This is a genomic window from Gordonia sp. 852002-50395_SCH5434458 (assembly GCF_001665905.1).
GTDB classification, from domain to species: Bacteria; Actinomycetota; Actinomycetes; order Mycobacteriales; family Mycobacteriaceae; genus Gordonia; species Gordonia jacobaea.
This window is the reverse complement of sequence record NZ_LZTC01000048.1, coordinates 1-57,671: the sequence shown is the minus strand read 5'-3', so window position 1 is coordinate 57,671 and position 57,671 is coordinate 1. Positions and strand designations below refer to the sequence as shown.

Annotated in this window: 51 protein-coding genes; 32 read left to right on the top strand and 19 right to left on the bottom strand. The window is 63.2% G+C overall.

What is annotated here, in order from left to right:
• Nucleotides 1-283: 283 nt before the first annotated feature.
• Nucleotides 284-1,138 (top strand): endonuclease domain-containing protein, encoded by an 855-nt coding sequence (locus tag A5785_RS11415; RefSeq protein ID WP_231894151.1) that lies wholly within the window; start codon nt 284-286, stop codon nt 1,136-1,138.
• A 146-nt stretch (nt 1,139-1,284) separates the two neighbouring features.
• Here the strand turns inward: A5785_RS11415 and A5785_RS11410 are convergent, their stop codons facing one another.
• From A5785_RS11410 to gabT, 3 genes are read right to left on the bottom strand one after another with little or no spacing between them, the layout of a single operon-like run.
• Nucleotides 1,285-2,751 (bottom strand): NAD-dependent succinate-semialdehyde dehydrogenase, encoded by a 1,467-nt coding sequence (locus A5785_RS11410; RefSeq protein ID WP_049700782.1) that lies wholly within the window; start codon nt 2,749-2,751, stop codon nt 1,285-1,287.
• Entirely contained in the window at nt 2,729-4,699 is a 1,971-nt protein-coding gene (locus A5785_RS11405) for a primary-amine oxidase (protein ID WP_197494495.1), read from the bottom strand. Before A5785_RS11405 ends, A5785_RS11410 begins: the two co-directional genes overlap by 23 nt.
• 35 nt (nt 4,700-4,734) lie before the next feature.
• The gene (gene gabT / locus A5785_RS11400) at nt 4,735-6,114 is read right to left on the bottom strand and encodes a 4-aminobutyrate--2-oxoglutarate transaminase (RefSeq protein ID WP_049700860.1); all 1,380 of its coding nucleotides are present in this window, start codon (nt 6,112-6,114) and stop codon (nt 4,735-4,737) included.
• A gap of 104 nt (nt 6,115-6,218) precedes the next feature.
• Between gabT and A5785_RS11395 the strand changes: the two genes are divergently transcribed.
• The 9 genes from A5785_RS11395 to ccsB all read left to right on the top strand — a co-directional run bounded on the left by A5785_RS11395 (nt 6,219) and on the right by ccsB (nt 16,033).
• Entirely contained in the window at nt 6,219-7,721 is a 1,503-nt protein-coding gene (locus A5785_RS11395; RefSeq protein WP_197494496.1) for a PucR family transcriptional regulator, read from the top strand.
• Nucleotides 7,718-8,644: an SGNH/GDSL hydrolase family protein gene (locus A5785_RS11390; RefSeq protein WP_049700784.1), complete on the top strand. Its 927-nt coding sequence runs from the start codon at nt 7,718-7,720 to the stop codon at nt 8,642-8,644. The genes A5785_RS11395 and A5785_RS11390 overlap by 4 nt, the downstream gene beginning before the upstream one ends.
• A 132-nt stretch (nt 8,645-8,776) precedes the next feature.
• Nucleotides 8,777-9,712, top strand: a complete 936-nt coding sequence (locus A5785_RS11385; protein ID WP_064866538.1) for a type IV toxin-antitoxin system AbiEi family antitoxin domain-containing protein — start codon at nt 8,777-8,779, stop codon at nt 9,710-9,712.
• A gap of 226 nt (nt 9,713-9,938) precedes the next feature.
• Nucleotides 9,939-11,273, top strand: coding sequence for a glutamate-1-semialdehyde 2,1-aminomutase (gene hemL / locus A5785_RS11380; RefSeq protein ID WP_064866537.1), 1,335 nt, complete (start codon nt 9,939-9,941; stop codon nt 11,271-11,273).
• Nucleotides 11,273-11,899 (top strand): histidine phosphatase family protein, encoded by a 627-nt coding sequence (locus tag A5785_RS11375; RefSeq protein WP_064866535.1) that lies wholly within the window; start codon nt 11,273-11,275, stop codon nt 11,897-11,899. Before hemL ends, A5785_RS11375 begins: the two co-directional genes overlap by 1 nt.
• A gap of 14 nt (nt 11,900-11,913) precedes the next feature.
• Complete coding sequence (locus A5785_RS11370; protein ID WP_049700788.1) at nt 11,914-12,519, top strand: TlpA family protein disulfide reductase; 606 nt, start codon at nt 11,914-11,916, stop codon at nt 12,517-12,519.
• A gap of 5 nt (nt 12,520-12,524) precedes the next feature.
• The gene (locus tag A5785_RS11365) at nt 12,525-13,304 is read left to right on the top strand and encodes a cytochrome c biogenesis CcdA family protein (protein WP_049700789.1); all 780 of its coding nucleotides are present in this window, start codon (nt 12,525-12,527) and stop codon (nt 13,302-13,304) included.
• A gap of 13 nt (nt 13,305-13,317) precedes the next feature.
• A complete protein-coding gene (resB, locus tag A5785_RS11360; RefSeq protein ID WP_049700790.1) occupies nt 13,318-14,979 on the top strand; it encodes a cytochrome c biogenesis protein ResB in 1,662 nt (553 codons plus the stop codon).
• A 46-nt stretch (nt 14,980-15,025) separates the two neighbouring features.
• Nucleotides 15,026-16,033, top strand: coding sequence for a c-type cytochrome biogenesis protein CcsB (gene ccsB / locus A5785_RS11355; RefSeq protein ID WP_049700791.1), 1,008 nt, complete (start codon nt 15,026-15,028; stop codon nt 16,031-16,033).
• Between the two features lie 36 nt (nt 16,034-16,069).
• Here the strand turns inward: ccsB and A5785_RS11350 are convergent, their stop codons facing one another.
• The 3 genes from A5785_RS11350 to A5785_RS11340 form a co-directional block, all read right to left on the bottom strand.
• A complete protein-coding gene (locus A5785_RS11350) occupies nt 16,070-16,537 on the bottom strand; it encodes a transcriptional regulator (RefSeq protein ID WP_064866533.1) in 468 nt (155 codons plus the stop codon).
• Between the two features lie 125 nt (nt 16,538-16,662).
• Entirely contained in the window at nt 16,663-16,866 is a 204-nt protein-coding gene (locus A5785_RS11345) for a hypothetical protein (RefSeq protein WP_049700792.1), read from the bottom strand.
• Between the two features lie 69 nt (nt 16,867-16,935).
• Nucleotides 16,936-17,157 carry a BldC family transcriptional regulator gene (locus A5785_RS11340; RefSeq protein ID WP_049700793.1) on the bottom strand — a complete coding sequence of 74 codons (222 nt, stop codon included), beginning with the start codon at nt 17,155-17,157 and terminating at the stop codon, nt 16,936-16,938.
• A 166-nt stretch (nt 17,158-17,323) separates the two neighbouring features.
• Between A5785_RS11340 and A5785_RS11335 the strand changes: the two genes are divergently transcribed.
• Both A5785_RS11335 and A5785_RS11330 read left to right on the top strand, forming a co-directional pair.
• The gene (locus tag A5785_RS11335) at nt 17,324-17,686 is read left to right on the top strand and encodes a DUF4229 domain-containing protein (protein WP_082937908.1); all 363 of its coding nucleotides are present in this window, start codon (nt 17,324-17,326) and stop codon (nt 17,684-17,686) included.
• A gap of 37 nt (nt 17,687-17,723) precedes the next feature.
• Nucleotides 17,724-18,875, top strand: coding sequence for a PLP-dependent cysteine synthase family protein (locus tag A5785_RS11330; protein ID WP_049700794.1), 1,152 nt, complete (start codon nt 17,724-17,726; stop codon nt 18,873-18,875).
• 8 nt (nt 18,876-18,883) lie between these two features.
• Here A5785_RS11330 and A5785_RS11325 read toward each other — a convergent pair whose 3' ends face one another.
• The 3 genes from A5785_RS11325 to A5785_RS11315 are packed head-to-tail and all read right to left on the bottom strand — an operon-like array spanning nt 18,884 to nt 22,725.
• A complete protein-coding gene (locus tag A5785_RS11325; RefSeq protein ID WP_049700795.1) occupies nt 18,884-20,632 on the bottom strand; it encodes a hypothetical protein in 1,749 nt (582 codons plus the stop codon).
• Between the two features lie 3 nt (nt 20,633-20,635).
• Nucleotides 20,636-21,580, bottom strand: a complete 945-nt coding sequence (locus A5785_RS11320; protein WP_049700796.1) for an amino acid--[acyl-carrier-protein] ligase — start codon at nt 21,578-21,580, stop codon at nt 20,636-20,638.
• A 5-nt stretch (nt 21,581-21,585) separates the two neighbouring features.
• Nucleotides 21,586-22,725: an acyl-CoA dehydrogenase family protein gene (locus tag A5785_RS11315; RefSeq protein WP_231894152.1), complete on the bottom strand. Its 1,140-nt coding sequence runs from the start codon at nt 22,723-22,725 to the stop codon at nt 21,586-21,588.
• 208 nt (nt 22,726-22,933) lie between these two features.
• On the opposite strand from A5785_RS11315, the gene A5785_RS11310 reads away from it, so the two are divergent.
• The 7 genes from A5785_RS11310 (at nt 22,934) to A5785_RS11280 (ending at nt 29,206) form a co-directional block, all read left to right on the top strand.
• On the top strand, nt 22,934-23,188 hold the full coding sequence (locus A5785_RS11310) for an acyl carrier protein (RefSeq protein WP_064866531.1): 255 nt from the start codon (nt 22,934-22,936) through the stop codon (nt 23,186-23,188).
• On the top strand, nt 23,185-23,559 hold the full coding sequence (locus A5785_RS11305; protein WP_049700798.1) for a holo-ACP synthase: 375 nt from the start codon (nt 23,185-23,187) through the stop codon (nt 23,557-23,559). The genes A5785_RS11310 and A5785_RS11305 overlap by 4 nt, the downstream gene beginning before the upstream one ends.
• A 46-nt stretch (nt 23,560-23,605) precedes the next feature.
• Nucleotides 23,606-24,283 (top strand): ABC transporter ATP-binding protein, encoded by a 678-nt coding sequence (locus tag A5785_RS11300; RefSeq protein ID WP_197494499.1) that lies wholly within the window; start codon nt 23,606-23,608, stop codon nt 24,281-24,283.
• Nucleotides 24,273-26,786, top strand: coding sequence for an FtsX-like permease family protein (locus tag A5785_RS11295; protein WP_152930155.1), 2,514 nt, complete (start codon nt 24,273-24,275; stop codon nt 26,784-26,786). Before A5785_RS11300 ends, A5785_RS11295 begins: the two co-directional genes overlap by 11 nt.
• A 60-nt stretch (nt 26,787-26,846) precedes the next feature.
• Complete coding sequence (locus A5785_RS11290; protein ID WP_005208515.1) at nt 26,847-27,077, top strand: hypothetical protein; 231 nt, start codon at nt 26,847-26,849, stop codon at nt 27,075-27,077.
• A 22-nt stretch (nt 27,078-27,099) separates the two neighbouring features.
• Nucleotides 27,100-28,014, top strand: coding sequence for a Clp protease N-terminal domain-containing protein (locus A5785_RS11285; RefSeq protein ID WP_064866529.1), 915 nt, complete (start codon nt 27,100-27,102; stop codon nt 28,012-28,014).
• Nucleotides 28,015-28,171: 157 nt separating this feature from the next.
• Nucleotides 28,172-29,206 carry a type IV toxin-antitoxin system AbiEi family antitoxin domain-containing protein gene (locus A5785_RS11280; protein WP_064866527.1) on the top strand — a complete coding sequence of 345 codons (1,035 nt, stop codon included), beginning with the start codon at nt 28,172-28,174 and terminating at the stop codon, nt 29,204-29,206.
• A 240-nt stretch (nt 29,207-29,446) separates the two neighbouring features.
• Here A5785_RS11280 and A5785_RS11275 read toward each other — a convergent pair whose 3' ends face one another.
• From A5785_RS11275 to A5785_RS11265, 3 genes are all read right to left on the bottom strand, one after another.
• Nucleotides 29,447-30,316 (bottom strand): 1,4-dihydroxy-2-naphthoate polyprenyltransferase, encoded by an 870-nt coding sequence (locus A5785_RS11275; protein WP_064866525.1) that lies wholly within the window; start codon nt 30,314-30,316, stop codon nt 29,447-29,449.
• A gap of 124 nt (nt 30,317-30,440) precedes the next feature.
• Nucleotides 30,441-31,220 (bottom strand): SGNH/GDSL hydrolase family protein, encoded by a 780-nt coding sequence (locus tag A5785_RS11270; RefSeq protein ID WP_231894153.1) that lies wholly within the window; start codon nt 31,218-31,220, stop codon nt 30,441-30,443.
• 60 nt (nt 31,221-31,280) lie between these two features.
• Nucleotides 31,281-32,372 carry an alpha/beta hydrolase family protein gene (locus tag A5785_RS11265; RefSeq protein ID WP_231894154.1) on the bottom strand — a complete coding sequence of 364 codons (1,092 nt, stop codon included), beginning with the start codon at nt 32,370-32,372 and terminating at the stop codon, nt 31,281-31,283.
• Between the two features lie 149 nt (nt 32,373-32,521).
• Here A5785_RS11265 and A5785_RS11260 point away from each other — a divergent pair, with 149 nt between their 5' ends.
• From A5785_RS11260 to A5785_RS11250, 3 genes are read left to right on the top strand one after another with little or no spacing between them, the layout of a single operon-like run.
• Nucleotides 32,522-34,225 carry a glycosyltransferase family 2 protein gene (locus A5785_RS11260; protein WP_064866519.1) on the top strand — a complete coding sequence of 568 codons (1,704 nt, stop codon included), beginning with the start codon at nt 32,522-32,524 and terminating at the stop codon, nt 34,223-34,225.
• On the top strand, nt 34,222-34,419 hold the full coding sequence (locus tag A5785_RS11255; protein WP_049700804.1) for a hypothetical protein: 198 nt from the start codon (nt 34,222-34,224) through the stop codon (nt 34,417-34,419). The genes A5785_RS11260 and A5785_RS11255 overlap by 4 nt, the downstream gene beginning before the upstream one ends.
• Nucleotides 34,416-36,641: an acyltransferase family protein gene (locus tag A5785_RS11250; RefSeq protein ID WP_231894157.1), complete on the top strand. Its 2,226-nt coding sequence runs from the start codon at nt 34,416-34,418 to the stop codon at nt 36,639-36,641. The genes A5785_RS11255 and A5785_RS11250 overlap by 4 nt, the downstream gene beginning before the upstream one ends.
• On the opposite strand, the gene A5785_RS11245 is transcribed toward A5785_RS11250, so the two are convergent.
• Nucleotides 36,638-37,621, bottom strand: a complete 984-nt coding sequence (locus tag A5785_RS11245; RefSeq protein WP_231894155.1) for a glycoside hydrolase family 26 protein — start codon at nt 37,619-37,621, stop codon at nt 36,638-36,640. The two genes, A5785_RS11250 and A5785_RS11245, sit on opposite strands and share 4 nt — an antisense overlap.
• A 9-nt stretch (nt 37,622-37,630) precedes the next feature.
• Nucleotides 37,631-39,895 (bottom strand): hypothetical protein, encoded by a 2,265-nt coding sequence (locus A5785_RS11240; RefSeq protein ID WP_064866515.1) that lies wholly within the window; start codon nt 39,893-39,895, stop codon nt 37,631-37,633.
• 236 nt (nt 39,896-40,131) lie between these two features.
• On the opposite strand from A5785_RS11240, the gene A5785_RS11235 reads away from it, so the two are divergent.
• Complete coding sequence (locus tag A5785_RS11235; RefSeq protein WP_082937922.1) at nt 40,132-40,620, top strand: excalibur calcium-binding domain-containing protein; 489 nt, start codon at nt 40,132-40,134, stop codon at nt 40,618-40,620.
• Nucleotides 40,621-40,625: 5 nt separating this feature from the next.
• Here the strand turns inward: A5785_RS11235 and A5785_RS23270 are convergent, their stop codons facing one another.
• The 3 genes from A5785_RS23270 to A5785_RS11225 all read right to left on the bottom strand — a co-directional run bounded on the left by A5785_RS23270 (nt 40,626) and on the right by A5785_RS11225 (nt 43,055).
• A complete protein-coding gene (locus A5785_RS23270; protein ID WP_156525475.1) occupies nt 40,626-40,772 on the bottom strand; it encodes a hypothetical protein in 147 nt (48 codons plus the stop codon).
• A 138-nt stretch (nt 40,773-40,910) separates the two neighbouring features.
• Nucleotides 40,911-41,300, bottom strand: coding sequence for a DUF5313 family protein (locus tag A5785_RS11230; protein WP_049700807.1), 390 nt, complete (start codon nt 41,298-41,300; stop codon nt 40,911-40,913).
• Nucleotides 41,301-41,681: 381 nt separating this feature from the next.
• Entirely contained in the window at nt 41,682-43,055 is a 1,374-nt protein-coding gene (locus A5785_RS11225; RefSeq protein WP_082937910.1) for an HNH endonuclease, read from the bottom strand.
• Nucleotides 43,056-43,950: 895 nt separating this feature from the next.
• Here A5785_RS11225 and A5785_RS11215 point away from each other — a divergent pair.
• Complete coding sequence (locus tag A5785_RS11215) at nt 43,951-44,391, top strand: hypothetical protein (protein ID WP_156525474.1); 441 nt, start codon at nt 43,951-43,953, stop codon at nt 44,389-44,391.
• A gap of 58 nt (nt 44,392-44,449) precedes the next feature.
• Here A5785_RS11215 and A5785_RS11210 read toward each other — a convergent pair whose 3' ends face one another.
• Together A5785_RS11210 and A5785_RS11205 are read right to left on the bottom strand one after the other, a co-directional pair.
• Nucleotides 44,450-45,046, bottom strand: a complete 597-nt coding sequence (locus A5785_RS11210) for a thymidine kinase (protein WP_064866510.1) — start codon at nt 45,044-45,046, stop codon at nt 44,450-44,452.
• A gap of 199 nt (nt 45,047-45,245) precedes the next feature.
• Complete coding sequence (locus A5785_RS11205) at nt 45,246-45,896, bottom strand: TetR/AcrR family transcriptional regulator (RefSeq protein WP_064866610.1); 651 nt, start codon at nt 45,894-45,896, stop codon at nt 45,246-45,248.
• Between the two features lie 1,353 nt (nt 45,897-47,249).
• Here A5785_RS11205 and A5785_RS11200 point away from each other — a divergent pair.
• The 8 genes from A5785_RS11200 (at nt 47,250) to A5785_RS24030 (ending at nt 56,679) form a co-directional block, all read left to right on the top strand.
• Nucleotides 47,250-48,761 (top strand): sugar transferase, encoded by a 1,512-nt coding sequence (locus A5785_RS11200; protein WP_064866508.1) that lies wholly within the window; start codon nt 47,250-47,252, stop codon nt 48,759-48,761.
• A gap of 471 nt (nt 48,762-49,232) precedes the next feature.
• Nucleotides 49,233-49,733, top strand: coding sequence for a WecB/TagA/CpsF family glycosyltransferase (locus A5785_RS24045; protein WP_082937912.1), 501 nt, complete (start codon nt 49,233-49,235; stop codon nt 49,731-49,733).
• The gene (locus tag A5785_RS11195; RefSeq protein WP_082937913.1) at nt 49,714-51,090 is read left to right on the top strand and encodes a nucleotide sugar dehydrogenase; all 1,377 of its coding nucleotides are present in this window, start codon (nt 49,714-49,716) and stop codon (nt 51,088-51,090) included. The genes A5785_RS24045 and A5785_RS11195 overlap by 20 nt, the downstream gene beginning before the upstream one ends.
• A 469-nt stretch (nt 51,091-51,559) precedes the next feature.
• A complete protein-coding gene (locus tag A5785_RS23495) occupies nt 51,560-52,057 on the top strand; it encodes a glycosyltransferase family protein (RefSeq protein WP_197494497.1) in 498 nt (165 codons plus the stop codon).
• Between the two features lie 20 nt (nt 52,058-52,077).
• On the top strand, nt 52,078-53,001 hold the full coding sequence (locus A5785_RS22910) for a glycosyltransferase (protein ID WP_082937914.1): 924 nt from the start codon (nt 52,078-52,080) through the stop codon (nt 52,999-53,001).
• 210 nt (nt 53,002-53,211) lie between these two features.
• Nucleotides 53,212-54,150 (top strand): polysaccharide pyruvyl transferase family protein, encoded by a 939-nt coding sequence (locus tag A5785_RS24040; protein WP_442902845.1) that lies wholly within the window; start codon nt 53,212-53,214, stop codon nt 54,148-54,150.
• A 76-nt stretch (nt 54,151-54,226) separates the two neighbouring features.
• On the top strand, nt 54,227-55,378 hold the full coding sequence (locus A5785_RS24035) for a Coenzyme F420 hydrogenase/dehydrogenase, beta subunit C-terminal domain (RefSeq protein WP_082937916.1): 1,152 nt from the start codon (nt 54,227-54,229) through the stop codon (nt 55,376-55,378).
• Between the two features lie 2 nt (nt 55,379-55,380).
• On the top strand, nt 55,381-56,679 hold the full coding sequence (locus A5785_RS24030) for an oligosaccharide flippase family protein (RefSeq protein WP_082937917.1): 1,299 nt from the start codon (nt 55,381-55,383) through the stop codon (nt 56,677-56,679).
• Nucleotides 56,680-57,671: the final 992 nt, after the last annotated feature.

Genomic DNA, 57,671 nt, shown 5'->3' with positions numbered 1-57,671 from the left:
TGCGTAGTGCCGAGTGGGCGCTCGGGAGCGTCGAGTGGGCGTCTCGTAGTGCCGAGTGGGCGCTTGAGATTGCCGAGTGGGCGTCCCGTAGTGCCGAGTGGGCGCTCGAGAGTGTCGACTGGGCGCTTGAGAGTGCCGAGTGGGCGTTGCGTCGTGCCGAGTAGGCGTAGCCAGGGGGCGTCGACTTGGACGCGCCAGAAATCGGATGGATCTAATCGCACTATCTCTGCGTCCAAGCACCATGACTCCATTTGATGCATCACCCGTAGATTCGCCTGAGGTCGTGAAGCGCAGGGCAACGCTCAGCGTCACCGGTATCAGCGCCAGCGAGTTCGACTCGACGTTCCGTCGACTTCGTGGCAGCGGCTACATACTCAAGTCGACGCTCATGACGGCTCGACAACGAATCGTCGCCGTTGCGCAGCAGGCTCAGGGCGACGTCGTGGTCGCTGGCATGGCAGCACTGATCATGCACGGAAGTGTTTGGTACGACGAGGATTTCACCATCGAGCTGATCCGCGGCACGAGCTGCTCCGGCCGACCCGCGAAGGGATCCGTCACTCATCGCCTCGACCTCGACCCTGCAGACATCGTGACCATCGACGGAATCAAGGTCACGAGCGCGATCAGGACGGCCTTCGACATCGGCCGCATTCGGTTCGCGTCACGCGCGCTCGGATACCTCGACGCCCTGGCACGCGCTACCGACCTCGACGTCGCCGCGCTGGAAAAGTACACAGCTACGCAGAAGGGTAGGCGCAACGTGGTGCAACTGCGGCGACTGATACCGCTGATCGACAGCCGAATCGAGTCGCCCACCGAGGCATGGCTGCTCTTGACCATTCTGGAGGGCGGACTACCGGCGCCCGACCTCCAGATCGAGGTTCGCGACGGAACAGGGGAGATCTACGCGCGCATCGACATGGGATACGAGGCACTCAAGATCGGCATCGAGTACGACGGCGAGTACCACACCAGGCCTGGTCAGCAGGTTCGCGACGCCGAACGTCGCGCACGGCTGCACGACGACGGATGGCTGATGATCTACGTCGACAAGGCCAAGCTCCGCGACAACCCGTACGCCGTCCTAGCCGAGATCCGACAGGCGCTTCACCGGCGAGGTGCGTATTTCGACTAGACCGGAGCGCCCAGTCGGCACGACGAGGCGCCCGGTCGACGCTCTCGAGCGCCCAGTCAACGGTCTGGAGCGCCCAGTCGACGCTCTGGGGCGCCCAGTCGACGCTCTGGGGCGCCCAGTCGGCACGACGAGCCGCCCAGTCGACCTCAGAGCGCGACGTACTTCGTGGTCAGGTACTCGTCGATGCCCTCGGAGCCGCCCTCGCGGCCGATGCCCGACTGCTTCACGCCGCCGAAGGGTGCTGCGACGTCGGAGATCACGCCGCGGTTGACCCCGACCATCCCGACGTCGAGCTTCGACGCGACGCGCATGCTGCGGTCGAGGTCGCGGGTGAAGAAGTAGCCGGCGAGGCCGTACACGGTGGAGTTGGCTGCGGCGATCGCCTCGTCCTCGGAGTCGAAGGTGCTGATCACCGCGACGGGGCCGAAGATCTCGTCGCGGGTGACGGGCGCGTACGCGTCGACCTGATCAATCACCGTCGCGGGGTAGAAGTACCCCTTCCCCTCGGGAGCCTTGCCGCCAAGGCGAACCCGACCACCATGTGCGACAGCACTTTCCACCGCTGCGGCGACCTTGTCGCGCTGCGCTGCGGTGACGAGCGGTCCGAGCGTCACGCCCTCCTCGTAGCCGGGTCCGAGTCGTACCGCCGACATCTTCTCGATCAACTTGTCGGTGAACTCCTCTGCAACCCCGGACTGGACCAGGAAGCGGTTCGCCGCGGTGCATGCCTCGCCGCCGTTGCGCATCTTCGCGAGAAACGCGCCTTCGACAGCCTTGTCGATGTCGGCGTCGTCGAATACGACGAACGGTGCGTTGCCGCCTAGTTCCATCGATGTCCGCTGCACCCGCTCTGCGGCCTGTGCCATCAGATTTCGACCCACCGGCGTCGAACCGGTGAAGCTGATCTTACGGATCCGGTCGTCGCTGATGATGGCCGACGCGACGCCGCGCGCGTCAGTGGTCGGCAGCACCGACAACACGCCCGCAGGCAGTCCTGCTTCGGCGAAGATCTCGGCCAGTGCCAGCATGGTCAAAGGTGTCTCGTGTGCTGGCTTGACCAGCATGACATTGCCGGCAGCCAATGCCGGGCCGATTTTGCGCGTGCCCATCGCCAGCGGGAAGTTCCACGGCGTGATCGCGAGCGACGGTCCAATAGGACCGTGGCTCACCAGGATTCGACCGGTGCCCGCCGGTGACTGCGTGCAGCGACCGTCGATCCGGACAGCCTCTTCGGCGAACCAGCGCAGAAACTCGTTGCCGTACTTGGTCTCCGAAAGGCTATCCGGCAGTGCGCGACCCAGTTCGAGCGTCATGAGCATGGCAAGGCTGTCGGCCCGGTCGGCGACCAATTCGAAAGCGCTACGCAGGATCTCGCCACGCTCGCGTGCAGGCGTCGCCGCCCATGAATCCGCGACGGCGACAGCGCGGTCGAGTGCGTGCACGGCGTCGTCGACGCTGGCGTCGGCAACCGCGGTCAGCGTCTCCTCGGTGGCCGGGTTGATGACGTCGAATGTCTTGCCGCCCTTGGCCTCGACCTCCTTGCCGTCGATCCAGAGGCCGGTAGGTATTCCGTCGAGTACGGCCTGCGGGTCAAGCACCTGGGTGCTGGTCATGCGAGTTCCCTTCGTGATGGCAGTGAGTCGGGGGCGACGCCTCGACGTCGAGAGAGGGGTTGCGATCGAAGAAGCCGAATGGCTTGAGCCAGAACGACACCGTGTCGGCCGGCATCACCGGCCAGTCCTCTGGACGGGTGATGTGATGGATTCCGAACGTGTACCACAGCACGACGTCGGTGTTCTCGATCGGTCGATTTGCCTTGGTCCACTCGCCGAGTCCGGTGTCGCGCTCGGACTGATTGACGAATTCGCCTGCGGGCCAACGCTCGTCGGGATGGTTCGGGGTCACCCAGAGCGAGTGTCCCATGACGGTTGCACGCTGGAAGATCGGCGACGCGGGGTCGAACATCGCCGGGAACGCGCCTGTCGGAACCAGCTTGTACGCGGGATTCAGGCCCAACGCTGTTGTCTTGTTGGGATTGGCGATCTTCCACGATTTCTGCGTCGCGAAGTTGGGGTCCTGCATGCCTTCCGACTCGGTCAGCAGCGGCGTGTTCCGTTGCACCAGGCCGAGACCGAGCGGATTGTCGGGGCCCATCGGCTCGACGAGAGTCTCGCTGGCGTAGACCGTGTTGTCGGACCCGTCGATGTCGAGATCCATTCGCGCAACGAGGAAATGCTGGTGGAACGGAGCGTACGTGCGGTTATCGACCGTCGTGCCGTGCGGATTCGACGTCAGGCCCGGCGGCATTGGTGTGGTCACCATGATGCCGGTGGCGCGTACCTCGCACTCGATGTTGCCGTCTTGATAGAAGCGCCAGTAGACGAGGTACTCGTAATTGGCAACTGTGACATGGAAACTCACCGTCAACCGACGCATACGACGCACCTCTGCGCCCGCGTCGTGATCGACGTGCTTCCACAGCACGGCGTTGTCTTCCTCGTGTATGCAGATCGCGTTCGTGATGGTGTACGGCTCGCCCGCACTGTTGTGCAGTGTGGCGTCGAGGTATCGGATCTCGCCGAGGCAGTCACAACCCAGCTCGAGCGACGTCGTCATGAAGCCGAGGCCCCACTCGCCGATGTCGAAAGCCGTACGGCGGTAATGGTCTTCGCTCGGATCGCGGTAGGGGACGACCATCTCGGCGAAGGAGAGACGATGCGCGATCTTGCGCACGTTCCCGCCGTCGTCGTAGGTGACGGTGTGCAGGGTCATGCCCTCGCGATAGTTGAAACCCACACGCAGCGACCACTTCTGCCACGTGAGCTGATTGCCGTCGAGCGTGAACGACGGCCCGTCGGGCTGGGTGATCTCCAGTGGCTTGAGCTCGGGCCGGTTGAAGGTGTCCCGAATGCGTTGTGGGATATGGCGCGGAACGTACTCGCCCATCACTTCCGGCTGGTCGAATCCGCCGGTGTCCTCGATGCGTAGCAGTTCCATCGTGTTCACGTCGATCACACAGTGCAGCCCCGACACCGGGTTCGCATACGGGTTGGAGCCCTCACTGTTGCGCACCCAGGTGTCCGACCAGCCGAGGCGTCGACCGCGGTACTCGTCGGGGATGACCGCGCCACCATAGGTCCACGTATCCATGAAAACGCCGTCCAGATCGGTGATCCCGCGTCGAGCCAGCGCCGCCTGGACGTCGGGGTGCGCGCGCAGGACGCGGTCGCATTCCTCGAACTCGTCGACGGTGAAGTTCGCCTGGACGTCGGGAATCAGCTCGAACGAGTCGACGCTGCCACCCGAGATCGACACGAACGACTTGTACGTCGTGTTCTCTCCTGTGTTGAAGCAGACGACCACCGCTCGACGCGGCGGAAGCGTGCCGTCGGCGTCGAATGCGGCGAGTTCGGTCTTGGTCGGCTCCGCGAGTTCGATTGACGCATAGCGCCAACCGTCGCCGACGCCCTGCTCGCTACCGAGTAGGGCTGTGACGGAACGGAATTCGTCGGCGGTCAGCGGATCGAGGGGATGCGGTTGGTCCAGGGGATGCGGGGACACGACTCTCCTTAGTGATCTGGCAACGAACTAGCAGGTCAGGCGTTGTCCTTGAGTGCCTGGCACAGCACCGCCAGGCCATCGCGCAGCAGGTCGTCGCCGATGACCAGCGGTGGCAACAGACGTAGCACGTTGCCGTAGGTGCCGCAGGTCAACGCGACGACGCCCTGGGCGAGCGCCGCTTTGGCCACCGCGGCGGTGAGGTCGGGATTGGGTTCGCGAGTCGCGGTTCCGTCTTCAGCGGGCGTCACCAGTTCGACGGCCATCATCGCGCCGCGACCGCGGATGTCGCCGATCACGGGCAGGCCCGCACCGTCGAGTTCGTCCTTGGTGGCCGAGAGTGCTTCGGTGATGATGGTCTCGATGTGTCGCGCACGGCCGCACAGGTCGAGCGATTCCATCTGGTCGATGGCTGCCAGCGCCGCAGCGCACGCAACGGGGTTGCCGCCGTAGGTGCCGCCGAGTCCGCCGCCGTGCACCGTGTCCATGATGTCGGCGCGTCCGGTCACCGCAGACAGGGGCATTCCGCCTGCGATGCCCTTGGCCATCGTGATGAGGTCGGGCGTGACGCCCTCCTGCTCACACGCGAACCACGTTCCGGTACGGGCGAATCCGGCTTGCACCTCGTCGGCGATGAACAGCACGCGGTGCATCGTGCACCACTCGGCAAGCGTCGAGAGGAATCCCGGTGCCGGAACGATGAATCCGCCCTCGCCCTGGATCGGTTCGATGACGATCGCGGCGGTGGTCTCCGCGCCGACCTGCTTCTCGATCATCGAGATCGCGCGCTTGGCCGCAGCCACACCGTCGCTGCCGAGTTCGTCGCGGTACGGATAGCTCATCGGCATCCGGTACACCTCGGGCGCGAACGGACCGAAGTTGCGCTTGTACGGCATGCTCTTGGCCGTCATCGCCATCGTCAGGTTGGTGCGCCCGTGGTAGGCGTGATCGAAGGCGATGACAGCGTTGCGTCGTGTCGAGAGGCGGGCAATCTTCACCGCGTTCTCGACGGCCTCGGCGCCCGAGTTGAACAGCACGGTGCGCTTCTCGAAGTCGCCCGGGGTGATCTCGTTGAGCTTCTCGGCGACGGCCACGTAGCCCTCATACGGCGTCACCATGAAGCAGGTGTGCGTGAAGTGCGCTGCCTGCTCGGCGACGGCCGCCGCGACGGCCGAGTTGCTCGCGCCGACGGATGTGACGGCGATGCCGGAGCCGAGGTCGATCAGAGAGTTGCCGTCGACGTCGACGATCACTCCGCCGTCGGCGTCGGCCGCGAAGACGGGAACGCTGGAGCCGACGCCCGCGGCGACGGCACCCAGTCGGCGCTGCCCGATCTCCATCGAGCGTGGGCCGGGCAGTTCGCTGACCAGCTTCCGCTCCTGGGGCAGCCGGTAGACAATGTCGGTTGCTGTGGTCATGGACACCAGTGTTCGCCTGCCACCCCCACCTGCGGACCTGACAAGTTGTACAGCCTTTCGGCGTCGCACTGCCACAATGTCCAGTCGGCGGTTACGGTGGGTGGGTGACCACCGTTCGATGGCTGATGGCCCAGCGTCGACTCGAACTCTCGCTGCGCGCCGGGGCCGAGGGCCTCGACCGCGACCTCGACTGCGCGGTGAGCTCCGAACTCGTGAGCACCGCCGACTGGTTGCAGGGCGGCGAGGTGCTGTTGACCACCGGCATGCGACTGAACGCCGACGACGCTGCCGCGCAGCGCGAGTTCGTACGCAGCCTCAACGCCGTCGGTGCCGCCGCGATCGGGTTCGGTGTCGGTCTCGGATTCGACGAGGTGCCCGACGGCCTGCTCGCGGCCGCCGACGAGTTCGGTCTCCCGCTGTTCGAGGTTCCGCTCGCGATACCGTTCTCGGCCATCACGCGGGCAGTCCTCGATCAGATCGCCGCGCAGCGGTCGGCGCGGCTGGTGTCCGCGACGCGTGCGCAACCTCGCATGACAAGGGCGGCAACGGTATCGGGGTCGAAGGGACTCGTACGGGAGCTCGCCGATGCGGTTGGCCAGCGGGTGATCCTGCTCGACGCCGGGCACTCCCCGGTTGCCGAAGCTCCCGGACAGGCGAATTCCGTTGAACTCGAGCAGCTTCGCGCGATAGTGATGCGCGACCCCGCATCCGCGGGCGCCGTCCGCGTGACTGACGACTCGGTACTCACCGTCGCGCGAGTCGGTTCGGGGGCAACGACCTTCGGACATCTCGGCGTCATCGGTTCGAGCCCACTCGACGACGTCGGCCGCATGCTGATCGGCCACGCCGTCTCGCTGCTCGTCATCGAATATGCCAAGCCGCAAGAGGTTCGACGCGACGTCGGCGAACTGCAGGGTGAAGTGCTCGCGCTCGCCATGGACCGCCACGTCGGGGAGCGATCGCGCGAGATGCTGCTTCGGGCAGCCGATCCCGAGGGTCGGGTACGCGCGGTGGTGTTCCGTTTCGAGAGTGTCGACGATGCACAACACGGCGCTCGACGCCTCGCCGTCGAGTTCGAGCGCCGGTGGCGGCCGGTGTTCGTGCACCGTCGCGGCAACGAACTCGTCGGCCTGATCCGCGGCGACGATCACATCCAATTCGCCACCGGTCTACTCGGAATACTCAGTGCGACAGGCACAGTCCGCGGCGGGCTGGGGCCCGCGGTTCCGGTCGACGACGTCGCAGACTCGGTACGACAGGCCCGCCTCTCGTGTCGTTCGGCAGCTGCGGGTCAGCTCCTCGACCTCTACGACCTACGCTCACTTCTCGCCAGCGACACCGTGCGAGAGGTGTTGCGCGACAGCTACACCGAGCGCATCGCCCCGCTCGTCGCATACGACGCCGCGAACGCCGGACATCTCCAACAGAGCCTGCTGGCCTACCTTGAGGCCAACGGCAACTGGGGTGCCGCGGCGAGTGCGCTCGGCGTGCACCGACATACATTGCGCGGCCGTATCGAGCGGGTCGAGGACATGCTCGCCGTCGACCTTTCCGACGCCCGCACTCGCGCCGAACTGCTGCTGACACTGCTGAGCGAGAGCGCGTGAACTCCCGCCGCCCTTGGCTTCTCGTGGTCGTCGCGACGCTGCTGTTGGCGACGGCGTGCACCGACGGCGGCTCGAATTCGGCGGAGAGTTCCGGGACGACCGCGAGTGCGGGGACGTCCGACGGCGCGGGAACAACCGGTAGCAGCGGAACAACCGTCAGCGCCGCGTATGTCAACCTCGGCGACAGCTACAGTGCGGGAACGGGGGTGCGTCCGCTCGTCGAGGATTCGCCGCTGCAGTGCCAACGGTCGTCGTCGAACTATGCCCACGTGCTTGCGCAGCGACGGGGGCTTGCACTCGACGATGTCAGTTGCGCGGGTGCGACGACGTCGGATTTCTTTGCGGCGCAATACTTCGGTGTCGATCCGCAGCTCGACGCGCTCGGGGAGAGAACGCGGATCGTGACGCTCATGATCGGCGGCAACGACGGCGATATCTTCTCCGGAACCATCGCCGACTGCGGTGAGGTGGCCGCCGACGACCCGACCGGGGCGCCGTGTCGCGTCCGGTATGGCGACAGCTTTGTGCGCAGGGTGCAGTCGAGCACCTATCCGGCACTGGTGAAAGCGCTGAACGCCGTTGCCGACCGCGCCCCGAACGCGCGCGTGGTCGTCGTCGGGTATCCGTGGATTCTGCCCGATACGACCGGCTGCTATCCGACGATGCGCATTGCCGCGGGCGACGTCGCGTACATCCGCGACCTGCAGGCGACGCTCAACCGCGCGGTCGCGCGAGCAGCCACCGAGACCGGCGCGACGTTCGTCGATATGTCGACGGTCTCCGAAGGTCACGACGCCTGCCAACCCGAGGGCGTGCGCTGGATAGAACCGCAAGTGGGGTCGTCGGCCCCGGTGAAGGTGCATCCCAACGTCGACGGCCAGCGCGCCATCGCCGACCAGGTGGGCGCCGCCCTGGGCCGGTGAGCACACCGAAGGCTGGCGGTACACGACCTTTACGTCATCGAACAATCCACAGCCCGCCGCGTATCCACAACATCGCCCATCTCGCCGGCTTCACCACTTATTCGCAGCGATCCGCGCGAGACGCTGTGGTTCGTGACCGGACTCGAGCACAGCGACCAGTGGCGCGGCGTCTTCTCCTGGGCTGAGCTGACCCGCCGCGACTTCAGCCAGGCGCAGGTACGGCGAATGGTCGACGCTGGAGACCTGCGCCTTCTGCGTCGAGGCTGGTACGCCTCCTCGTTCGCGGACCCGACGGTCGTCTCGGCGGTGAGCGCGGGCGGAGTCTGCACCTGTGCCAGCGCACTCGATCTGCACGGCGTGTGGGTTGCCCCGTACGGCGACCTCGTGCACGTGCGCGGTCGAAACGTCGCCGTGCGCGGATCTGCCGGCACACATCACGCGTGTACTCGCTACGGACGGGCGTCACGGGAGGTCTACCCGCTCGACGACGTGGCCACGGCGCTGCAGTACGCGGTCCGTTGCTTCAACGAAGAGGGCATCGTCGCCGCGTGCGATTCCGTGCTGCATCAGGGGCTGCTCGAGTTCACCGACCTACAGGCGTTGTTCTCGTCGATGCCCGTCCGAATCCGGCGACTCCTCGACCGGTGCGTCGACTGCCTCGACTCCGGGGCCGAGTCCATCTTCGGGTTCCGCCTGACCACGCTGGGGATCGCGTTCGAGACTCAGGTGGAGATTCCCGGGATCGGCAGGGTCGACTTCTTGATCGGAAAGAGGCTGATCGTCGAGGTCGACAGCGTCGCCTACCACGACAAATCGTCGGAGCAACGCGAGAAGGACCGGGTCCGAGACGAGACCGCTCACCGTCTCGGCTACATCCCGTGGCGGATCTCGTACAAGCGGCTGATGTTCACGTGGGACGAAGTGGTCGACACGCTTCTCGCGATGATCCGCCGACGCGACCACCTCAAATCGCTGGCCGAGCCGCCCGAGCTGGCGCGCCAGGCGGCCGACTCCGGCGCCGATCACGCCCTCGGCTACTGGGACGATCCCGACTTCACGGGATGCTGAACCCCGCGAGGACCGGGTCCGTACACAACTGTGACGTCAGCGGGGCGCCGAGACAATTATTGTCGTGGCCTCGCGCTGGCGACCGGATTGTGTACGTAGTTTGCGGCCCGCGACCCGGCGAGTTTCTCCAACCCGGCGGCGCGCGATGCAGCCGCTATCCGAGTGCCTGCGCGGCCTGACCAGGGCGAATTGTCGCCGATCGTTGCGGTTTGGAACACTGTAGGCCGTGAGGAGTTCCGCTGAGGTCGCAGCCCGTTCAACTGAATTGTTCCGTCGGGCCCAGGATGCGACGCCCGGTGGGGTCAATTCGCCCGTGCGCGCGTTCTCGGCGGTCGGCGGCACTCCGCGATTCATCGCCTCAGCGCAGGGCTGTCATCTGACGGATGTCGACGGCAACGACTACGTCGACCTCGTCTCCTCCTGGGGGCCGATGATCCTCGGCCACGCGCACCCCGCGGTCGTGGAGGCCGTGCAGAAGACGGCGGCGCACGGACTTTCCTTCGGCGCGCCGACCGAGGGCGAGATCGAACTCGCCGAAGAGATCATCGACCGTGTCGATCCGGTCGAGCGTGTCCGCTTGGTCAACTCCGGCACCGAGGCGACGATGTCGGCGATCCGCCTCGCGCGCGGCGCAACCGGACGCTCGAAGATCATCAAGTTCTCCGGCTGCTACCACGGTCACGTCGACGCGCTGCTCGCCGACGCGGGCTCCGGTATCGCGACGCTCGGCCTGCCGACGACGCCCGGCGTCACGGGTGCGGCGGCACACGACACCATCGTCCTGCCCTACAACAATCTCGACGCCGTGGCCGAAGCGTTCGCCACCTACGGAGACGAGATCGCAGCCGTGATCACCGAGGCCGCGGCCGGCAATATGGGCGCGGTCGCCCCTGTCGACGGTTTCAACGCCGGCCTGCGCGATCTCACCAGGCGCCACGGCGCGCTCTTCATCATCGACGAGGTCATGACGGGTTTCCGTGTCAGCCCCGCAGGCTGGTACGGCCTCGAAGGCGTCGCTGCCGACCTCTACACCTTCGGCAAGGTGATGAGCGGCGGACTGCCCGCTGCGGCGTTCGGCGGTCGCACCGACATCATGGAGAACCTCGCACCCACCGGGCCCGTCTATCAGGCGGGCACGCTCAGCGGTAACCCTGTCGCCGTCGCCGCAGGACTCGCGACGCTCCGCCACGCCGACGCCGACGTCTACACCGCACTCGACGCCAACGCCAACAAGCTGGCCGCGCTGTTCGCCGAGGCGCTCACCGACGCGGGCGTCGGCCACCGGGTGCAGATGGCGGGCAACCTGCTCAGTGTGTTCTTCACCTCCGACACCTCGACGCCGATCACCGACTACGCCGCGGTCAAAAACACCGAGACCTGGCGTTTCGCGCCCTTCTTCCACGCGCTGCTCGACGCGGGCGTGTACGCACCGCCGAGCGCATTCGAAGCCTGGTTTGTCTCTGCGGCGCTGGACGAGGATGCTTTTGGTCGAATCGCTGACGCGCTGCCGGCCGCAGCCCGCGCTGCAGCGCACGCCACGCAATCGGGGGAGTCCGACTGATGCACACGATCGTCCACATGATGCGCCACGGAGAGGTGCACAACCCGGACGGCATCCTCTACGGCCGTTTGCCCGGATTCCGCCTGTCGACGACCGGCCGCGCTCAGGCGGAGAAGGTCGCGGGCACGCTCGCCGACCACGACGTCACCGCGGTCTTCGCCTCCCCACTGCAGCGCGCACAGGAGACTGCCACCCCGATCGCCGCAGCACACGGACTGCCGATCTTCACCAACGATCAACTCATCGAGGCCGAGAACGTCTTCGAGGGCCTCAAGGTCTCCGTCGGCGACGGCGCGCTGAGCAAGCCCCGACACTGGGTCAAGCTGCGCGACCCGTTCACCCCGTCGTGGGGCGAGCCCTACATCCAGCTCGCGCACCGCATGCTCGCGGCCGCCAACAAGGCGCGCGACGCCGCTCGCGGCCACGAGGCCGTCTGCGTCAGCCACCAATTGCCCGTCTACACCCTTCGACGCTTCCTCGAGGGCCAGCGTCTCTGGCACGACCCCCGCCGTCGTCAGTGCTCACTGGCATCGCTGACCAGTCTCATCTACGACGACGACGCTCTCGTCGACATCATCTACTCCGAACCCGCCGGGCATTCCGACCCGCTCGCCACCGGGGCATGAGCCGGATTCGACACATGCGCAGTAAGACCTTCACCGCAGCTCTGTTCGCCGTGCTGACCGCGCTCGGCGTGCTGCTCAGCGGCTGCAGCGGAGGTAATGACGCAGTGGCGCAGGGCGACACCTTCCAATTCGTGTCGCCGGGGGGACAGACGACGATCACCTACCCCGAATCCGAGCGCAAGCCGATCGCCGACCTCATCGGCCCCGACCTCGTGACCGACAAGCAGATCGACGTCGACAAGGACTTCGCGGGCAAGGTCACGGTGGTCAACGTGTGGGGCTCGTGGTGCGCTCCGTGCCGCGCAGAGGCCGACGACCTCGAGACCGTCTACGACCAGAACAAGGACAACGGCGTCGCCTTCGTCGGCATCAACCTGCGCGACGACCGACAGTCGGCCAAAGACTTCGTCGCCGACCGCAAGGTCGGGTACCCCTCGATCTACGACTTCGATGGCGCGACGCTCGCCTCGATGACCACACCCACCTCGGTCGTCCCGACGACCGTCGTCCTCGACCGGCAGCACCGTCCGGCCGCGGTCTACCTGCGCACGGTCAGCGCCGACGAACTCGACGCGATGGTGAAGAAGATCGCCGCGGAAGACTCCGGAAAGCAGCCGTGAGCGGAATGGGACAAACTTTCGCCGACACGGTCACCAGCGGTCCGCTGCTGTTGGCGCTTGCCGCGTGCGTGATCGCCGGGCTCGTCTCCTTCGCGTCCCCGTGCGTGGTGCCGCTTGTCCCCGGCTACCTTTCGTACCTCGCAGGCCTCGTCGGGGCAGAGGCGCCCGCGGTGACGGTCGGTGAGTCGCCCAAGCGGGGACGTTCACGGGTGGCGATCGCGGCGGCGCTGTTCGTCCTCGGCTTCACGGTGGTCTTCGTCGCCGCGACGGCGACGGTCCTCGGTATCACGAGCACCGTGATCGTCAATCATGATGTGCTGCAACGCATCGGCGGGGTGGTGACGATCGTGATGGGCCTCGTCTTCATCGGACTCGTCCCGATGATGCAGCGCGAGTTCCGCTTCGCGCCGCGCAACGTCTCCAACATCGTCGGAGCCCCACTGCTCGGCGCGGTCTTCGCGCTCGGCTGGACCCCGTGCCTCGGTCCCACACTCGCCGCGGTCATCGCCACCGCGAGTGGCACGCAGGGCGCGACCGCTGCGAAGGGCGTCGCGCTGATCATCGCGTACTGCGCAGGCCTCGGCATTCCGTTCGTCATTCTCGCGTTCTCGTCCGCGTGGGCACTGCGCAGCCTCGGCTGGTTGCGCACGCACGCCCGACTCATCCAGATTGTCGGCGGCATCATGCTGATCGCGGTCGGAGTGGCTCTCGTCACCGGCTTGTGGGACCAGTTCATCGTGTGGGTCCGCGACGCTTTCATCTCCGACACCGAGCTTCCGGTATAGAAGCAGGGCGAACATGACACAGACCATCGACCGACCGTCCACCCCCGCGCCGCAGGCCCCGCAGCGTCCGCACTGGGTCAAGCGTCGGGTGCTGTGGCCGCTGCGCAACCTCTGGCGCAGCCTCACGTCGATGCGTACCGCGTTGGTGTTGTTGTTCCTGCTCGCGCTCGCCGCGATCCCCGGTGCACTGCTGCCGCAGCGAGAACTCAACGAGCAGAAGACACTTCAGTACATCTCCGACCACGGCTGGCTCGGGGAGTGGATGGACAAGATCCAGCTCTTCGACGTCTTCAAGAGCGCGTGGTTCACGGCCATCTACGTCCTGCTGTTCATCTCGCTGGTTGGTTGTCTCACCCCGCGCATCATCGAGCACGCCAAGAGTCTTCGCGCCAAACCCGTTGCCGCACCTCGCAATCTGTCGCGCATGCCGCGACACATCACCGAGACGGTCGACGGCGAGCCCGCCGAACTCGCCGAACGCATCTCGGGCAACCTGCGTGGCTGGCGACGCGAGATCACCGTGCGCGAGCCGTCGAAGGCATATCCGGACGGCTGCGTCGAAGTGTCGGCCGAGAAGGGATACCTGCGCGAATTCGGCAATCTGGTCTTCCATTTCGCGCTGTTGGCGCTGCTCGTGTCCATCGCGGTGGGCAAGGTGTACGGCTATGAGGGCACGCGCAGTCTCGTCGCCGACGGCGAGCAGGGATTGTGCAACACGTCGACGGCGGTCTACGACTCGTTCCGTGCGGGCGCGCTGGTCGACGGCACCAACCTCTCACCGTTCTGCATCCGCGTCGACGACTTCTCCGCGACCTTCCTTCCCAACGGTCAGCCGTCGATGTACGACGCGAAGATCCGCTACACCACCGACCCGCGCACACCGTCGTCGCAGTGGCAGGAGCGCTCGGTGCGCGTCAACGATCCGCTGCGCGTCTCGGGCGATCGCGTGTACGTGCTGGGCAACGGCTTCGCGCCGACCTTCACCGTGACCTTCCCGAACGGGGAAAAGCGCACGCAGACCGCCCTGTTCATCCCCGAAGTGATGCAGACCATGCTGTCGTCGGGCGCTGCCCGCTTCGACACCCCGGCTGGCCTGTATCCCGACGAGGACACCCGCCGCAAGAATCAGATCGCCCTCGAGGGACTTTTCGCGCCGACGGCGAGCTACGACGGCACGCTGCTCAGTTCGTCGTCGCCGGAGCCGAACGACCCGCAGGTCGCGATCCGTATCTACCGTGGTGACACCGGCCTCGACACCGGCCGTGCGCAGAACGCCTACTCGCTGGACCCCACGATGATGCACCAGGGCAGGCTCAACCGTGAGGCCCAGGCGAACCTGAAGATCGGCGAGAGCGCGAGCCTTCCCGACGGCACCAAGGTCAGCTTCGACGGCTACAAGCGCTGGATCTCCGTCCAGGTCTCGCACGATCCGGCGCAGACCTGGGTGCTCGTGTCGTCGATCGTGATGCTGGTCGGGTTGGTGGTCTCGCTGATCGTCAAACGACGCAGGATCTGGGCGCGTCTGGTGCCCGACTCGGACAACGGCGACCGACGACGTACGGTAGTAGAGATTGCCGGACTGGCTCGCACCGACCAGGCCGGCTGGGGCGAGGGCTTCGACGAGCAGGCACGCGGCCTGCTCACCGACGACAACAGGAGACTACGACGCCTGTAGTCGCGGACGCTTCCAGCAGACTGCAGCAGTAGAGATAGGGCCAGCGATGGGTAACGGAACAGACCAGATCGACGAAACGTTGGCGCGCTACTCCGACCTTCTGTTCGGTACGGCGATCACCATCTACGTCCTGGCGATGCTCATGTTCCTCGCCGCACTCGCAGGAGCACGCTCTCGAAAGCTCACCGCGGCCAAAGAACTGGTCGCAGCGGGAGGCGGTTCGACGACGCAGCGCGCCCCCGGCAAGATCGAGGGTCCCGCTCCGCGCACGCTGTCGGAGAAGATCGGCAACATGGCCTATCCGGTCGTGTTCGTCGGACTCATCGCGCACATCGCGTCGATCGTCACCCGCGGACTCGCCACCGACCGCGCCCCCTGGGGCAACATGTACGAGTTCATCTCGCTGACCTGCGCCGCGTGCGTGGTCGCCGGGCTCGTCATCCTGCGTAAGCAGATCAACCGCCCGCTACTGGCTTTCGTGCTGCTCCCGGTCACCCTGCTGATGTTCATCGCGGGCCGGTGGCTCTACACACAGGCCGCGCCCGTCGTTCCAGCGCTCAAGTCGTACTGGCTGGCCATCCACGTCTCGATCATCTCGATCAGCTCGGGTGTGCTGCTCGTCTCCGGCGTCGCCAGCATCCTGTACCTGGTCAAGATGCGCTGGGGAGCGTCGGCCGAGAACGTCTCCGAGACCGGTGGCGGCGTCGTCGGCGGACTGCGTCGACTTGTCGCCCACATCCCGACCGCAGAGGCACTCGACCGTCTCGCCTACAAGTGCGTGGTGTTCGGGTTCCCGCTCTTCGGGCTGGGAATCGTGTTCGGCGCCATCTGGGCCGAGTCGGCATGGGGCCGCTTCTGGGGCTGGGACCCGAAAGAAACCGTCTCGTTCATCGCGTGGATCATCTACGCCGCATACCTGCACGCCCGCGCAACTGCCGGATGGCGCAACAGCACCGCGGCATGGATCAACGTCGCCGGATTCGTGGCGCTGCTGTTCAACCTGTTCATCATCAACCTGGTCGTCTCCGGCCTGCATTCCTACGCCGGCCTGTGACAGCGCCCGCCTACGCGAAGCGGTGAAGTAGCCCGCCTAAGCGGAACGGTGCCCACCGGTTGTCCGCGCGCTGCGCTCTGACAACGCTTGTGCGCGAACCATTTTGAGCAGATCGATCATGACGTCGATGGTGTCGGGGCAGAGGCTTGCCAGGTCGACCCCGGACAGATGAGTCTCAGTCGTGGCGAGCATCTCGACGTAGTCGCGCTGCCGCTGCACACGGTCGAGGTCCTCGGAAGGATTTGAGAGGAAGTACGTCACGCTGACCTCGAAGGCGCTCGCGATGGCCTCCACTGTCTTGAACGACGGCGTACGCGCCTTACCTGTGCGCAACTGCGAAATGTAGGCGTCGCTCAACGAGTGGCCGTGCTGATTGGCTTTCTCCGCGATCCGCTTACCGGTATACCGTCGGCCGTCTTCATCGCGAGAATGCTCAAACAGTTCGGCCAGTTTGGCGGCGAAACTGTCGTCGCCGTCGGGAGCCGTGCCCGGGCGAGTGGTCATGATTCAGAACTCGCCCGACGTGTCGATGTCGATGACGCTATTCCCCCTGGCGCTGTGTCTGCTACGGACCGCAATCGTACCCACACCATGTAGGTGTGCGTCGTGCATCCCCGGTGCAGGGTGCGTCACAGTTCGTCGTTGGGTCCTCGCGTGCGCCTGTCGAGATCGCGAAGGAAATCCGCGTCGTCGTCGGGCCCTACGGGTCCGTGGCTGCGAGACGTCGGCCTCCCCGTCGTCGTGTCACGTCGTTCTGCCAGAGCGGGCCCAAACGCGCGCCACAACAGAAAACCGATCGCGGCCAAGCCGACGATGGCCAAAAGAAACGTCATGGCAACCTCCCATCAACCAGGGTACGCGCCCCGGTGTGGGAGATCGGTGAGCCCAGCGGCGCGTGGTGACTATCCGACGCGACGATTGAGAAGTGCGACGACGTCCTCCTCGCGGAAACGACGATGGCCGCCGGGGGTACGAATCGACCCGAGAATGCCCGAGCTCGCCCACCGTGCGACGGTCTTGGGGTTCACGTTGAACATCGCGGCAACCTGGCCGGGGGTCAGTGTGTGCTGGCTTGCGAGGCCGGGGGTGATGACGGTGGCTACACCAGGGCTGAGAGCGGTCATTGTTCTCCCCTTCGGGTTTCTCTTCCAAAGACGCGCGGTGATTGCGCGTTGAGACATGAATACACGCAAAACGCCCAGGTACTCGAACCGTCATTACGAGGTAAAGAGAGTCAAAAGGTGCCTGTGACCTGCAAACACCGATTATGCACCCAAGTATCCTGAACATGTGACCGACAAGCAGGAGCCCACTCAAGCGGGTACGCACAAACCAGACAACACAGACATCGCAGGTCAGAGCCGTGTGGGCATGGGAACGTTGCTCGTCTCGATCCTTCTCTACACCGTGGCGCGACTGCTACTGGTGGTGGTCGTGGCCGCGATCATCATGGGAATCGGTGCGCTCGCGGGCGTCACCGTGCCGCTGTTGGTAGCCGCGGTGTTCGGTGTCCTCATCGCGCTTCCGTTGGGCATGGTGTTGTTCAAGAAACTGCGCGTGCGCGTCAACACCCAGATCGCCGCGGTCGACGCCGAGCGCCGTCGTAAACACGACGACCTCCAGACGCGCCTGCGTGGGGCAGACGGCAAATGAGCCCTAGACCACGGCCCCTAGACCCGCCGAACATCCGATGAGTGCCACTCTCGACCCGGCGCGAACCGTCGACCATCGCACAGATCGACGCTGGGCCGACAACGCCGTGCGACTGATCGAGGCCGACGCACGGCGCAGTGCCGATACGCACCTGCTGCGCTGCGAGCTTCCGGGATGGTCGCGCTGGATCGACGACGGAAGCAACGGTGCTCCGGGCACCGAGGTCGGCGTCGACCTCTATCTGAAGGACGAAAGCACACACCCCACGGGCTCGCTGAAGCATCGGCTGGCCCGTTCGCTGTTCCTGTATGCGATCTGCAACGGGTGGATCACCGAGGGCACCACGGTGATCGAGGCGTCATCGGGATCGACGGCGGTCAGCGAGGCGTACTTCGCGCATCTGATCGGGGTGCCGTTCATCGCCGTGATGACGTCGGGAACGTCACCCGCCAAGACAGCGCTGATCGAACGCGAGGGCGGTCGCTGCCACTTCGTCGAGCGTGCGTCGGATGTGTACGACGAGGCGCTGCGGCTCGAGGGCGAACTCGGCGGACATTTCATCGACCAGTTCACGATGGCCGAACGCGCAACCGACTGGCGTGGGAACAACAACATCGCGGAGTCGATCTTCGCGCAGATGGCCACCGAGGATCATCCGGTGCCCACGTGGATCGTGGTGGGTGCCGGTACGGGTGGAACGTCGGCGACGCTTGGCCGCTACCTGCGCTACCGCAGGCATCCGACGTGGCTGGCCGTCGTCGACCCGGAGAACTCGGTATTCCTGCCCGCGTACGAGACCGGCGACGGATCGCTGCGATCGGAGACCGGCTCGCGGATCGAGGGCATCGGTCGGCCGCGCGTCGAGCCGTCGTTCGTGTCGCAGGTCATCGACCGCATGATCGGCGTACCCGACGCCGCGTCGATCGCGGCCACACGCCATCTGTCGGATCGCCTCGGGCGTCGCGTCGGCGCGTCGACGGGAACCAACATGTGGGGTGTCGCGCAGGTGATCTCGGAGATGGTCGCGCAGCGCCGTGCTGGCAGCGTTGTCTCGCTACTGTGCGACTCCGGCGACCGTTACGCCACAACCTATTTCGACGACGACTGGGTCGCAGCGCAAGGCTTCGACCTCGCGCCGCCCACCGCAGTTCTAGACGAGTTCTACCGGACTGGGGAGTGGACGGGCTGATCGCCGCGTCACGCCGACTCGGGGCCGGCGATCTCTCTCGAGGTGTTGTCGTGCAGTCCGAGAGCTCGAAGTGCGTTGGCTTTCAAGAGCTCTCGTGTCGGCATGTGGTAGCCGCTGTGATCGCCGTAGGCGAGATCGGCGACGGGTATCGAGATGCCGAGGCGGGCTAGCGCTCGTGGCCCACCCAGACGCGTGAACTGCCGATAGTCGTTCGGAGCGAGGATGAGTCGAACGTCGGCACCGGCGCGTTGCACATGAGCGATCATCGTCTCCGGCATCTGGAAGACCCGCAATCGCGCTAACGCGGCACGCAAGCGGATGGACCGAATCCTCCCGGATACGTCAGTGAGGTCCCGTATTCCACGGAAGACCACCCGCTGCCGCTGGAGTTCCAGCCTTGCTGCAGCCGAGTTCGACCCGTGCAGGAACGGTAGTGGCACGTTGGGCCAGACATCCCACCGGTTGACGTTGGCGATCACGGCAACGGTTCGCGATCGCGCCGACTGTCGATGTGCCGTCTCGATCGCGGCGTGGGCCGACATCCAATTTCCGGCGCAGATCCCCAGGTGAGCGATGACGTGAATTCGAGAGAGGTTGAGCTCGTCCAGAATTCGGTTACCGTCGCGGATGTATGAACGCGTGAACAACTTCACGAACGTGTCGTCGGTCGACGTCGTGCCGGACTCTCCGACGCCCCGCCTGTCGAAACGGACGGTACGGCCGCCTCGGGCCGCGACGTCGTTCGCGAGCTCGAGGTACAACCTGGCTGGGCCGCTGCGGATGTCGTGGCCGATCGGGTGGGGGATGAGTACGCGGTCGGCGGTTCCGTGGGTACCTGCCAAAGCGGTATCCCACACGACGATGCCGTCGCGGGTCGTGCGCACCCGTGTCTGTATCGCGCGACCGTCTGGCGTCGTTGCCACAACCGCCTCGGTGACCGGAACGGGTTCGACTCGCCTTCGCTGCGTGGGCATGTGTCGGGACACCCACTGTTGGATGTGTTCGAGTTCCTCCGGGAAATCGATGAGAAGTGCTTCGGTTGCCTGGATGAACGGGGCTTGATCGCTCAGCCCTGTGACCGTGCCTCCTGCAGCGGTGATTGTCTGCGCCAGCGACGAATCCCGTTCGTCGTCCGGAATCAACGCGAGAACGTTCCCCTGTCGCTGGCCGAGAACTGCCGCAGGATCGAGGGTCTTACGGGAGAACGCGCGCGCGGCATCGCGGTGGAGCGTCAGCCCGGCCAGGTGAACCAATTCTTCGGAACCCGGGGTCGGTGCATCTTGGCCTTCAGCGAGGACCGCGTAGAGCATCTGCTGCGTCCGGATGAAGTGCCGGCCGCGCTGGATCGGATCCCAGAGCACGAGGCTTTGCGCGCCCTGCTGGACTCGTTCGTTGGACGGCGCCAAGAGCGCGCCACTGCGGTGTGCAATCACGCAAATCGGTCCGGCACCCATTCGCACGAGATGATCGAATGCCGTGGTGATGCTGTCATCCCAGAGGTCCACGGCTGACGGATCTTCTTGAGAACCCGCGGACTCACCCGTCCCCGTGTAGTCGATTCGGAGGACAAGCAGGCGCTGTGCTGCAAGGAACTCGGCCAGCCGTTTGAAGCCACGCCAGGTGTGGTTGAGTTCCTTCCCCAGCGGTGGGCACACCAGTACCGCGCCGCGAACCAGCCCGTCCTCGGGGTAGGTATATACGCCGAAGAGCGGGCCGGCATCTGACGACAGGTAGGTCGGTGCGTTGACGATCTTCATGGACTAGAGCGCAAGTGCTGCGCGAACTTCGACAGGCCAATCGGAGCTGTCGATCCCATGAATAGCAAACAGCGCCAACGTAATCCGGTCCATGCCAATACCGACGCACGCGCTGTGTGCAGGCTCGCCGTCTGCGGTGGAGATGTCGAAACCGGTTCCGAAGTGGTCCTGGTGGTTGTTGCACGACAGCAGGGCGGTGCCGTCGTCGAGGTCGCCGTACAGGCGCACGACCAGTTCGGTTTTCAGGTTCTCCTCGAGCTGATTCGACGCGAGCATCTTGCCGGTACGGCCGAAGAACGGGTCGTTGGCGGGAACGTCGTCGGCGAGCAGGTGAAGTTTGACGAAGATCTCGTGGGCCACCCGCGTCCAGGTCGCGCGGTGTTCTTTCGCGCCCTCGGGGTCGCCGACGTACACGAACTCCTGCATGCGGAAGGCCTGCATGCGCAGCGGGTCGTCGGACGGCTCGTGGCGGAAGCAGTATCCGTGCACGTTGTAGCGAGATCCGCCCTCTGGCAACGTGTTCGGCAGCGTCGAGTACAGCGGGTGGCACGCCGCCGAGACGAGCATGGTGCCCGCCGACGAGAGGTGGCCGTCCCACGGCAGGCCGGCTTCTCGGTCGAGAAGCAGCGAACGGTGCTCTGCCGAGCCGCCGGTGAAGGTGGAGATGGCCCCGGTCAGCTGCGGGAACGACGCGATGTAGTCGGTCTTCTCGTATGCCTCCCGAGGGAAGATCGGCGGGAACCGGAAGCGCGTGATGTTCTCCTCGCCGTGGGCGTCGACGCCCGCCTGCCACATGATGCGGTCGACCCCGGCGAAAGCAGCCTCGTATTCGGCACCGCGGCCATATAGGCCGTCGAGGCCGGAGGGAATGAGATGTCCCGCTGCGATCAGTTGATCACGGAACTGGCGATGCGCGACCGGAAGGTCGACGATGAGTTGGTCAGTCAATTGGATTACCCCCGTAGTGCGAGGACCAGTTGCGAATTGTTCGCCCGGATCCGGTCGTTGGAAACCATGAGTGCTGGTCCGTATGAGTCGCGAAGCAAACGCCCCATCGAGGCGCGGTGATTCTCGCGGTAACCGTTGATGCCGCAGATGGTCAGTGCACCTGCAACGATTTCGACGACGGCCGTCGACGCAGTCAGTTTGAGATTATTCATCGTGACCGAGAATCCGATGGTCGGTTCGAGGTGTCCGGCCGCGAGGAATTCTTCGTATTGTGCGATGCCGTCGGAAACCGAGCTCTCGAATCGCTGATGCAGTTCGAGGAGGTCGGCGAGTCGAGTCGCTTGGGGCGGCGTCGTGCCAGGCGTCTTGCGCGCGGCGGCACGAACTTCGGTGCGCGCCTTGGCTATTGCGGCGTCGGCCATGCCGAGCCACGCCGCAGCCCACAACGTATGCGACGACGGCTGCATGGTGTGCGCGGAGATGATGGAGTAGTCAACGGGAATCACGTTATCGACGCTGGTGTCGGCCGTGAGGATGAAGCCGGGGCTGCAGGTACCGCGGAAGCCGAGGGTGTCCCACTCCGAGGTCTTGGTGAGCTCGGTCTCGGCGCGCGGACAGACGACAAGCACCTGGTCTCCGGGCGGACTGTCGCTGTTGCGCCGCGCGGTGGTGCAGATGTAGTCCGCATACTCGCCGTAGGAAATGACCGGTGCATTCTTTTCGAGATGGACACGATCGCCATTTGTCTGTACGGCGCAAGTCGAGGACCGCACGTCACCGCCCGTGGTGATCTCAGTGGTCGCGGAGGCGAGTAGCGCTTCGGTGCGTGCGACTTCGCGAGCCAGATCGGCCGCAGCGGGTGTCGCGGCGTGGAAGCGAAGAGTCAGTGCCTGCGAGTGGTGCATGGCAAAAATCATCGCGGTCGAACTGCAGGCAGCTCCGAGTTGTCTTGTCACTCTTGCGAGTTCGCTGATCGAGCTTCCACGTCCGCCGAACTCTACCGGCAGGGATGCCGACAAGAGCCCGTTCTGGCGCAGTGCGTCGACGGCCTCGCGTGGAAAGCGTCCATTGCGATCGACATCATCGGCAGCAGCTGCGGCAACCTCGACGACCGTCGAAGCGTCCAACGCGCATGCAGAATCCAATTCTCCTGTGGTCAACACATTCCTCCCAAAATGCGAAAACGGAGCGGGATTCACGGACTGATAAATCCCCCAAATGCACGGACCTGTCTTTCCCCCTGTGGTCCATTTTTCAATGCGCCTGTAGTATACGAGCACGATGTGACATCTGCAACGCCAGGTTTTGCAGCTTAATCATCGGTGGGGATCATGTTCGGCTCGGGAGGGAACAATGGAAATCAACAAAAGCGACATTCGGGGCATACTGGACAAGTATGGAAAACTAACGGTCGCAGCAGAAGAGGTGTCGGACGATACCGACCTATTCACCGTCGGCTTGACGTCACACGCAACCGTGAACGTCATGTTGGGACTCGAAGATCTTTACGACGTCGAGTTTCCCGAGGAGATTCTGAAGAAGTCGACCTTCTCCAGCGTTAACAGCCTTGCCTCGGCGCTGAGCACCCTCGTCGCTGCCGGAGTATGAGCCTCGTCGTCGGCTGCGACCTTGTCGACGTCGCTGATGTGAGTGTCTCGATCGAAGCGTTCGGAGACCGCTATCTACGGCGCGTCTTCACCGATGCCGAGCTCGCGCGATGCGAAGGGCCCACGCGCGCACAGCGTCTCGCGGCACGCTTCGCTGCAAAGGAGTCGGTCATCAAAACGTTGATCGACTCCGACGCTGCGACCCCGCTGCATGAGATCGAGGTCGTCATGAACGGTCCGGTGCCCGGTATTCGGCTGACCGGAAGCTTGGCTGCTGTCGCCGAACGAAAGAACTGGCGCGAGCCGTCGCTGTCGCTGTCGCACACGTCGACGCATGCGATGGCGACGGTTATCGCCAACGTTGGGGTGTGATGCACCGCACGTCGCGTCGCATACCATCGGTCGCGTGGCGCAATGCGTGGTGCAAGCCGATGACCTGGTCAGGGAGTATCGCCTCGGCGACGAGCGGGTTCGCGCGCTCGACGGGGTGAACCTCACGCTCGACGGTGGGCAGTTCGTCTCCATCGTCGGGCCGTCGGGCGCGGGTAAGAGCACGCTGCTACACATCATCGGGGCACTCGACACCCCGACGTCGGGATCGATCGAGGTCGACGGCGTCGACCTCGCGAGCCTCGACGACAACGCGGCGTCGGCCTTCCGTAGGCATCGCGTCGGGTTCGTGTTTCAGTTCTTCAACCTCGTGCCGACGATGTCGGCGTGGGAGAACGTCGCGCTACCAAGGCTTCTCGACAGTCAGTCGCTGCGACGCGCAAAGCCGCGGGCCGTCGAGCTTCTCGACCGCGTCGGGCTCGGCAACCGTATCGATCACCGACCGTCGGAGTTGTCGGGCGGACAGATGCAGCGCGTCGCGATCGCGCGCTCGTTGATGATGGAGCCGTCGATCCTCCTCGCTGACGAGCCGACCGGCAACCTCGACTCCCACACCGGAGACTCTGTCCTCGAACTGCTGTCCGAGGTTGCGCACGACGCGCCGAATCGCTTGGTGATCATGGTGACTCACGATCCGCATGCTGCCGATGTCGCCGATCGGACGATCGTCGTGCGCGACGGCAGGGTCGCAACCGATGGTGACTAAGCTGTTCGCCGCGCTCACGCGTGTGCGGGTCCTGAACCTGCGTGAGCTGCGTGATCACCGTCTGCGCGTGGTCACCTCGCTCATCGTGGTCGCGGTCTCGTCGGCGCTGTTGATCGCGGTACTCGGTACGTACGGGTCACTGAGCGAGTCGATCCGCGACTTCGACGCCGCGATCAACGGTACGGCCCAGCTCGAGGTGGCGTCGATCGCGGATTCGGGAATCGACGAGTCGGTTGCGGGAGATATCCGCGCACAGGTTCCCGACGCCAAGTCGGTGGTTCCTGTCATCCGCGGTACGGCGGTCGTCGACGACAAACGAATTGCGCTGGTGGGATCTGACTTTCGGGCACGTGCCCTTGCCGGCGGTGTCCAGGAGGCCGCAGCCACCGGGCTGAGCCCGGGCGACCTCGACGACGGCGTCATCGTCGGGTCGGGTACGGGTTTGTCTCTGGGGCAGCGACTCTCGGTCAACGGAGTCGACGTCCGGGTGGTGCGGGTAGTCGACGGTGCGGGACTCAACAACGGCGACTTCATGTTCGCCTATCTCGGCTTGGCTCAACGCCTCACCGGGCTGAGCGGCAAGGTGTCGTCGATCCTCGTCGTCGCAGCGCCGGGCGTCGATGTCGGCACGCTGCGTGACGAGGTGCGGCGCGTCGTCGATGGGCGTGCTGTCGTGGTCGATCCGGGGTTCCGCGCGAAACAAGCTGAGGTTGCCGGGTCGGTGACCCGTGATTCGACGCTGCTCGTGTCGCTCATCTCGCTTGTGATCGCCGCATTCCTCGTGTTCAACACGATGAACATGGCTGTGGCGTCACGCCGGGCGTCGTTGGCGATGGTTCGCGCGTTGGGCGCCAAGCGATCCCATCTGGTCTCTGACCTGCTCGCAGAGTCTGCGGTCTTCGGGTTCGTCGGCGGCTTGATCGGCGTTCCGATCGGAATCCTCGCCGGCCGCTGGGCCATTTCACGGGTTCCGACGACGAAACGGGATTCGGTCTCGATCGTCGTTGACTATCACCTGCCGTCCTATGCGCCGGTCGTCGCGGTGATCGCGTGTGTGCTTGCCTGTGTTGCCGCGACCTCGCTCGCCGCGCGATCGGTGTTCGCCGTGTCGCCGGTCGAGGCGATGGTGTCTGGACAGGTCGCCGACACCGGTCCGCAGCGCGGACCGCTGACTGTGTTGGCAGCGGTCGCTGGTGTTGCGCTGCTCGTCGGATCGTGGTTCATCGCCGTCGATGTTCCGGGACGCCCGGCCATCGTCGCCGGCGCGGTGTATGCCGTTGGCGCGCTTCTGGTCTGCTTCGCGCTGACCCGCCCGCTTGTGCGGCTCGTCGTGTCGGTCGCCCGACGATTCGGCGGTCCTGGACAACTCGCTGCGGTCAACACGGAACGCGCTCCGCGACGCGCCTGGGCGACGCTGATGACCGTTGCGGTCGCCATCGCGGTGGGAATGGGCACGTCTGGTGCGCTCGACAATCTCGTCGCGTCGATCTCACATTCGCTCGACGGACTCGGCGACCCCGACTTCTACGTCTCGTCGACGCCGCGCGACGAGATCCCTGCGGGCGCAGCGTTACCCGGCGCGATCGCCGACGAGGTGCGCGCGGTGCCGGGAGTGTCGCGGGTTGTCGGAGCGCAGTGGGCCAACGTCAATGTGGGTGAGGCTCGGATTCTCGTCCAGGGACTCGAACCGGGATCGACGGCGCCGTTCACCAAAAAGACGACGCCGCAGGCACTTTCCGACGTTCTCGACGGTCGTGGAATCATCTTGTCGAGCGTGCTCGCCCGGTCCCTCGACGCCGACATAGGTTCGACGCTGCGCCTGGCAACACCAACCGGCTATCGCGACCTCGTCGTACGCGACATCGTCGATTACATCTCCATCGACTCCGGTACCGCTGCAATGTCGAATCCGCTTCTCGCGCAGTGGTTCAACCGGACCGGCGACACGTACCTACAGATCGATGTCGAGCCGAGCACCGACCGCGCCGCGGTGCAAGAGCAGTTGCAGCGCATCGTCGACGCGCATCCGTTGCCGCTGTCGGGGACCGCATACGTCTACACCGGAGCACAGGCGCTGGCGGCAACCCAGCAGCAGGCGCAGCAGGCGGGTGCCTTCACTGTCGCCATCCAGTGGATCGTGTCGGTGGCCGCCGCGATCGCATTGCTCAACACACTGTTGTTGTCGGTCCTCGAACGTCGTCGTGAGCTCGGTGTGCTGCGCGCGATGGGGGCGTCGCGTCGATTCATCTCCCGCATGGTGGTCGCCGAGGCCGGCGCAATAGCGGTGGTCGGCACGGTCACCGGGCTCGTGATGGGTACTGGCCTGCATTTCTTGGCCGACAAGATCCTGTCCGCGACGACGTCGCTGGACATCACCTACTCGCCTCGACCGTCGACTCTGCTCTTCGTCGCGGTGTCGATCGTGTTGTGCCTTGTAGGGGCGTTTGTGCCCGCGGCTCGCGCTGCTCGGATGAACATCACCGAGGCGATCGTCGAGGAGTAGCGTCGAATTGGATTGTCAATAATTGTTGACAACGGGCTGGTGTCAACATAACCTGACATCATGCACGACGAACCAACGACACCAGAGCAAGATCTGGCCGGAGCCGCCGCGAGCGACGACCCGGCCATCGGCCTCGCCGCTGTCCGCGCACTGCGGACCCTGGCTGACCGGCTCGAGGAAGTACAGGTTGCGAACGCTCGATCCAAGGGCTGGAGCTGGCAGGCGATTGCAGAGATTCTGCAGATCAGCCGCCAGGCCGTGCACCAGAAGCATTCACAACGTGAGGCCTGAGAGGGCCGAAAGGAGAACCATCATGTTTGGACGATTCAGTCGAGACGACAAGATGATGCTGGCATTTGCCACGCAAGAAGCCGCCGACCTGGGACATCGCCAGCTCGGCAACGACCACCTCATCCTTGGCATGCTGTGCAACGCGCGTTCGCCGTTGTTCGGGCTGCTCGGTGAGCAGGGTCTGAAGCTCGACGCGGCGCGCGACGTCGTGCGGGCTTACCACGAAGAAAACGACGCCGACGAGGAGCAAGCCGCCGAGCAGAGCGCCGCCGAACGCTACGAGGAGGATCGCGAGGCTGTCAAGAGCATCGGGATCGACCTCGACAAGGTCCGCGCCGCCGTGCGCGACCGCTTCGGCGACGACCTCTCCGAAGGCTGGGCCGAGCGACCCGAGCGTGGCCGTGGTCCGCGTGGTCGCGATTGCGGTCCTCGTGGCGGGGGTCCCCGTGGTCGGGGCCGTGGACACGGTCACGGTCACGGCCGTGGGCGCGGTCGGGGCTTCGGCCCTGGCTTCGACCCGCGCGAGGGCTTCGACCCGCGTCGCGGAGGCCCCGGGGGCTTCCCGGGTGGTCCGTTCCCGGGTGGTCCGTTTGGGGGCCCCTTCGGGCCCGAGGGTCCGTTCGGTGCCGAGTTCGGTCCCGGGCAGTTCGACGGCGAGTCCGACGGTCGGGGCCCCTGGGAGCCCGGTCGCGGACGGCGCGGCCCGCGCGGTCGCGGTGGCCGACCTCGCTTCGCGTCCGAGACCCGGGACGCTTTCCGGGCTGCGGTCGAGATCGCCCGTGAGCGCAACGACCAGCTCCGCGCCGAGTATCTACTCCTGGGCATCCTGGAGGTAAACGACCCGGCGTCGCGCGCCGTCGTCGAATCTGCCACGAGCGCAGAGGATCTCAAGGCCGCCGTACTGGCGAGCCTGCCGGAGGTCGACGCGGAGGTTTGATCTCGGGCCTGTCCGTGCGCAGAAAGTTACACGCCAGGGGTGGTCCGCCTGTACCGGTACAGGTGGACCACCCCTGAGTCGTAGGTTTCTGCGCGCGCAGGAGGCCCTGTGGAAGGATTTCCCGCGCGTGTCCGAATCCGGTGCACACTGTGTCGCCATGGATGACTTCGGAGTGCACCGGGTTGCCGAGCTGCTGCGCGACGGAATGTCGCCGAGAGATGTTCGACGCGGCGTCGAAGAGGGCCAACTCCTGCGACTGCGCCACGGCTGGATGGCCACCGATGGTGCCGACCCGCTGGTCGTCGAGGCGGTCCGCGCGGGCGGCTGCCTCACGTGCGTGGCGGCGCTCAAGCTGCACGGGTTCTGGATTCCCCCGCGCGTCAAGGCATTACACGTGCGCGGGACGGCCTCGGCGCATCGTCGACATCCCCGACGATTCTGCCGCCAGTACGGCGGGCACATGAGGGTCGACGCCGCGGTCGACGAGCCGGTGACCGCCTTGCGCCACGCGCTGCGATGCCTGACCGGCGAGCAGACGATCGTCGTCACCGACTCGATGCTCCACCGCCGATACCGTTACGACGCAGGCAAACCCGTCGGAAAGCCCAGCGACGCGGGCGAGCTTGCGGGCACGTCCGGCGGCGCGGGTGACCTCGGGGGTAAGTCCGGCGGCGTAGTCACGCTCGCGGGCGAGTCCGGCGGCGACGACGAGGCGGAGTCCGACTTCGTCGTGCCGACCGTCGAGGAGATCCACTCGGCGTTCGACGGTGCGCCGAAGTCGGTGAGGCGACTGCTCGACGAGTGCGACCCCAAGGCTGCGTCGGGCATCGAGTCGATCACGCGGGTTCGTATCCGCCGCAAGGGTGTACGGCTGACGACGCACGCACACATCCCGGGTGTCGGGCATGTCGACATGCTGATCGGAGACAGGCTGGTCGTCGAGGTCGACGGTTATGCGTTTCACTCCGGGAAGGAGAGCTTCCAAGAGGACCGTCGTCGAAACCAGGTGCAGGCCGCGGGCAACTACGTGTACATGCCGTTCACCTACGACGACGTGGTCAACCGGTGGCCCCACGTCGAGGCGACGATCATGGGCGCCGTCCACAACGGGGTGCACCTCAATCCGCGGCGGCGCTCGACGACGATCCTGACGTCCGACGAGTTCTTCGAGCAGCTCGACTCGCGCAGATAGTTACAGTTCTGGGGCCGTGGGCCTGTACCGGTACATGTGCACCGCCTGTGGGCTGTAGTTTTCTGCGGCCCGGTCGGGGCCCGGGCCCCGGGTCGCTGCTCGATGACGATCCTCACGTGCGACGAGTTCTTCGAGCAGATCAACTCGCGCAGATAGTTACGACTCTGGGACCCTTGGCCTGTACCGGTACATGCGCGCCGCCCGTGGGCTGTAGTTTTCTGCGGGCGCACGCGCGCCGGACTACCCGACCGCCAGCCCGACGGCCGTGAGTACGGCCCACGCGAGCATGGCCATGCCCGTGGCGCCGAGCGACGGAATGAGCCCCGGGCCGACGGCTCCGGCGCGGACCGCCTGGTAGGCCTTCCACAGCAGGGGAGCGGCGAGCAGGCCGAGCAACGCCCACGGGGTGGCCGCGACGAGTACGACGCTCATCACGAGCGGAACCAGCAGCAGCACGCCGTAGAAGCGTCGGGTTGCGCCGTCGCCCATGCGCACGGCCAGGGTGTTCTTGCCGGACTCGCGGTCGGTGGGGATGTCGCGCAGGTTGTTGACCACGAGCACCGCCGTCGAGAGCGAGCCGACCCCGACCGCGCACGCCAGTCCCACCCAGTCGACGGTCCCGACGGTGACGTACTCGGTCCCCAGCACCGCGACGAGCCCGAAGAAGACGAACACCGCGACCTCGCCGAGCCCGATGTAGCCGTACGGCTTCGACCCTCCGGTGTAGAACCACGCCCCGGCGATACAGATCGCTCCGACGATCACGAGCCACCAGGCCGTCGTCGCTGCGAGTACCAGACCGCACACGGCCCCGATCCCGAAGCAGAGGAACGCCGCGCGCTTGACCGACTCCGGTGATGCAGCGCCAGAGCCGACGAGGCGCATCGGGCCGACGCGCTCGTCGTCGGTGCCGCGGATGCCGTCGGAGTAGTCGTTGGAGAAGTTCACGCCGATGATGAACGCGATAGCGACAACTGCGGCCAGCGCAGCCTTCCACCAGTTCACGCCACCGATGTGCAGGCCTGCGCCGACACCGGCTACGACGGGTGCGATCGCGTTGGGGAGTGTGCGGGGTCGCGCCCCGGCGATCCACTGCTTTGGGGTTGCCACCCTAGAACCCTAGACCGACGGTGAGCTCGGACGCGGGGCACCACCGGCGACGCGCCCGATCACGGTGAACTGGTCACAGCAGCCCACCCGTCACAGCAGGCACCCATCACAGGAGCGCACCCGGCTACTGGCTCGACAACCCGAACGCGGTGAGCACAGCCTTGGTCGCCTGGTCGGACGGGAACGCGCCGTGGACGTCGATGACCTGGATGCCCTCGGCGTCCATGGCGGCGGCGTATCCGGCGCTCTGATCCGACGACGCGCCCTCGACGCTCTGCTTGATCACGGCGATCTTGGCCTTCGGATACTTCTTGGTGAGCTGGTCGATCAACGGTTGGACCTGCGCGGCGAGCGGCGTGCCCTGATCGGGCGTGCTCGCGTAGTTGAGCAGGATGAGATCGGGTGTGACCTCGGGGCGGATCAGCTTCGCGAGGTTCTCCTGTGCATACGAGGGGCCCTTGCCCGCGGTGCTGCCGTTCCAGTAACCGATCGGACCGTTGGTGCCCTCGCCGAGGCCGGTCATGGGTCCGTAGGCCTCGGTGGAGGTGTTCCAGTACTTGGTGGCGACCGGCCGGTCGAGTGCCTTACTGATCGCCGAACCGAGCGCCGGCGCCCAGCCCTGCTGATCGGCACCCGTTGCATCACCGAGCAGCACAATGGTCTTGGGGGTCTTGGGCGACGACTTCGCGCTGTCCATGAACGCAACCGTCGCCGGGGTCGCAGTCGGTGCGGTACTCGACGGCGCAGCATCCGATGGCGTACCGCTCGACGCAGTCGAACTGACGCCGCTTGTGCGGTTCCCCGACACCACAAGTCCGACGATCAGCACGACAACACAGACGATCATGACCACCCAGGCCCAGATCGGTGCGGAAGCCCAGATTCGCTTCAGCAGACTTCCCATGCGATTAACCACTCCATCTTCTCGCCCACGCCCCGAAGGGTCACAATAGCGGCCCGTCGGTCAACAGTCGCTTTGTACGTGCAAACCACGCATTCGCGCGCCAATCCACTCGCCGAGAATGGGGCCCGGATCAAACGAGTGTCCGAGTCCTTCGCGCCGATCGCGCGCGACCTTATCTCCGAGGCTGCAGGCTCGCGCAAGTGCGGCCTCGGTCACGTGCACAGGGTTGATCTCGTCGGCGCTGCCGTAAATCGCGAGAATGGGCACGTCTGTTCGTGCCGACGGTAACGCGAAGCGCTGCAAAGTGTTTCGAAGCAGCGCAGTAGCGTCTGATGAGTCCTGCGCCGCCGCAGAGCCCAATGCCTGCGCGTCGGGGCTGTGCGACTGTGCGGCCAGAGCGGTCCGACCGCTGGCACAAGACATCCTGGCGTCGACGTCGGGCGTCGAGAGTCCCGGCAGATATGTGCCGGGGTCGATGCGCGAATCCGCCCGCGACGCCCCGACGACGATCAGGGGATAAAGGAATCGCTGGGCGGTGTTGAGTGTGCCGTCGGCGTAACCGGTCATGTCCAGAACCGGCGACATCGCGACGGCTCCGACGAGTTCGCCTGTCTGCGTTGAGTTTTCGTACTTTCCGTACTGCTCGGCTGTTGCCCACGCCGCTGCGCCTCCCTGCGATGGGCCGACGACGACCCACTTCGCGCCGATCGTCGGCTCCACCGAGCGGGCAGCGTGTACGCCGTCGATCACGTTGTATGCGGCGGTCCGCGGCTCGAGGTAGGGGTGCGGCGGGGCGTCGACGCGGGTGCTCAGCCCCTGGTAGTCGACGGTCACCACGGCGTATCCCGCGCGGACGAACGAGCCGATGAGCGAGACCTCGCCGAACATGTCCGGATGGTCGGACGGCCCGCAGTCGCGTGCGAGCCCCGTCGTGCCATGCGCGAACGCGATCAGTGGCCACCCGCCCGCGGGCCATGAGCCACCCGGGACGAACACCGCCCCGGTGACCGCGGTCTGCGAGCCGTCGACTCCAGACGTCGACGTGTAATTCAAACGGGTGACACGGGTGTGCGGCGGGAGCGCTGCCGTCCACGAGTTGAGGCCGGGCGACGTCGTGAGCACGTCACCGCGTGCTTGTGTGGTCTTGGTCACTGATGAAGATGATGCGTCGTTTCCGCAGGCAGTAGCCACGCACAGCGTGACCACGCACGCGCACGCGAAGACCAACGCTTTTCTCACACGGAGAATCTAGCGGGTCGTGCGAACACGGTGCCGTCTGCTTGCGCGGGGGTGCCCCGTCCATGATTCTGTTTCGCGTGGGAGTGCAGATCAGCACGCGTGACGACGCGGCAGCAACGCGGCGTCGTCATGGCACTCCGCCCACACCTCTGCGCGACCCCAATGTGGTGACGGTTCCGCGCGACGGCGAGGTCTACGCCTATCTCGGTCCGCAGATGAGGTGGGTTCAGCTGTTCCTGATTGCCGCGTTCGTCCTCGCGGGGGCGTCATTGTTCGTCTTCGCGACGGCTCACCCGCTGCTCTGGCCCGCGCTGATCGTGCTCGCGCTCAACGCGGCGAGTGTGGTCTTCGCAGCGTGCACCGGAATGTCCCGACGCCGCGTGCAGTGGCGTTCGCACCAGACACTCGCGGCGAGCTGGGAGCCCGACGACGCCCGATACCCACGCGTCGACGTCTTTCTGCCCACGTGCGGCGAAAGTCTCGCCATTCTGCGCAACACCTACGAGAACGTCTCGCGCCTGTCGTGGGGGAGCCGCATCAAGTTCTATGTCCTCGACGACGCCGCGCGGCCAGGCGTCGAATTCCTCGCCGAGGAGTACGGCTTCACCTACATCGTCCGGCCCAACCGCGGTGAGCTACGCAAGGCGGGAAACCTCAGACACGCGTTCGGCATCAGCTCCGGGCATCTTATCGTGATCTTCGACGCCGACTTCTGTCCGCGCCCCGACTTTCTCTGGCATCTCGTGCCCTACCTCGACGATCCGCGAGTGGGGGTGGTGCAGAGTCCGCAGACCTTCGCGACCACCGAATCAATGAACTGGATTCAGCGGACTGCGGGGGCGACACAGGAATTCTTCTACCGCTGGGTGCTGCCGTCACGCGACGGCTTCGATGCGGCGACGTGTGTCGGCACCTCTGCGGTGTATCGGCGGTCGGCACTCGAGGCCGTTGGCGGGTTCGCGCCGATCGACCACAGCGAGGATCTGCACACGGGCCGGCATCTGCAGCAGGCCGGTTACCGGGTCAGTTACGTCCCGGTGGTGCTCTCGCGCGGGTTGTGTCCCGCGGATCTCGCCGGATTCCTCAACCAGCAGTACCGCTGGTGCATGGGATCGCTGTCGCGCCTCCCGAATCCGGCGCTGACCACGGCTCCCGTCCGCCCGACGATCCGGCAGCGCCTCGCGGCCCTGGCAGGTGTCTTCTACTACCTGACGACTGCCATGAACGTCTTCATGCTGTTCATTCCGGGGATCGTGATGGTCGCGTTCTATCCGGCCGATGTGCATCCGGCGCAACTCGTTCCGTTCCTGCTGGGACTGTGGGTGTATGTGGTTCTTTTTCCGTTGGTGTCGCGCAGCAGGTGGCGATTCGAGGTGCTCCGGATTCAGATGGCGTACAGCTTCGCGCATACGGTTGCCATCTGGCACAAGCTCACCGGACGCGAGAAGAGTTGGGTACCCACAAGCGTTGTCGGAAAGACGAATTCACTTGCGCGGTCGATCAGTCTGCTCGGAGTTGTCGCACTCGGCGGATCACTCGCGCTCTTCTGGGTTCTCCTCGTGCGTGACGTGCGCGAATACGGGCTCTGGGAATTCTTCATGCTCGTCGGATTCGTGGGGGCCTACACCTATCTCGCCCTGCCGCTGCTATCCGAGTTCATCAAGATACTCATCTCACATCAGCGTGCATCGTCGAAGGTGTCCGACGAGATAGGCGCTGCCACCGCGACTGCTGAGGCGTCCGACGTCACGGAGCGCGCGGCATGAGTGAACCCGAGTTCGGGCCGCAGGCTCCTCAGCGTCGCTCTCCTGAGCGTCCCGAGGTGACGGAACGTCGCCCCACCGAACCCAATTGGAACCGCATCACTGTGTTCGAGGTGGTCGGCTACACGCTCGCGATCGTCTTCATCGGGGTGCTCGCGATGGGCGTCTTCGACATCATGCTCCCGTGGTCGACGTGAGACTGACCGACATCCTCGCGCCTGCCACCCCCGCGGTTCCCAAGCGACAGTTCTTCGACGACATTGCGGGTCTGCGCGGCATAGCCGTGCTGGTCGTCGTGGCGTTTCACTCGCGTATCCCGTTCATCCCTGGCGGATTCGTGGGTGTCGACATCTTCTTCGTCATCTCCGGATTCCTCATCACCCGGCTGCTCGTCAACGAGTTCGAGCAGACAAAGACGGTGTCGTTCAAGGGTTTCTATGCTCGACGCTGCCGCCGCATCGTTCCGGCGGCCTCATTGGTGATCGTCGTCTCGCTCGTGGCCGCCATCATCACGATGCCGCTACTGAAGGTGTTCAAGCAGTCGCTCGATCTTCTCGCCGCGGCAGCGAACGTGGCCAACTGGCACTTCATCGCGCAGAACGCCGACTACCTCTCGGGTGCGATAGACGGCAGCCTCGCGACGCACTTCTGGTCACTGTCGATCGAGGAGCAGATCTACCTCGGCTGGCCGTTGATCATCTTTGCCGCCGCCGTTGCGGTGTCGAGAACCGCTCTGCGCCGACGTCTTTCGCCCCGAGTCTCGATCGGTGTGGTCGTCGGTGTGATCACAGTGGTCTCGCTCGTCTGGTGCATCCAGACAACCGCAGCCGACCCCGCGTACGCCTACATGGCGACGCAGACCCGCATCTGGCAGTTCGGCGTGGGCGCACTCATCGCCGTCGCATCGCCGTGGCTCGCCACCCTCGCTGGTCGAGCTGGTCGAGCTGGTCGAGATGCCCCTACCGCTGGTGGAGACCACCCGGCCCGCTGGTCGAGCTTGTCGAGACCACCCGCCGCCGGTCGAGATGCCCCTACCGCTGGTCGAGATGCCCTTACCGCTGGTCGAGCTTGTCGAGACCACCCCGCCGTCACGTTGCTCGCCGTCGTGCTCGGCTGGGCGGGTTTCGCGGGCATCGTCGCGGCGTGTGTGCTGATCGATTCGCGCACGCCCTATCCCGGAACCGCGGCGCTGCTGCCGACGCTGTCGGCGGGACTCGTCATTGTCGCGGGTCAGCTCGCCGGTACGGGTCTGCCGCTCGTCGGCAGTTTGCTGTCGCTTGCGCCGCTGCGCTTTCTCGGGCGCGTGTCGTATTCGTGGTACCTGTGGCACTGGCCCGTGCTCGTCATCTTCGAGGCGCAGACCGGCATTCGCTCATGGCCGGTGCTGGTGGCCGTTTCGGTGGGATCGCTTGTGATAGCGACGTTGTCGACGCTGTACTTCGAGGAACCGATCATCGCCAACGCCGAACTCCGTCGTAACGCGTCGGCGTCGATCTCTGTCGGACTCACCGGACTGGTCGTCGCGCTGTCGGTGTCGCTGACTGCCGGTGTCCTCGTGGTGAAGGCGGCGAGCCGCGACACCGTCGCGCACGCGTCGTTGAATTACGACGCCGTGTTCGGCCAGGCGCGCTCGACGATGAGTGGGCCGGTGACGCCCAACCCGTTCCAGGCATACGACGACAGGCCATCGCCCACCGAATGTCTTGTGCCGGTAGGGCAGCAGAACCCCACGCGGTCGTGCGTCTTCGGGCGCGCGGATGGTATTCCGGTGGCGCTTTTCGGTGACAGCCACGCCGAGCAGTGGTCTGAGGCCCTCCGCAGCATCGGTGATGCGCACGGCTGGCAGATACACCAGTTCACCAAGGCCGCCTGTCCCGCACAGGATCTCACTCCTCGACCGCGCCAGCAGGATCCGTTCAACAAGCAGGACTGTCTCGACTGGCGTTCGTCCTCCCTCGATGCGATCGACGAACTCCACCCGAAGATCATCATCATCTCGTCGCTGTCGACCTACGTTCCTGATTACCCATCGTCGCAGGAGGCGTGGGACCGCACGCTCGCGAGACTCCGCGCCACCGGCGCACGCCTGGTGTACATCGAGGACACACCGTATCCGGGATTCCAGATCGCCGACTGCATGTCGGGTGCGCTGGACAACTGGCACAGGTGCGATTTCGGACTCGACGGCTTCATCCGCATCGAGCCGATACTCGACGCCCAGGCGCGTGGCAAGGACACCGACATCACCTCGATCGGTGTCAACGACCTACTGTGCGAAGGCAATACGTGCTTCCCGGCGCGCAACAAGATCATGTTCTACCGTGACGACTCACACCTGACGAACACGGCCGCAACGGTTCTCGAGCCTGCGCTCGTCAGCAGACTCGACGAGCAGCGATTCGACTACACCGCCCGCTAAGTGCCCTGAAGCTTGGCAATGGCCTCGCGAAAAGCGTTGAGGCTCTGCGGCGTCGAGTTGAATCGCCAGTCGCGTTCCTTGTCGACCTGGAACCAGAGTGCTCCCTCGAGGCGATCGGTGGCTTCGACGATGCCGAAGAAGCGTCGTATCCAGTCGGCCTTTGCGTCGGGTGTCGTTCCGTCGGTGCTCGCCACCTCGGTGATGAGGATCGGGCGGTCGGAATCGAGGCGGGCCAGAGTGCTCAGGCTGTCGGGGAACAGTTCCTCGGGCCACTGCCATCGATGTCCGGAACCGTCGCCCCAGTTGTATCCGTCGAGGCCGAGGTAGTCGACGTGGTCGTGGCCGGGAAACGCAGACGTGAAATCGGTTGTGCCAGCAGTGAGTACGTTGGGTGCCCAGACAAAGCGGACGTTGTCGGCGTGCGCGTCGTCGAAGATCGAGTGCATCCGTAGCCACGCTGCCCGATACTGTTCTGCGGTGTTGCCGCTGACGCCGATCGACCACGGATACCAGGTGCCGTTCATCTCCTGCGCGAAGCGCAGCAGGACTGGTTTGCCCCAGACGGTCAGGCTCGACGCCCATTTGCGCAGTTCGCCGTCGAACACTCCGGACGCGATGCGTGCCAACGAGAACAGCGGCTGCACAGTGCCGCCGCCCGGGTCCCATGGCTCCAGGCTCAGTAGCGGAACCGCACCCGACGCCGCGATGGCGTCGAGGTCTGCGGTCGGTAGTGAGTCGCCGAAGGAGACGAACCGGTGCAGATAGTGTGGGCTGCTGCCCGCCAATTCGGTGAGTCGCGCGATCGGCGTCGACGCCACGCCCTCGCGGGGGAGGACCTCGGGAATGAATGCGCCCCACTGTCGCTGCGAGGTAGGCGATGTCGGCTGTTCAGGTGTGGAGGTGCACGCCGCCACGGCTGCGAGTCCACCCAGCGCGGCCAGACGCAAAATGTCGCGTCGGGGCAGCGGTATCGGGGGCACCCCGCAATGTTAGGCCCCAGGCCCAGGGTCGAGCTTCTTGATCCAGACGTCCCACGTGATGTCCGACGTGTACGCCGAGTGTTGGTGTACGGCGTCGTGGGGGTAGTCGTCGGGTGATGGATCGGGAAGCAAGGCTTCGACGATGCGACCATTCTCTCTGACTAGATAGCACCCGCTGAACACTTCTCGTGGAACGACGAATTCGTTGGCGTAGCGCTTCAGTTTGCCGTCTTCGGTGTAGCTGACCACGCCGTCGCCGATGTAGTCGGTGAACCGGACGAGGTTGATCCACCTGTTGTCCAGCGCTTTTCGCAGTATGAGGTGGGTCTCATGGCTCAACGCCGCGGGAAAGGCTCGGCCGTATGCCCACCCCAGTTGCGAGCCGTACGTCAACAGCGAGAGCCGTGTGCGTTCCGGGCCTTGCTCCCGTGTGATGCGGTGCGCGAGGGCGTACATGATCATTGAGCCCTGGCTGTGCGCGGCCAGGATCAACCGCCGATGACGTCTCGTGCTCAGGAATCGATCCAGGTCGCGAATCGCGCGCGGTGCGTACGCGGGTGGCACGAGTGGATGTGCCTCGCGGGGCCAGAAGGATGCGAGGTCCCACAGCACGCCCAGGGATCGGCCTGCCTTTCGTGGTTTCTGTGCGGCGTTGAACATCGCACGCAGAAGCAGCAGACCGACGAGACCGAGTGCGCCGATGCCGACCCACTGCAGACCTTCGCCGCGGCGGACAAGGCTGGTGCTGGCGGTGGCCACGATGCCCGCGATCATCGCGCAGAGAGCGAGTGTGCCAACGCAGACCGGGATGCGGAGCTTTGCGGAGGCCACGCCCCACCTGATGCGCCGGCCGAAGGAGCGTCGTGGCGACGTGTCGAGCAACTCGAGGTCGGCCAGTTGTGGACCAGCAAGCTTCGCTCGGGCTCGACCGTCGACGACGATTACCCCGCCGAGAAACACGACGGTTCCCAGACCCCAGATGACGACAGTGACTCCCCACATCCAGGCAGTGCTGGCGTACGAGTCGGGTAACGGCACCGGGTTCTCGTGATCGGGTTTGCTGTGATCGATGACGAGCGCGGCCAGTCGGGTGAACCCGACGCCCAGCCCGACTCCCCACAGCACGCCGATCGCAGCGACGAGAGGAGCGTGTAGTCCGTTGAGCCAGGGAGTTGTCGGCTTCTCACGGGCACCCCACCACGCCTTCAGATTGCGCGGTAGCACCAGCGCGCCGACGGTCGTGAGAATGGCTGCGCCGACCAGCGCGGCGTCGAGCCAGAACAGCCAGGTGATCGCATCGCCGACGATGTGCGGTGGCTTCGCGGCGAAGTTCGTCACGACGAGAAGCGTCGACGATGCGACGACCCAGAGCACCGCAGGCCACGACACGAATGCCTTCGTCCACGATTCGGGCGTCGATGTCGCGCGAGGGTCGACGCATAGAGCTGTGGCCACGATGACCGCAGTGAGCATGGCGACGACGAGTCCCCAGATGGCGCGCGGTACGGTGTGGTCGCCCAACACGATTGTGGCAGTGCAGATTCCGGCAACGGCGTGTGTGGTGATCAACACCGTTGCCCTGCCGTCCGAGGGCGAGACGAACGCATCGGTCGCAATGAGCGGAACCTCGGCGGGGTCGGTGGCCGAGGGCGATTCGTTGAAACGCGCTGGGTTCGTGGGCGCCGAATCCGCGGGCACGGAATCAGTGGGCACGGAGTCAGTGGGTGCCGAGTCAGTGGGCCCGTCCACGTCTTTGTCGTTGTCGCCGTACAGACTCACGAAGCCGCCGACGAGGAAGATCGCGAGGAGGCAGCCGAGGACGGCCCAGTCGCGCCAGGCGCCGTCGTGCATCCGGCGAAACAGCACGCCGTCGATCAGGAATGTCAACTGCGCGATCATCGTGACCGTCAGGGCAAGTCCGAGTAGTCGTAGCAGTGCACGCAGCACGACGACGCAGCACTGTGCGATCGGATTGTCCTGTGCGGCTTTCGGATACATCCACCCCGCAACATTGACCAGTGCGAAGGGGCCGAAGAGTGCCCAGATTGCCTGTATGGCCATGCCGGAGGTCATGTTTCCCCACCGGTACGCCACACGGTTACGGGGGCGTCGGACGTGGGCTGGTCGTTCGGGATATGTCGTGAAGACGCCCTTGAATCCCTCGCCGGAAACTTCGACGACCCGCGCGCTGTCGAGGATGACCGCAGATTCGGTTCCGCTGACCCCGTGGGTCAGGAGCACGAACGGTTCGGGAGCCTGGTCATCGTCGGCCATGAAAGAGGATTGTCCCACCTCCCGAATGGCCGAGTACGTCGTTCGGAGGACGCGACTTTCCGCGTGCATCGTTCCCGAGGTGAGTTCCGCGACAGGACCTTTCCTGTCGCGGACGGCGGCCGCAGGCAGTAGTCCGGGTGGCGTAGTCCGAACGGTCGAACCTCGCCATCGGACGCGTTGGTGGCCGTCGTGGGGTGCAGACTGTGCAGGCTTATTGTCGATCACAGGCGGTGACCATGACCGGACGCTATCCCTATCAACCTGCTCCTACGGGGCAGTCGTCGAAGATCAGTCGCAAAGCGATTGTCGGGGGAGGCGTCGGGGCACTGTTTCTCATGATGGCCAGTTGCGGTATCGGTGCGGCGCTCGGCGGTGGTGGCGACAGCACACAGGCGGCACCGACCGTGACGTCGACGACGACGCTGACCGAGACCACCACGGCGGCGTCGAACGAGACTGTTTGGCGCACCACAACAGTCACGCCATCTCCGACGGAGACCACCACCGAGGTCGCCGATCAGACCGACGATTCGGCCAATACGCCGCGCGGACTGGTGGGGCCGAGGACAACGACGCCAACCGCGAACTCCGATTCCGGGGCCGGTAGCGCGTCCTACGGAAGCTGCTCGGCAGCACGAGCGGCCGGCGCGGCTCCGTTGTACGAGGGACAGCCGGGCTACTCGTCGAGTCTCGATCGTGACGGCGACGGGGTTGCCTGCGAGTAGATCGGCTAGCCGACGACCAGGCTCCCGATGATCGGTCGGGCCAGTTTGTTCTGCGGCAGTTCGGATTTCGAGCCGTGGGCTGCGAGGGATGTGCGCGAGCTTGAGCGTCGCGCCACCCAGGAGGAGAAGACGAGCACCAGAACGGTGCCCATGTGAGCCGACGCGACGACGTGGTGTTGCCGGTCGAGATGTGGGCGACCTGACGTAGCGGGCCCTCACTGATCTCACCGCAGGCGCGGCATCGGTTGCGCCGGAAGTCGCCGAAGTGTGAACACCTCGGCGAAGCGGATCTATCGAGCGCTGCCGCGGTACTTCCGGTGGTACTCGTCGTACAGGTCGGCGTTGCGAACCCGCTCGTTGTGCTTGACCAGATCGGGATTCAATCCGTGCTGCTCGAGTCGATGCCTGCGGTAGATGACGTTCAGGGCGATCGAGAAGAAGATGTACGCGATGGGGATCGGAGAGAACATGATGAACCGGACGCCCCAGTCGGCAGGAACGAAGAGCATCGGCAGCATCAGGATGATGCAGGGAATGGCCCAGCGGACCACCATGCGCATCGGGGCGCCCTTGCCTGCCAGGTCGTTGGCGACCCAGGCACGCATGGAGTCCGGCAGCACTGCGCCATAGCAATAGCGGACGTACTGCCAGCCCCTTGGTCGAGCCGCGGTGTCTGCCATGGTTTGCGCCCTTCTCGAAATTCAATCGCGTGCTACTGAATTCTACGCGAACGCGCATACCGGACGTCGTCGAGGTGTTGTGACGTACGACGTATGCGCGGAGTGAAGCGTGAAGCCCCGGGTAGCGCTCGGTGTTGCGGCAAGGCCTCGTGGGGCAGCCAGCCGCGTGTCGGAAGGCTGCCCCGCGTGTTGCCGCGCAGAAGTATGGAGTTCTCAAGGTTCGTGCGCGGTCCCGCGGTGCGGGTGCGCAGGGGTGTGGTCTCGGGTGCGGAGGTGTGTGGTCTCTGAGGGCGGTGTCGGGTCAGTGGTGGTGGCGGTGGGCCAGGCTCAGATGGATCGTGCTGGGTTGGATGACGCCGGGCTCGCTCGTGTCTGGCTCGGTCATGCTGCGGCGGGCAGGTTGTCGAGGTTCATGGTGCGTCGGTGATAGGACATGATTGGTTCGCGTTGGGGGTCGACGGTGGTCGGTGGAATGAGCCAGGGGTGGCGGTCGTGGCCCATGACCACGTCCCAGCCGCGGTGGTGCACGTCGTCGTGGCACCAACTGCACAGCAGGCAGCCGTTGTCGAGGTCGGTGTCGCCGCCGTCGGCCCAGTGGGTGATGTGGTGAGCGCGAGTCCATGAGGCGGGCGCCCCGCATTTGATGCAGCTGTGGTCGCGCTTCTTCAGCGCTCGGCGTTGGGTGCGGGTGAAGAGGCGTTTGGTGCGGCCGACTGCCAGCGGGACTTCTTCGCCGTCGGTGATCATGACAGTGACGTCGGCGTCGCAGGCAAGACGTCGGGCGGTGGCTTCGGTGACTGCGCCCATGAACGGCAGCGTCGACAGTTCGGGAGTTGCTGCGGGAATGGTCAATCCGAGTTGTGTGGGGGAGGCCAGGCCGGCGAACGGTTGAGTGATCACGTTGTCGCCGTTGATGTTCGACGATGCGTCGGTGGCCGCGCCGTTGGCGGCGAGATCAAGGATGATCTCGAGCGCGTCGGCGCAACGACGTTCGGGACCGCGCGGGTCGTGCGAGCCGTCGGGTTGCGGTTGCGGCGCCGAGAACTTGTCGATAGCAGTCATCAGTTTCTCGGCGACGACGGCGTCGAGATCGGCTTTGACGCGGAGTCGGCCGTCGACTTTGGTGGTGGTCACCGAGTTGATGCAACGGTCTTCGGCGGCTGGCAGACCGCCGGTGTCGTCGGATCGGATATTGCCGACTGTGCGGGCGTATTCAAAGATGTCGGCCGGTGTTGTTGTCGAGAATGCCTGAGCGGCAAGCGAAGATGCGAACTGCCGCCGCTCGTCTCTATCGATAGGGGTGGCGCTGCGTTGCTCGATATGGGCTAGTCCGCGCACTATGGCGTCGACATGTGCCGACGAGAACGCGCCGTCTGCGGAGAACCCGTCGACAGTGCCGAGGCTGCCGAGGGCCCGACCTATGCGTACCCATCGGTGCGCGTCGGCGGGAGCCACTCCGAGTTCGCCCAATAGTTCAGTCATCTTGCGGCCCTGGCGTTTATCGACGCCGAGCCTACATAGCGTGGCCGTATGTGCGGCGAGCTGGTGCTCGGTGACGTTGCGCAATTCGATCAACGCGCGGATAGTCTCGCAGGCGAGGGTGGCGTCGTCGTGGTTGGCGCTCACGGCATCGCGAACCACGGCGATAGCGTCGCGCAGCGCGGCGGAAACAGAGTGGGTGGAAACAGGGTCGGCGAAGACGGGGTCGGCAAGAACAGAGTCAGTTAAAACGGCTATTGGCGACGAATCGGGCATGACTCCAAGGTACACGAATGGACGTTCGAATCAAGGGCTATTTCTGCTGGTAGAAGGCCTGTGGATAACTCGGTTTCAGGCGGCGAAATTGTCGGTGGCGAGTGGTATAGGCGACCAATTACGTGCCGAGGTTCGAGCACTCGCCCGAGCCGGACTAGAGCGAACGTGGAGGAGTGCGTACGGTCCACTGCGCGTCGTCGTATCAGCAGAATGCGCTCACGAGCGGCAATGCGATGCAGCGTCGAAATCCGTCGGTCATTGGTTCATCGGGCTTTGAGGTCGCCGGTGTTCACGACGAGCAACGGTGTGCACGCCGACTCTGATCCGGCCGGGTTCACAGCTCAGAGGTCGGAGTGCAAAGACGAAGGTGAACAGGTGGGAGTGGCGTACGCGGCCCAGTTGTACGGGAGCGCGGCGTCGTCGCACTACAGCAAGCTCGGACCATCGACGCCGGCTGTGAAAGGTTATGTCGCGGTGTGGGTTTCGGGATTGTCGAATGGCACCGGGGGAGCGGGTCATGTCGCGATCGTGCTCGCTGACCAGGGTGGGTCGTTGCAGATTCTGACGCAGAATTCAGGTGCCACGCATATCGGATCGATGAGCAAGGCCTACTTGACCGGTCTTCTGCGTCCCAAGAACCTGACGCCACCGTCCAACAATCCGATCGGGTCGATCGATGAAGTGGCGTCGCCGCGTGCAGGAGTGGTGCGGATACGAGGTTGGGCACCCGACCGCGACGATGCCGGCGCAAGCATTCAGGTGCATGCTCACGTCGGTGGACAGGCGGGTGCGCCGAACACCGAGGAACATCCCGTCGTCTTGAATAGTGCTGGCCCGGAAGTCAATTCGACGATCGGCGTGCCTGGAAACCCACGGCTTCGACGCGACCTTCGCCGTGAGCAAATCGGGAAACGTGCCGGTGTGTCTGTGCGGGATCAATGTCGGCGGCGGCGGCAATGTTCTTCTCGGTTGTCGCACGGTCAGCATCGCTGATCCACACCCGCGCGGCAGCCCCGACGAGGTGAAAGCGCTCGGCTTTGGCGCAGTCAAGGTGCGCGGGTGGGCATTTGACCCGAGTGGCAGCGGCAAAAACATCGACGTCCACATGAATGTGGGACCGCAACCGGGCCAATCGGGAAGCTACGCGAACGTCCTGACGGCAACCAAGTCGCGACCCGACGTCAATACCGCGTACGGAATCACCGGCAACCACGGGTTCGAGACCACCGTCTACACGAAACGCCGTCGGCCTCAAACCGTCTGTGCGTATGGCATCAATATCGGTGAGGGCTGGACCAATCCCCAGGTGAGTTGCAAGACGGTGACTGTCAAGTAGTTCTGGCACTTAACATTTCGCGGTGTCGTGCAGCGGTGCCCAGTGTGTTGTACTCGACTCACTTCGCCACCCGGCCCGCCACGAAATGCCGCCGGCACAGCGCTCGGTACTGCATCGGTCCGTCGGCAGTATCTCCGACGGCGACCACGTCTCCGGTCCGCACCATCACGCCGTCGACGATGCGCGCGTTCATGAATGCTGTTCGGCCACACCAACACAGCACGACGGCTTGCAGCCGGTGCATCTCGTCTGCCACCTCAACGAGACGTGCAGCGCCGTCGAACAGCTTTGATCTGAAGTCGGTGAGGAGTCCGTAGGCGAAGACGTCGAGACCGCTCTCGTCGACGATTCGCGCGAGTTGATCGACCTGCGCGACGCTCATGAACTGCGCCTCGTCGCAGACGACGTAGTCGATTCGCGAACTGGGGAAGCCCTCGACGAGCGCAAAGACGTCTGTGTCGTCGTCGATCAGCACGGCGTCGGCGACAAGTCCGATCCGACTTGTCACCAGCGACTGGCCCGAGCGATCGCGATTGGTCATAAGCACACCGACTCTGCCCTGTTGGCCCTGATTGAAGTGCGTCTGCAGCGCGAGCGTCGTTTTACCCGCGCCCATCGGACCGTAGTAGAAGACGAGGCGACCCGGCTCACCCATTGCGCAACCTCCAGACGACGACCGTCACATGATGCTGCAGACGCGGGCCGATCGCACCACTCGCGCAGGAGTATCCCGACGACGCCGGTCAATACGTAAGGTGAACAGCCCTCCTAGGCGGCCGAGTCGCAGACCGCGACGCTGAGCCCGTTCTCCTCACAACAGAACACGGCAGTCTGCTCTGGATGAGCCGCGGGCGTCACGCGTCGTCCGACGCTTCACCCGCATACCGCGCGATGGTCCCGTCGACGAGCGCTGCGATGTGTGTCCGCACGTCGTAGCTGGCCGCGTACGAACTCCACACGGGTAGCACGCGCGCGAGGGCAGGGTACTTCTCTTCGACGGTGCTCGGATCGACCGTCTCCAGCCACGACTTCTTCTCGGCATACGCACGGTTGACCTCATGCCACTGAAGCTCGAACCCGATGAGCGACCACACCGCCCGCCATAGGTCGTATGCCTGCTCGTCGTTCAGTCCCATGTCGTTAGCGGTGGAGATGAAGGCGTCGATCATCGCGTACGGCGGCACCCCCGTGCTCGCACCTTGATGAAGGAGCTCGGGCAGCCAGGGGATCGCGGCCAGGCCCGCATAGGTGTCGTAGAGCTGAGCCAACAGGCGGTCACGCGGGCCGCCTCTAGGCCTGTGCCACTTCACCCTGCTGGTGACCTCGGCAATCACCATCGACAGCAACTCGGCCTTGCTGCTGACGTAGTGGTAGACCGCCATCGGCCGCAGGTCCATCTCCTCGGCGAGCAGCCGCATGTTCAGCGCGTCGGCGCCGTCGCGATCCAGGATGCGGATGGCGGCGTCGACGATGCTTGCTCGGCGTTGCTGCGGTGTGACAGTCACTGAATCCAGATTCACACAAGCCAAGCGGGCCCGCCAGCCGTGGTCCGAGACAGAGCTGTGGCGACATCTGCCGACTGTCGGGTGCGAGCCCGTAGCTCTGTGGTGGTAAGAACGTTTGCTGATTACCTTCAAACCCTTGTGCGGTAAGCACAGAGAAAAATCAACAAATTGAGATATTGCGGATTTCTCTATCTTCCGCCCGGACGTTTCGAACAGTCCGTCTCGTCTGAGCCGACGTGCGTCGATGATCCACTGGTGAACGTCCGTCCGCAGGTCAGGGCTAGTCTTTGGGCTGAGGGTCCGCGCTGGCGCGTGACCTCGCTTACCTTACTCACAGGTATGAATTGCGTGCTGCGTTGACTCAGGTTATGTTTCTCGCATCGATCGCAGCGTGGCGTCGTACGCGTAAGAAAATCTCTTCATCTGATGTTCACAGAACGGTGTTGAAATCATGCTTCGGTGTAAACCGGGGGAAGCATGGGGGGTTAGGGGCAGGTCGAGTTCACGGCTTGCCGAACGCTGCGACGGTGCTGTCGATCAGTGTCGTGGCGTAGGTGAGAACGTCGTACCCCGACGTGTACTCACGCCCGCGGGGCACCGCGCTGACGATCGTCGGGAGGTCACACGTCGCATCCGGGCTGATCGCTTAGTGCCTGCCTGTGTCGACTGGCCAGCGTCGAGGCGCATCGCCCCACTCCAGTACCGAGCGGATCAGAAGCCACACCGAATGCTTCTGCCCGCCGCGTGCGCACGTCCAATACGCCAACGCAGTTGCGGCCGGATATGTCGATGCTGGCACGCCGCGACGGCTACTCGCTGGTCGTCCGAACCACGCTTCCGCACATCGGTCCGGTTACGCCTAGTTACCGAAAGCAATAGATACCGAACGTGGGGCTGCTGTCCAACCGTGAACTCCTTGACCTGAAGGACGAGCCGAACAGTGTGTAGTCCGATCAGATGAATTACACACCGGCAACCGTTTCGTACACGTGCGGTTTACATGCACGAACAACTTAAGCAACACGCACATGTGACGGTCAGGGCGCTCACAGTGTCAGTGGGATCTGTTGTAGTGCAAACGTGTTCGCACAACACAGTGACCGCAGTCACATCTATGAAACACGCACAACGAGCGAAAAGAGACCCCCGAATTGTGTCGCAATTACGAGCATCGTATCTTTCTCGTACGCGTGCGAAACACTCTGGACGTATGCGCTCCACCGTCGGGGTTGGTTCTGTCGTGAGTACCTCACGCGTCAAGAAGGAGAAGGAAGTGTTCCTTCGTTGCGTCGAGATCGATGCTGGCCGCTTCGTGCGGTCGACGCCGCGCTCGTCTGGCTACCAGGTGGCGTCATGACCGCCGAACGCGAGCTTTCATTTGGCAACGGGTCTCGTAGGTTTTTCCGTACCTCGGCGAGGACGTCTATCGGGTCGCCCCGAGCATGGGTGTCGGCATACCTGACACGGGTCAGCTGGAGCGACGCAGTCGTGGTGACCGTCGCTGTGCTCGCCGCGCAGATCTTCCGCTTCGGATCCGACGACCCGCTGCAGCCGAATGGCGGATGGGGCCTGCCTGCAGCCGTAGTGTCGATCGCGCTGATCGTGTGCTGGCTACTTGCGCTACGAGCGACTCAGTCGCTCGATCGCCGCATCGTGGGCTCGGGACCGCAGGAGTACAGCCGAGTGATTACTGCATGCCTGTCACTGTTCGGCGTGCTGGCAATGCTTGATCTTGTCTTCCGACTCAACATCGCACGCGGGTTTCTGCTGATTGCGTTACCTGCCGGCACGTTGGGACTCCTTCTCACGCGCTGGATGTGGCGTAAAGACCTGATTCGGCAGCGCGCCAAATCGCAGAACCTGGAGCGAGTGCTGGTGGTGGGAGCCGTCAGCCCGTCCAAACCCCTCGTCGAGCGCCTGCTCAAGAGCCCGACACTCGGCTACGACGTGGTGGGCGTGTGTCTTCCGCCGAGCCGACGCGGAACGCCCGAAGAACTACGGGTAGCAGAGCAGATGATTCCCGTGTTCGGTGACTTCGACGACGTACGTGACGCCGTGCTGCACACGGGAGCAACCACCGTCGCGGTGACGAGCGCCGAGGCACTGGGCCACCAGGCAATGCAGGATCTCTCCTGGGACCTCGAAGGCATTCACGTCGAAATGCTTGTGGCGCCCGGCGTCACGGACGTGGCTGGACCACGCATGATGGTCCGCCCGGTCGCCGGCCTGCCACTGCTGCACATCGACAAGCCCCGCTACGAGGGAGCGAACAAGTTCCGCAAGGGATTCTTTGACCGCTTCGGTGCGGGCATCGCGCTGTTGCTCGCGGCGCCGGTGATGCTCTGCGTGGCATTGGCGGTCAAGCTCGATTCCCGCGGACCGATCTTTTACAAAGCCACGCGGGTCGGCCTCAACAACGAACCCTTCAGCATGTGGAAGTTCCGGTCGATGGTTCAGGACGCCGACCAGAAGAAGGCAGAGCTTGCGCACCTCGACCAAGGTGCAGGTGTCTTGTTCAAGATGCGGGACGACCCGCGCGTGACGAGAGTCGGCAAGTTCATTCGTAGATACAGCCTGGACGAATTCCCGCAGCTCTTCAACGTGCTCGGCGGCTCGATGAGCCTAGTGGGGCCGCGACCACCGCTGCCCGACGAGGTCGAGAAGTACGACGGCCGAGTGTCCCGGCGGATGCTCGTGAAGCCAGGAGTTACCGGACTGTGGCAGGTGTCGGGGCGATCTGATCTCACTTGGGAAGAGTCTGTGCGGCTCGACCTTTCATACGTGGAGAACTGGTCGATGATGCAGGACATTGCAATTCTGTGGCGCACAGCGCAGGCGGTACTGGCGAAGGAGGGGGCGTATTAACGCGAGAACAATTCTGAACTTCAGGGTCGCGCACCCGATCCCTGGGACCAGGGTCAACTCGAAGAAAACCTGAATTGTGAGCGCTACCAAAGTTTCCACGAATGCCACAACGCTCAGCCAAAAGGCTGGCAGGAGAGTCGACTGCCTGATGGCCAACAAAGCCCCCGATGTTCCCAGCCCGATACCATTGAGTTTCGCTAGCCGACGGGAGGTTCACGAGGAGATCGTCGACCGCATCAGGCACCAACGCGGCGGACTCATTGTTACGGTAAACACGTCTATCGCTCGCCAGATAAGTCGTGGGGGTACACCATATCCAAGGGATAAGGTGGTGATGTGGACGGCTGACGGCAAGCCGCTCATGTGGATAGCGCGGCTCGAGGGGAGCCCGAGGCTAGAGCGCATCACAGGCGCTGATCTAATGCTCGAACTGCCCCGGTCCATCGCGCGTAGTTCTCCGGATACTCCCATCTGCGTGCTTGGACGGGGGGCGAGGAGGCCTCCCAAGTCCTTGCAAGGCAGAATCCGACACTGAAGTTCAGCGGAGGTGATCTACCATCCGCAGATGGCGCATCCAAGGCCATGATAAGCGCGGCACTGGCCCAACTACCAAAAACGCCTGCAATTGTGCTCGTAGGGCTGGGCTATCCAAAGCAAGAGATTCTGTCCTGTGAGCTACTAAACCGTCGTCCGGATTGCATCTTCATTGGCACGGGGGCGGCGGCACAGTTCGCATCGGGGCAGATAAGAAGGGCTCCATTAGCGGTTCAACGTGCTGGCTTCGAGTGGCTCTGGCGTCTAGCGAGCGAGCCCAAGCGTCTAGCTGTGCGATACCTTGCCAATGACCTTCCGTGGTTCATCGTCCGATGTCTGAAAGGTTTGAAGGCTCGACTATTACAGGGCGTAAAACCATTCAGGGCTCAGCCGAAAACCGAAAACCACCAAGTGCCAAATGACGATCCTGAGAGTTAGGAAGAGAGTGATCGACAAATACTCTGCGGAGGCGGACAAGGCGCCGCTAAACATCGCAATCCTAGGGCTAGGCTATGTAGGTATTACTGCGGCAGCCTGTCTTCTCAGTCAGGGACACACCGTCGTGGGTGTCGACGTAAACGCCGGTAAAGTACAACAGGCCGCTCGCGGAATCTCTCCAATTGCCGAACCCGGAGTCCCCGAGATGCTGCAATCGGGATTTGATGACGACCGCCTGTCTGCCACGACAGAGGTTCCAGAATTGTCGGGTTTCGACTGTGTGATCATATGCGTGGGAACACCTTCCGCACCTGACGGGTCCCACAACCTAAGCTTTATACTAGAAGCTGCACGGCAAGTCGCGGACTCGATATCTTCGGGTGAGCAGAGCCAGCGCACAGAACCGATCTCAGTCATATTTCGATCAACGTTCCGTCCTGGAACGATGGAGAACGTAGTAGTACCGCTCTTCCAAAGCAAGTTGGGAGACTCATACAGCGATTACGTTGATCTCGTTTACAATCCTGAGTTCCTACGCGAAGGGACTGCTGTTTCCGACTACTTCAATCCACCCAAAATCGTTGTCGGATCAGCGAAACAATCACTGCCTGAGGCTGTGAAAAAGTTATACTCCGGCGTCAATACTCCACACTATTTCACGACAGGGTTTCGCGAAGCTGAGCTTACGAAATTTGTCGACAACACCTGGCATGCGGTTAAGGTTTCATTTGCGAATGAGATCGGCAGGATTTGCTCTGCCTATGATGTCGATAGCTCGGTCGTCCATAGAATTTTCGTGTCTGACTCTAAACTAAATATATCTCAATACTATTTAAAACCGGGAGGAGCTTTCGGCGGCTCGTGTCTTCCCAAGGACGTGCGTGCTACGCAGTACATTGCATCCGCTGCAGGCATCAAGTGCGAACTCATTGATTCCGTGCTTACCTCGAACGAGTCACACAAGCAGCACCAATTGATGCGGGTACGCCGTCTCGCCTCACCGCCCGCGAGGGTGCTCATTGTAGGATTGGCCTTCAAATCTGGGACCGATGATCTGCGGGAGAGTCCCAACGTGACGTTAGCTGCGGATCTGGTTAGTGACGGTTATGAGGTCTCCATATACGACCCTATAGTTAAATCTGCAAATATAGTCGGCCAAAACTTTGGATATCTAATAGACCGGATACCGAATGTTTCAGAGAAGCTCTTGAGCGGTGAGAATATCGATGCGGGCGACTATGACTTGGTTGTCGTTAACAACTCGCTAGTTGCTGACCTTGACCTCGCCCTCGCGAAGAAGATAGTAGACCTAAGGGTGGTCACTGGAGGATTATCGGGAATCGAATCTCATGGCTAACATCTCTGTCAACTGGGTATCGCACCATCGCCGAAGCGATGAGGTAGCTGAGGCGCTGGAGCTTACGCCATATTATGTCGACAATGATTCACCCTCATTGATTGTCCGCTACGCAATGAACTGGCTCGAAACACGGAGGATAGTAAAGCAGGAAAAGCCCCGAGTGTGCGTCGTAATGCAGCCCCCGATTGTGGCGCTATTTGCCCTATTGCCATACGCACTAACCCACCGATGCAAACTCGTCGTAGATGTGCACAGTGGCGTTCTGTTCGATCCAAAATGGAGGTGGGGCTTCTCTCTCCTGGCCCGTATTGCTGCCAGAACAGGCGGCGCTGTTGTGCCAAACTCCGAACTTGCCGACGGTCTAAGGCAACGCTCCGTCGACACAGTGCTAATAACAAACTTGGTTAGACTAGCGGAATTTGCGCCAGACCTTCCTGATCAAGTCGCCGAGTTCAGAGGAAGCTACGTGCTTGCGCCACTCGCGTACGCGCATGACGAACCAATCGAGGAGATCCTTGAAGCTGCACGTGCCACTCCCAATATCGTGTGGGTACTAACTGGTAAGGCCCCCAAGGGCTTGATGGACACTTCGCCGCCCAATATCATATACCCTGGCTATGTTAGCCGTGATCACTATCAGGCGCTGGTGGCTAATAGCGCCTTGATAGTGGGGTTGACAACTAAAGAAAGCACGATGCAATCTGCAGGCTTCGAAGCTATCGCGGCGGGCAAGCCTTTCGTAACATCTGACACAAGGGTCTTACGCGAATATTTCGAGAACGCGGCGGTCTACACCTCAATCGATGCTGACGAGATTGCTGGCAATGTGACGGCAGTGCTGCAGAACATTGATGATTGGACTAAGCGAATGGCGGCGCGGCGCGAGGACAGAATTGCGATCCAACGTATCCAGGTCGAGAATGCTCGGCAATGGATTGGCAAGCTCGCGAGTACTTCGAAGTAGACGGATCGGGTCATTGAGTCATGAGATACCGCACGATAGCAGACGTCAGAGGTACTACTGCGTTGAGGCCGAGCATCACCCCAATTGTTGTGATATTTCGAAACGACTTCGAGCAGGTCGCTAAGTTATTGCTGAGTATCGAGGCGTCCATAATTGAAGCAGGTTGCTCAGCGAAACCTCCGATTGTCGTGATCAATGATGACGAAGCGCCTAGTTTCTACCTATCTCGGCATACCTGGACCGTAGTCGCTGGCCACGGCAATGTTGGATTCGGCGCCGCAGTCAATATTGCAATTCCATACGCAACGTCTGATTACATCTTTATCGTGAACCCCGACTGTCAGGCCGAGCCGAGTGAATTGCAATCACTCTTCGCGGAAGCAGTCAAACATGACATGGTGTTGTACGCTCCGCTGGTAAAGACACCCTCTGGCGCAATCGACTACAAGATGTACGAGAACTGGACATTCACGCCGTTTCGGAGGGCCTCGCTTCTGATTAGCTATGTGTTCTTCAATATTTCGCGAAGGCAAACGCTATGTAGGGGAATTAAGCTTCCAGGAACGGCAATCGTCACAACAAAATCTACTGCCCTTTCGCTTGGTTCGATTTTTGATGAGCAGTTCTTTCTCTACGGTGAGGATCGTGACCTTGCGCTTCGATGCAGGCGTATCGGTATTGAACAGCGTGTCGTACGCAGTTCTAATATCGTACATATAGGAGGAGAAAGTGGCGCAGGAATTGAAGACTTTGTGCAGACGGAAAAAATTAAGAGCAATCTCCGAATTGCAATGAATCGTTATGGCCGACTCGGATTCGAGGTCCTTGCTTGGAACCTTCGTGCCGAGTCGTGGATAAAGGATCGCCTGAGAGGCACGCGGACTTCTGTGAAGGTGCGTTCAGACGTAATGGCGTGTCGTCGACAGCTGGAAGAAGCCATATAGGATGAGAACTTCTTGGTATAGGAGACGGTCTTGAAGGTCTTGGTCTTGTGGGCCGACGATCGATCGGCAAACTACGGCGTGCGCGTGCTCGCGGAGGGAGCGGGGCACCTGAGCCGGGAAGCCTGGGGCGACGACATCGAAATTCAATGGCAGGATTTCGGACGGCCGGGGTTGCCCGGTTCGTTCGGCGTACGGGCCATTGTTCGAGATATGTTGAGCTTCGGACGATCCGGGCCCATACGCTCGGTGCTTAGGTGCGCCGATATTGTCGTCGATACTGGAGCTGGGGATAGCTTCAGCGACATTTATGGTCTAAAGCGACTGTTTGTAATGGTCTATGTACAGTTGCGGTGCATCTTTCTGGGAAAGCCTCTCGTGCTTTTTCCGCAAACTATTGGCCCTTTTCATACACGTATTGGGGCACTGGCAGCTGGAGCCGTACTTGAGCGTGCAGCGTGTGTAATTGCCCGAGAACCGCATAGCGCAGATGTGGCGGTGCAGAATCGTGCTCAGGAAGTGCTAACGTCAACGGACCTCGTCTTTGCGTTGCCTGTTCACGCGCAACCTACCCATCGAAGAGATGTTGTAGTCAACGTTTCGGGACTGCTTTGGTTTGACAATGGTCATGTATCGTCCTCCTACTATCGCGAGCAAACCATTGATTTGGTTAGACAGTTAAATGATCGAGGAAGGCGCGTCACTCTGTTAGCCCACGTGGTCGGGAGTCCGTCCGGTAATGATGACGCAACCGCGATAGCGCAGATGCTTGAGTCCGGTGTCAAAGTAGAGGAAGTCGTTATTCCCACGTCCTTGGACCAGGTTAGAGAGACTCTAGGCTCAGCGGCCTGGGTTGTGGGCGCTCGCATGCACGCGTGCCTAAACGCTGTATCGCAAGGCGTACCAGCCATTAGCTGGGGATACTCTGATAAGTTCCTGCCACTGATGGACCATCTCGGTTGGCACACCTCGCTCGATCTGCGAAAGAAGCCGCAGGCGGCGCGCCAAACTATTGAACATATCGATAGCTCTCCACTTGGCGTCGACGATCAGCATCTGAGGAGCAGCCTGGGGAAAGTGCGATCATCCGCTGACGGAGACCTGGGTTCCGCGGTTAATGTGCTGAGAGTGGTGCTTGGTGCAGTTAGATAAAGAAATTGAGAACGTCGTTCGGCGAGGGGTATGCGCAGGCTGCGGCGCTTGCGCGTGGGCGTTTGATGGAGTCGACATGGGCCTCTCTGAGGAGGGGTACTTGAGGCCGCAGATCGACAGAAGGAAGACCGGAGGCCACTCGTCTGCCGATGCGCAGCGTTTTCGGGAGTTCTGTCCAGGTGTAAAGGTGGTGTCTCCTGATCACGCAGGTGCCGAGATTGATCCGGTATTCGGGCCCCTGATTTCAGTCTGGAAGGGCTATGCTGCGGATCCGGAGCTCAGGTTCAAGGGTAGTAGTGGTGGAGTGATCACCGCGATAACGGCATGGCTAGCGGATGAGCACTCACGTGTGAGTCTTGGTGTCTGCCAGTCGCGTGAGAACGCGTCACGGACGGTGCCGATCGCCATAACCTCAAGAGAGGATGCCCTTAGGGCGTCAGGCTCCAGGTATGCGCCCTGCTCCTCGGTGGCAGGCGCAGGCGAACTTGATAGTTCTTCTGCGGTGGTAGGGAAGCCTTGCGAGGCAGCTGCTCTGCGACAATACTATTCAGCGCTAAGAAGGCCAGATGATTCTCCATTGCTCATCTCCTTCTTATGCGCAGGCACGCCAAGTCAGCACGCCACCGACAGCCTCCTTGAGGCTAGCGAGGTGAAGCTGGAGTACGCGACGCGGTTAGACTATAGAGGTGATGGTTGGCCTGGAATGTTTTCGGCCGATGACTCACTTGGTAATCACGTAGAAATTTCTTATGCGGAGTCGTGGGGCAAGCATCTTGGCCGTCGTTTGCAGTGGCGATGCAAGGTGTGTCCGCACGGCACGGGCGACCACGCAGACATCTCGGTCGGGGACTTCTGGGAGACAGACGACAAAGGGTTCCCAAACTTCACGAGCCGCGATGGCACCTCGCTGGTGTTGGCGCGAACCGCGAGAGGGCATGAGCTGATTCAGCGTGCGATTCGCGAGGGCATCCTATGTCTGCAACCAGCTGATATTCGCAAAGCTTGGCAAATACAACCGCTCCAAACCGACCGTAGGCTCGTACTCGCCTCACGCATTCTTGGAAGCAGAATCGGAGGACGAGTAGCTCCACGCTACTACGGCTTCCAGCTATATAAGGGAGCCTTTCGCTATCCTATTAGATCCGTTCGAGCGGTTCTAGGCTCCTTTCTGCGAGCGCGGGCTACGATCCGAGCGCGCTCAGTGTTGAGCACCAAGGATTTGGAGTAGTCATGCTGCAGAGAAGAGTTCGCCTTCGTTCAGCAATATCTGGAATGTCGCGGTCAGCGTCTCTGTTGGTTTTGGGGCGACTTATCTCGACTGCCCTCGCACTGGTGACTGCCCCGATCGTCGCTAGAGCGCTGGGTCCGGATGGACGTGGCGAAACTGCAGCGGTTATAGCTCTGAGCGTTATCCTCCCTGTCCTCTTCAGTATTGGTATGCCGATCGAGGTAAGAAGAATTTCTGCTCTCGGTCAAGGCGAGGCTGCGCTGCGAACGGCAAGGGTTTGGTGCGTGCTTGCAATTCCCATCTGTGTTGGCGCGGCCGCACTTCTCCGGGCCTCCTTATTTCGAGACTTTGATCGTGCAGCACAGATAACCGCTTTTGTCGCCGTTTGTTGCGTCCCAATCTCGATTCTTTGGACACTTGATGTTAGCTATCTGGTGGCGCTCGAGAAGTACAGATCTGTATTAGCAGTGCTACTAAGCCAGCCGTGTACATACCTGGTGTCGGTTATCGTTGCGCTATCTCTCGTTAGCTTAACTCCAGCCGCCGTGATCGTTTGCAGCGTTGCGGGAACAGTTGTGGCAGGAGCCGTGTCGTTTACATTGACGCGGGTATCAATTCGAGGCGCTTACGCGCGACCGGTGCCAATGTTACGAAACAGTATACGTTACGCGGGAAGTGCGGTCGCGGAGGCCGCAGGGAACCGCGTCGATCAAGTTGTGGGGCTTCCAGTGTTAGGAGCCACAGAAGCTGGCTTCTACTCGGTTGCGGCCACAGTCGCGTCAGTTCCCATAGCCTTCGGTCAGGCAGTTGGTGCGCGGCACTTTCCCAAAGTTGCTCGTGCGAAGATCGCGGGAAATATTCTCGCCGCGCGTGCAACGGCCGCTCGACGTGCTGTGGCGACGTCGGCCAGTGTGCTCCTGCCGGCGATCCTCGCCGTATTTGTTGGTATACCTGTCATCTTTGGGTCCGAGTACTCTGGGGCAGTCATTCCGGCAATTGTTTGCACAATTGGTTCATCTGCAATGATCGTCTCATACGTCCTATCATTGACGCTCGCAGCTGAAGGCCGCGGTATTCGAATGGCTGTCACGCAAGCAATTGCTCTGTGCGTAGGAATGATCGGTCTACTTCTTTTGGGGCCCAAGTTTGGAGCGGTCGGCGCAGCGGTTGCCAGCGCGCTCTCGTCTCTCGCATTGCTGATAATATTGGTCGCAGTAAGTGGGCTCTCTTTTCGAGATCTCAGGCCGCGATTGTCGGATTTCAGACACGCATTCGCGGACATGCTATCGAAGGGAGAGTGATGAAGTCAGGTGTAGAACCTAGGTCGTTTTGCGTGGCCTCATGTGGTTCGTCGACAACTTCTGCCAACACACTCTGGAAAGTCTGCGTGTGATGTATGCATCCTTGGTAGTAGTTGGTCTGGCGGTATTGCTAGCTCTAGTGGTCGTTCCACAGTGTGGCATTGCAGTTACAGTGTTCTTATGTACTGCCGCATTTCCTGCTGGAATACCGCAGGGCCTGGCGGTTGGAGGCGTAACGGTCTTTTTTTCCGAGCTAGCGCTTTTGCTTTGCGCGGTCTATTGTCTGATTGCGCTCTCTAAAAGCACAATCACAGACGCGGTTGGCGCAGTTCTTGCATGCACCACAATAGCGTTTGGTGTTGGGGGCATACTAGCTGGATATGACATCAGTGTGGTTGGTAGTGAGACCAGAGGATTGATGGCCTTTGCCGCGGCAATCGTAGTCGCAGGGCGTATCGTAGCTGCTAAAGCGTGGTATTGGGCGTATTTAGGTGTATGCATTACGCTCTGGTTCTCTGCGGCTGCTGTAATTCTAGGAAACTTGGGCGTGATTGTGCTGAGGGCGAGGGCCGACGACGCGTCGATCCTCGCGGAGGGTTCTGCTCCGAGCGGAGTCGTTCGCGTACTGACGCCAGCGACCCAACTTGGAGTAGCGACCTTGGCCGTGTGTATTTCAGTGACGATCCTAAACCCTCGTCGTGCTGCATCAGTACTTGCGCTGGTGTTGCCTGCCGCTGTAATTACAATATTTGCTTTCTCGCGAAATTCTATCGTGATTATTGGTTTAACAGTTATATTGACCCCGATTCTGGCTCGAAGCGGCCGTGGGTTGCTGCGAAGTATAGGAGTTACGGCGGGGTTTGTGTTGGTGTATTTCCTGTTGGGATCCGCATTATCGAGCGTGTCCGATATACGGGCTCTTCGAAGTTAGCCGGGCACTGCTCAGCAGTGGAATTGCTGGTTGTTGGCCCGCTGGGCGCGGGTGCAGTGGA

Coding starts and splice junctions, on each gene's coding strand:
- A5785_RS11410 (WP_049700782.1), bottom strand. CDS start 2,751: ATGACCAGCACCCAGGTGCTTGACCCGCAGGCCGTACTCGACGGAATA.
- gabT (WP_049700860.1), bottom strand. CDS start 6,114: ATGACCACAGCAACCGACATTGTCTACCGGCTGCCCCAGGAGCGGAAG.
- A5785_RS11375 (WP_064866535.1), top strand. CDS start 11,273: ATGCACACGATCGTCCACATGATGCGCCACGGAGAGGTGCACAACCCG.
- A5785_RS11370 (WP_049700788.1), top strand. CDS start 11,914: ATGCGCAGTAAGACCTTCACCGCAGCTCTGTTCGCCGTGCTGACCGCG.
- A5785_RS11365 (WP_049700789.1), top strand. CDS start 12,525: ATGGGACAAACTTTCGCCGACACGGTCACCAGCGGTCCGCTGCTGTTG.
- resB (WP_049700790.1), top strand. CDS start 13,318: ATGACACAGACCATCGACCGACCGTCCACCCCCGCGCCGCAGGCCCCG.
- ccsB (WP_049700791.1), top strand. CDS start 15,026: ATGGGTAACGGAACAGACCAGATCGACGAAACGTTGGCGCGCTACTCC.
- A5785_RS11350 (WP_064866533.1), bottom strand. CDS start 16,537: ATGACCACTCGCCCGGGCACGGCTCCCGACGGCGACGACAGTTTCGCC.
- A5785_RS11345 (WP_049700792.1), bottom strand. CDS start 16,866: ATGACGTTTCTTTTGGCCATCGTCGGCTTGGCCGCGATCGGTTTTCTG.
- A5785_RS11340 (WP_049700793.1), bottom strand. CDS start 17,157: ATGACCGCTCTCAGCCCTGGTGTAGCCACCGTCATCACCCCCGGCCTC.
- A5785_RS11330 (WP_049700794.1), top strand. CDS start 17,724: ATGAGTGCCACTCTCGACCCGGCGCGAACCGTCGACCATCGCACAGAT.
- A5785_RS11325 (WP_049700795.1), bottom strand. CDS start 20,632: ATGAAGATCGTCAACGCACCGACCTACCTGTCGTCAGATGCCGGCCCG.
- A5785_RS11310 (WP_064866531.1), top strand. CDS start 22,934: ATGGAAATCAACAAAAGCGACATTCGGGGCATACTGGACAAGTATGGA.
- A5785_RS11305 (WP_049700798.1), top strand. CDS start 23,185: ATGAGCCTCGTCGTCGGCTGCGACCTTGTCGACGTCGCTGATGTGAGT.
- A5785_RS11295 (WP_152930155.1), top strand. CDS start 24,273: ATGGTGACTAAGCTGTTCGCCGCGCTCACGCGTGTGCGGGTCCTGAAC.
- A5785_RS11290 (WP_005208515.1), top strand. CDS start 26,847: ATGCACGACGAACCAACGACACCAGAGCAAGATCTGGCCGGAGCCGCC.
- A5785_RS11285 (WP_064866529.1), top strand. CDS start 27,100: ATGTTTGGACGATTCAGTCGAGACGACAAGATGATGCTGGCATTTGCC.
- A5785_RS11280 (WP_064866527.1), top strand. CDS start 28,172: ATGGATGACTTCGGAGTGCACCGGGTTGCCGAGCTGCTGCGCGACGGA.
- A5785_RS11270 (WP_231894153.1), bottom strand. CDS start 31,220: ATGGGAAGTCTGCTGAAGCGAATCTGGGCTTCCGCACCGATCTGGGCC.
- A5785_RS11260 (WP_064866519.1), top strand. CDS start 32,522: ATGATTCTGTTTCGCGTGGGAGTGCAGATCAGCACGCGTGACGACGCG.
- A5785_RS11255 (WP_049700804.1), top strand. CDS start 34,222: ATGAGTGAACCCGAGTTCGGGCCGCAGGCTCCTCAGCGTCGCTCTCCT.
- A5785_RS11240 (WP_064866515.1), bottom strand. CDS start 39,895: ATGGCCGACGATGACCAGGCTCCCGAACCGTTCGTGCTCCTGACCCAC.
- A5785_RS11235 (WP_082937922.1), top strand. CDS start 40,132: ATGACCGGACGCTATCCCTATCAACCTGCTCCTACGGGGCAGTCGTCG.
- A5785_RS23270 (WP_156525475.1), bottom strand. CDS start 40,772: ATGGGCACCGTTCTGGTGCTCGTCTTCTCCTCCTGGGTGGCGCGACGC.
- A5785_RS11230 (WP_049700807.1), bottom strand. CDS start 41,300: ATGGCAGACACCGCGGCTCGACCAAGGGGCTGGCAGTACGTCCGCTAT.
- A5785_RS11225 (WP_082937910.1), bottom strand. CDS start 43,055: ATGCCCGATTCGTCGCCAATAGCCGTTTTAACTGACTCTGTTCTTGCC.
- A5785_RS11210 (WP_064866510.1), bottom strand. CDS start 45,046: ATGGGTGAGCCGGGTCGCCTCGTCTTCTACTACGGTCCGATGGGCGCG.
- A5785_RS11200 (WP_064866508.1), top strand. CDS start 47,250: ATGACCGCCGAACGCGAGCTTTCATTTGGCAACGGGTCTCGTAGGTTT.
- A5785_RS11195 (WP_082937913.1), top strand. CDS start 49,714: ATGACGATCCTGAGAGTTAGGAAGAGAGTGATCGACAAATACTCTGCG.
- A5785_RS22910 (WP_082937914.1), top strand. CDS start 52,078: ATGAGATACCGCACGATAGCAGACGTCAGAGGTACTACTGCGTTGAGG.
- A5785_RS24040 (WP_442902845.1), top strand. CDS start 53,212: ATGTTGAGCTTCGGACGATCCGGGCCCATACGCTCGGTGCTTAGGTGC.
- A5785_RS24035 (WP_082937916.1), top strand. CDS start 54,227: ATGGGCCTCTCTGAGGAGGGGTACTTGAGGCCGCAGATCGACAGAAGG.
- A5785_RS24030 (WP_082937917.1), top strand. CDS start 55,381: ATGCTGCAGAGAAGAGTTCGCCTTCGTTCAGCAATATCTGGAATGTCG.